General features: G+C 47.3%; 60 protein-coding genes (2 of these 60 cut by a window edge). 8 read left to right on the top strand and 52 right to left on the bottom strand.

Annotation, left to right across the window (positions count from 1 at the left end; genetic code table 11):
* Positions 1-2,170 carry the 3' portion of a DEAD/DEAH box helicase gene (locus tag FKZ59_RS07910; RefSeq protein WP_246045847.1) on the top strand. It extends 830 nt beyond the left edge of the window, so only the last 2,170 of its 3,000 coding nucleotides appear in the window; its start codon lies off the left edge, out of view; its stop codon occupies positions 2,168-2,170.
* Between the two features lie 695 nt (positions 2,171-2,865).
* Here the strand turns inward: FKZ59_RS07910 and FKZ59_RS14725 are convergent.
* The gene (locus tag FKZ59_RS14725; protein WP_170200282.1) at positions 2,866-3,042 is read right to left on the bottom strand and encodes a hypothetical protein; all 177 of its coding nucleotides are present in this window, start codon (positions 3,040-3,042) and stop codon (positions 2,866-2,868) included.
* A 308-nt stretch (positions 3,043-3,350) separates the two neighbouring features.
* Entirely contained in the window at positions 3,351-3,740 is a 390-nt protein-coding gene (locus FKZ59_RS07905; RefSeq protein ID WP_141602212.1) for a single-stranded DNA-binding protein, read from the bottom strand.
* A 412-nt stretch (positions 3,741-4,152) separates the two neighbouring features.
* Here FKZ59_RS07905 and FKZ59_RS07900 point away from each other — a divergent pair, with 412 nt between their 5' ends.
* Positions 4,153-4,569 carry a YwpF family protein gene (locus FKZ59_RS07900; protein WP_141602211.1) on the top strand — a complete coding sequence of 139 codons (417 nt, stop codon included), beginning with the start codon at positions 4,153-4,155 and terminating at the stop codon, positions 4,567-4,569.
* Between the two features lie 2,017 nt (positions 4,570-6,586).
* Here the strand turns inward: FKZ59_RS07900 and FKZ59_RS07890 are convergent.
* The 3 genes from FKZ59_RS07890 to fabZ all read right to left on the bottom strand — a co-directional run bounded on the left by FKZ59_RS07890 (position 6,587) and on the right by fabZ (position 8,076).
* Entirely contained in the window at positions 6,587-6,943 is a 357-nt protein-coding gene (locus FKZ59_RS07890) for a hypothetical protein (RefSeq protein ID WP_141602209.1), read from the bottom strand.
* Between the two features lie 138 nt (positions 6,944-7,081).
* The gene (locus tag FKZ59_RS07885) at positions 7,082-7,468 is read right to left on the bottom strand and encodes a hypothetical protein (protein WP_141602208.1); all 387 of its coding nucleotides are present in this window, start codon (positions 7,466-7,468) and stop codon (positions 7,082-7,084) included.
* Positions 7,469-7,632: 164 nt separating this feature from the next.
* Positions 7,633-8,076 carry a 3-hydroxyacyl-ACP dehydratase FabZ gene (fabZ, locus tag FKZ59_RS07880; protein ID WP_141602207.1) on the bottom strand — a complete coding sequence of 148 codons (444 nt, stop codon included), beginning with the start codon at positions 8,074-8,076 and terminating at the stop codon, positions 7,633-7,635.
* Positions 8,077-8,595: 519 nt separating this feature from the next.
* Between fabZ and FKZ59_RS07875 the strand changes: the two genes are divergently transcribed.
* The gene (locus FKZ59_RS07875) at positions 8,596-8,973 is read left to right on the top strand and encodes a hypothetical protein (RefSeq protein ID WP_141602206.1); all 378 of its coding nucleotides are present in this window, start codon (positions 8,596-8,598) and stop codon (positions 8,971-8,973) included.
* A gap of 143 nt (positions 8,974-9,116) precedes the next feature.
* Here the strand turns inward: FKZ59_RS07875 and FKZ59_RS15105 are convergent, their stop codons facing one another.
* The 9 genes from FKZ59_RS15105 to spoIID form a co-directional block, all read right to left on the bottom strand.
* Positions 9,117-9,239, bottom strand: a complete 123-nt coding sequence (locus FKZ59_RS15105) for a hypothetical protein (protein ID WP_281279201.1) — start codon at positions 9,237-9,239, stop codon at positions 9,117-9,119.
* Between the two features lie 213 nt (positions 9,240-9,452).
* A complete protein-coding gene (locus tag FKZ59_RS07870; RefSeq protein ID WP_246045846.1) occupies positions 9,453-9,803 on the bottom strand; it encodes a DNA-directed RNA polymerase subunit beta in 351 nt (116 codons plus the stop codon).
* A 391-nt stretch (positions 9,804-10,194) separates the two neighbouring features.
* The gene (locus FKZ59_RS07865; protein WP_141602205.1) at positions 10,195-11,037 is read right to left on the bottom strand and encodes a flagellar hook-basal body protein; all 843 of its coding nucleotides are present in this window, start codon (positions 11,035-11,037) and stop codon (positions 10,195-10,197) included.
* Positions 11,038-11,053: 16 nt separating this feature from the next.
* Positions 11,054-11,872 carry a flagellar hook-basal body protein gene (locus tag FKZ59_RS07860; protein ID WP_141602204.1) on the bottom strand — a complete coding sequence of 273 codons (819 nt, stop codon included), beginning with the start codon at positions 11,870-11,872 and terminating at the stop codon, positions 11,054-11,056.
* A gap of 107 nt (positions 11,873-11,979) precedes the next feature.
* Positions 11,980-12,249 carry a hypothetical protein gene (locus tag FKZ59_RS07855; RefSeq protein WP_141602203.1) on the bottom strand — a complete coding sequence of 90 codons (270 nt, stop codon included), beginning with the start codon at positions 12,247-12,249 and terminating at the stop codon, positions 11,980-11,982.
* A gap of 49 nt (positions 12,250-12,298) precedes the next feature.
* Entirely contained in the window at positions 12,299-13,297 is a 999-nt protein-coding gene (mreB, locus tag FKZ59_RS07850) for a rod shape-determining protein (protein ID WP_141602202.1), read from the bottom strand.
* A 283-nt stretch (positions 13,298-13,580) separates the two neighbouring features.
* Positions 13,581-13,841, bottom strand: coding sequence for a sporulation transcriptional regulator SpoIIID (locus FKZ59_RS07845; protein WP_141602201.1), 261 nt, complete (start codon positions 13,839-13,841; stop codon positions 13,581-13,583).
* A gap of 224 nt (positions 13,842-14,065) precedes the next feature.
* Complete coding sequence (locus FKZ59_RS07840; RefSeq protein ID WP_141602200.1) at positions 14,066-14,734, bottom strand: M23 family metallopeptidase; 669 nt, start codon at positions 14,732-14,734, stop codon at positions 14,066-14,068.
* 410 nt (positions 14,735-15,144) lie between these two features.
* Positions 15,145-16,035 (bottom strand): stage II sporulation protein D, encoded by an 891-nt coding sequence (gene spoIID, locus FKZ59_RS07835; RefSeq protein WP_246045848.1) that lies wholly within the window; start codon positions 16,033-16,035, stop codon positions 15,145-15,147.
* Here spoIID and FKZ59_RS14720 point away from each other — a divergent pair.
* Positions 16,010-16,309 (top strand): hypothetical protein, encoded by a 300-nt coding sequence (locus FKZ59_RS14720; RefSeq protein WP_181733230.1) that lies wholly within the window; start codon positions 16,010-16,012, stop codon positions 16,307-16,309. The two genes, spoIID and FKZ59_RS14720, sit on opposite strands and share 26 nt — an antisense overlap.
* 1,186 nt (positions 16,310-17,495) lie before the next feature.
* On the opposite strand, the gene FKZ59_RS07830 is transcribed toward FKZ59_RS14720, so the two are convergent.
* The 18 genes from FKZ59_RS07830 to rpiB form a co-directional block, all read right to left on the bottom strand.
* On the bottom strand, positions 17,496-17,924 hold the full coding sequence (locus tag FKZ59_RS07830; RefSeq protein ID WP_141602198.1) for a hypothetical protein: 429 nt from the start codon (positions 17,922-17,924) through the stop codon (positions 17,496-17,498).
* Between the two features lie 225 nt (positions 17,925-18,149).
* Positions 18,150-19,475, bottom strand: coding sequence for a UDP-N-acetylglucosamine 1-carboxyvinyltransferase (gene murA, locus FKZ59_RS07825; protein ID WP_141602197.1), 1,326 nt, complete (start codon positions 19,473-19,475; stop codon positions 18,150-18,152).
* A 406-nt stretch (positions 19,476-19,881) separates the two neighbouring features.
* Positions 19,882-20,139, bottom strand: a complete 258-nt coding sequence (locus FKZ59_RS07820; RefSeq protein ID WP_408057466.1) for a DUF1146 family protein — start codon at positions 20,137-20,139, stop codon at positions 19,882-19,884.
* Positions 20,140-20,339: 200 nt separating this feature from the next.
* Positions 20,340-20,747: a F0F1 ATP synthase subunit epsilon gene (locus FKZ59_RS07815; RefSeq protein ID WP_141602196.1), complete on the bottom strand. Its 408-nt coding sequence runs from the start codon at positions 20,745-20,747 to the stop codon at positions 20,340-20,342.
* A 25-nt stretch (positions 20,748-20,772) separates the two neighbouring features.
* Positions 20,773-22,188, bottom strand: coding sequence for a F0F1 ATP synthase subunit beta (atpD, locus tag FKZ59_RS07810; RefSeq protein WP_141602195.1), 1,416 nt, complete (start codon positions 22,186-22,188; stop codon positions 20,773-20,775).
* 48 nt (positions 22,189-22,236) lie between these two features.
* Entirely contained in the window at positions 22,237-23,103 is an 867-nt protein-coding gene (gene atpG / locus FKZ59_RS07805; protein WP_141602194.1) for an ATP synthase F1 subunit gamma, read from the bottom strand.
* A 75-nt stretch (positions 23,104-23,178) separates the two neighbouring features.
* Positions 23,179-24,690 (bottom strand): F0F1 ATP synthase subunit alpha, encoded by a 1,512-nt coding sequence (gene atpA, locus FKZ59_RS07800; RefSeq protein ID WP_141602193.1) that lies wholly within the window; start codon positions 24,688-24,690, stop codon positions 23,179-23,181.
* Positions 24,691-24,717: 27 nt separating this feature from the next.
* Positions 24,718-25,254: a F0F1 ATP synthase subunit delta gene (locus FKZ59_RS07795; RefSeq protein ID WP_141602192.1), complete on the bottom strand. Its 537-nt coding sequence runs from the start codon at positions 25,252-25,254 to the stop codon at positions 24,718-24,720.
* A complete protein-coding gene (gene atpF, locus FKZ59_RS07790; protein WP_141602240.1) occupies positions 25,251-25,772 on the bottom strand; it encodes a F0F1 ATP synthase subunit B in 522 nt (173 codons plus the stop codon). Before atpF ends, FKZ59_RS07795 begins: the two co-directional genes overlap by 4 nt.
* A gap of 220 nt (positions 25,773-25,992) precedes the next feature.
* Complete coding sequence (gene atpE / locus FKZ59_RS07785) at positions 25,993-26,205, bottom strand: F0F1 ATP synthase subunit C (RefSeq protein ID WP_016837239.1); 213 nt, start codon at positions 26,203-26,205, stop codon at positions 25,993-25,995.
* A 79-nt stretch (positions 26,206-26,284) separates the two neighbouring features.
* Positions 26,285-27,010 carry a F0F1 ATP synthase subunit A gene (gene atpB, locus FKZ59_RS07780; protein ID WP_141602191.1) on the bottom strand — a complete coding sequence of 242 codons (726 nt, stop codon included), beginning with the start codon at positions 27,008-27,010 and terminating at the stop codon, positions 26,285-26,287.
* A 28-nt stretch (positions 27,011-27,038) separates the two neighbouring features.
* A complete protein-coding gene (locus tag FKZ59_RS07775) occupies positions 27,039-27,410 on the bottom strand; it encodes an ATP synthase subunit I (protein WP_141602190.1) in 372 nt (123 codons plus the stop codon).
* 419 nt (positions 27,411-27,829) lie between these two features.
* The gene (wecB, locus tag FKZ59_RS07770) at positions 27,830-28,954 is read right to left on the bottom strand and encodes a non-hydrolyzing UDP-N-acetylglucosamine 2-epimerase (protein WP_141602189.1); all 1,125 of its coding nucleotides are present in this window, start codon (positions 28,952-28,954) and stop codon (positions 27,830-27,832) included.
* A gap of 392 nt (positions 28,955-29,346) precedes the next feature.
* A complete protein-coding gene (gene upp / locus FKZ59_RS07765; RefSeq protein ID WP_141602188.1) occupies positions 29,347-29,976 on the bottom strand; it encodes a uracil phosphoribosyltransferase in 630 nt (209 codons plus the stop codon).
* 532 nt (positions 29,977-30,508) lie between these two features.
* A complete protein-coding gene (gene glyA, locus FKZ59_RS07760) occupies positions 30,509-31,771 on the bottom strand; it encodes a serine hydroxymethyltransferase (RefSeq protein WP_141602187.1) in 1,263 nt (420 codons plus the stop codon).
* Between the two features lie 134 nt (positions 31,772-31,905).
* Positions 31,906-32,106 carry a hypothetical protein gene (locus FKZ59_RS07755; RefSeq protein WP_141602186.1) on the bottom strand — a complete coding sequence of 67 codons (201 nt, stop codon included), beginning with the start codon at positions 32,104-32,106 and terminating at the stop codon, positions 31,906-31,908.
* 36 nt (positions 32,107-32,142) lie between these two features.
* Positions 32,143-32,712: a TIGR01440 family protein gene (locus FKZ59_RS07750; protein WP_141602185.1), complete on the bottom strand. Its 570-nt coding sequence runs from the start codon at positions 32,710-32,712 to the stop codon at positions 32,143-32,145.
* Positions 32,713-32,720: 8 nt separating this feature from the next.
* On the bottom strand, positions 32,721-33,158 hold the full coding sequence (rpiB, locus tag FKZ59_RS07745) for a ribose 5-phosphate isomerase B (RefSeq protein WP_141602184.1): 438 nt from the start codon (positions 33,156-33,158) through the stop codon (positions 32,721-32,723).
* 384 nt (positions 33,159-33,542) lie between these two features.
* Here rpiB and FKZ59_RS07740 point away from each other — a divergent pair, with 384 nt between their 5' ends.
* Together FKZ59_RS07740 and FKZ59_RS07735 are read left to right on the top strand one after the other, a co-directional pair.
* Complete coding sequence (locus FKZ59_RS07740; protein ID WP_141602183.1) at positions 33,543-34,085, top strand: hypothetical protein; 543 nt, start codon at positions 33,543-33,545, stop codon at positions 34,083-34,085.
* Positions 34,085-35,572, top strand: a complete 1,488-nt coding sequence (locus FKZ59_RS07735; protein ID WP_141602182.1) for an IPT/TIG domain-containing protein — start codon at positions 34,085-34,087, stop codon at positions 35,570-35,572. The genes FKZ59_RS07740 and FKZ59_RS07735 overlap by 1 nt, the downstream gene beginning before the upstream one ends.
* Positions 35,573-35,793: 221 nt before the next feature.
* On the opposite strand, the gene FKZ59_RS07730 is transcribed toward FKZ59_RS07735, so the two are convergent.
* The 16 genes from FKZ59_RS07730 to FKZ59_RS07655 all read right to left on the bottom strand — a co-directional run bounded on the left by FKZ59_RS07730 (position 35,794) and on the right by FKZ59_RS07655 (position 51,001).
* Positions 35,794-36,072 carry a hypothetical protein gene (locus tag FKZ59_RS07730; RefSeq protein ID WP_141602181.1) on the bottom strand — a complete coding sequence of 93 codons (279 nt, stop codon included), beginning with the start codon at positions 36,070-36,072 and terminating at the stop codon, positions 35,794-35,796.
* 446 nt (positions 36,073-36,518) lie between these two features.
* A complete protein-coding gene (locus FKZ59_RS07725) occupies positions 36,519-36,842 on the bottom strand; it encodes a c-type cytochrome (RefSeq protein ID WP_141602180.1) in 324 nt (107 codons plus the stop codon).
* Positions 36,843-37,165: 323 nt separating this feature from the next.
* Entirely contained in the window at positions 37,166-38,464 is a 1,299-nt protein-coding gene (locus FKZ59_RS07720) for a methyl-accepting chemotaxis protein (protein WP_141602179.1), read from the bottom strand.
* On the bottom strand, positions 38,445-38,915 hold the full coding sequence (locus FKZ59_RS07715; RefSeq protein WP_141602178.1) for a low molecular weight protein arginine phosphatase: 471 nt from the start codon (positions 38,913-38,915) through the stop codon (positions 38,445-38,447). The genes FKZ59_RS07720 and FKZ59_RS07715 overlap by 20 nt, the downstream gene beginning before the upstream one ends.
* A gap of 24 nt (positions 38,916-38,939) precedes the next feature.
* Entirely contained in the window at positions 38,940-39,437 is a 498-nt protein-coding gene (locus FKZ59_RS07710) for a manganese efflux pump MntP (protein WP_141602177.1), read from the bottom strand.
* A gap of 109 nt (positions 39,438-39,546) precedes the next feature.
* On the bottom strand, positions 39,547-40,575 hold the full coding sequence (locus FKZ59_RS07705) for an L-threonylcarbamoyladenylate synthase (protein ID WP_141602176.1): 1,029 nt from the start codon (positions 40,573-40,575) through the stop codon (positions 39,547-39,549).
* 261 nt (positions 40,576-40,836) lie between these two features.
* Complete coding sequence (locus tag FKZ59_RS07700; protein ID WP_141602175.1) at positions 40,837-41,436, bottom strand: stage II sporulation protein R; 600 nt, start codon at positions 41,434-41,436, stop codon at positions 40,837-40,839.
* A 45-nt stretch (positions 41,437-41,481) separates the two neighbouring features.
* A complete protein-coding gene (prmC, locus tag FKZ59_RS07695; RefSeq protein WP_141602174.1) occupies positions 41,482-42,345 on the bottom strand; it encodes a peptide chain release factor N(5)-glutamine methyltransferase in 864 nt (287 codons plus the stop codon).
* Positions 42,332-43,408: a peptide chain release factor 1 gene (gene prfA / locus FKZ59_RS07690; RefSeq protein ID WP_141602173.1), complete on the bottom strand. Its 1,077-nt coding sequence runs from the start codon at positions 43,406-43,408 to the stop codon at positions 42,332-42,334. The genes prmC and prfA overlap by 14 nt, the downstream gene beginning before the upstream one ends.
* Positions 43,409-43,996: 588 nt before the next feature.
* Positions 43,997-44,569, bottom strand: coding sequence for a thymidine kinase (locus tag FKZ59_RS07685; RefSeq protein ID WP_141602172.1), 573 nt, complete (start codon positions 44,567-44,569; stop codon positions 43,997-43,999).
* Between the two features lie 138 nt (positions 44,570-44,707).
* Positions 44,708-44,908, bottom strand: a complete 201-nt coding sequence (rpmE, locus tag FKZ59_RS07680; protein ID WP_141602171.1) for a 50S ribosomal protein L31 — start codon at positions 44,906-44,908, stop codon at positions 44,708-44,710.
* A 321-nt stretch (positions 44,909-45,229) separates the two neighbouring features.
* On the bottom strand, positions 45,230-46,510 hold the full coding sequence (rho, locus tag FKZ59_RS07675) for a transcription termination factor Rho (RefSeq protein WP_141602170.1): 1,281 nt from the start codon (positions 46,508-46,510) through the stop codon (positions 45,230-45,232).
* 158 nt (positions 46,511-46,668) lie between these two features.
* Positions 46,669-47,631 carry a class II fructose-bisphosphatase gene (gene glpX / locus FKZ59_RS07670; protein ID WP_141602169.1) on the bottom strand — a complete coding sequence of 321 codons (963 nt, stop codon included), beginning with the start codon at positions 47,629-47,631 and terminating at the stop codon, positions 46,669-46,671.
* Between the two features lie 74 nt (positions 47,632-47,705).
* Positions 47,706-48,986 carry a UDP-N-acetylglucosamine 1-carboxyvinyltransferase gene (locus FKZ59_RS07665; protein WP_141602168.1) on the bottom strand — a complete coding sequence of 427 codons (1,281 nt, stop codon included), beginning with the start codon at positions 48,984-48,986 and terminating at the stop codon, positions 47,706-47,708.
* A gap of 187 nt (positions 48,987-49,173) precedes the next feature.
* Positions 49,174-49,824 (bottom strand): fructose-6-phosphate aldolase, encoded by a 651-nt coding sequence (gene fsa / locus FKZ59_RS07660; RefSeq protein WP_141602167.1) that lies wholly within the window; start codon positions 49,822-49,824, stop codon positions 49,174-49,176.
* Between the two features lie 313 nt (positions 49,825-50,137).
* Entirely contained in the window at positions 50,138-51,001 is an 864-nt protein-coding gene (locus FKZ59_RS07655; protein ID WP_141602166.1) for a class II fructose-bisphosphate aldolase, read from the bottom strand.
* A gap of 272 nt (positions 51,002-51,273) precedes the next feature.
* On the opposite strand from FKZ59_RS07655, the gene FKZ59_RS07650 reads away from it, so the two are divergent.
* Positions 51,274-51,816, top strand: coding sequence for a DUF4352 domain-containing protein (locus FKZ59_RS07650; protein WP_141602165.1), 543 nt, complete (start codon positions 51,274-51,276; stop codon positions 51,814-51,816).
* Between the two features lie 88 nt (positions 51,817-51,904).
* On the opposite strand, the gene FKZ59_RS07645 is transcribed toward FKZ59_RS07650, so the two are convergent.
* Entirely contained in the window at positions 51,905-52,273 is a 369-nt protein-coding gene (locus FKZ59_RS07645) for a response regulator (RefSeq protein ID WP_141602164.1), read from the bottom strand.
* 173 nt (positions 52,274-52,446) lie between these two features.
* On the opposite strand from FKZ59_RS07645, the gene FKZ59_RS07640 reads away from it, so the two are divergent.
* The gene (locus FKZ59_RS07640; RefSeq protein WP_141602163.1) at positions 52,447-52,974 is read left to right on the top strand and encodes a DUF2529 family protein; all 528 of its coding nucleotides are present in this window, start codon (positions 52,447-52,449) and stop codon (positions 52,972-52,974) included.
* 290 nt (positions 52,975-53,264) lie between these two features.
* Here FKZ59_RS07640 and FKZ59_RS07635 read toward each other — a convergent pair whose 3' ends face one another.
* From FKZ59_RS07635 to icmF, 3 genes are all read right to left on the bottom strand, one after another.
* Entirely contained in the window at positions 53,265-54,872 is a 1,608-nt protein-coding gene (locus FKZ59_RS07635) for a CTP synthase (RefSeq protein WP_141602162.1), read from the bottom strand.
* A 403-nt stretch (positions 54,873-55,275) separates the two neighbouring features.
* On the bottom strand, positions 55,276-55,836 hold the full coding sequence (rpoE, locus tag FKZ59_RS07630) for a DNA-directed RNA polymerase subunit delta (RefSeq protein ID WP_246045845.1): 561 nt from the start codon (positions 55,834-55,836) through the stop codon (positions 55,276-55,278).
* Between the two features lie 514 nt (positions 55,837-56,350).
* On the bottom strand, positions 56,351-57,671 hold the 3' portion of the coding sequence (gene icmF / locus FKZ59_RS07620; RefSeq protein ID WP_141602239.1) for a fused isobutyryl-CoA mutase/GTPase IcmF. The gene runs 1,931 nt beyond the window's last position; only the last 1,321 of its 3,252 coding nucleotides appear in the window; its start codon lies off the right edge, out of view — the gene reads right to left on this strand; the stop codon is at positions 56,351-56,353.

The raw sequence follows: 57,671 nt of genomic DNA, 5'->3' as shown, positions 1-57,671 counted from the left end.
AGCTTCCGGCGAATGGGTGCTCGAGACGGTGATTTTATCCTCCCATTCCGCCAAACATTGGACGCCGGCCGTCCGGAAGCGGCACCATCCGATCCGAGATGCGCTTCCCGACAAATGGAAGGAATATGCCGATGAAATTGCCCGGCAGCAAAAGCAGATGCTGCAGCTTTTGGGATTGGACGTTTTCTCCGATGAAGCCTTTTTGCATGTGTCCTTGACCGATGCCGAGGTGCGCACCCTTCTCCGCGACCGTTTCGCCAAAGCGGCCGCGCTCAGGTTTGAAGTGATTCTGCCGGGCTGGCTGAAAGATTTGAAGAAAGCGAAGATGCGCGTCCGCGTCAGTGCCCGGAGCGCTTCGTACAAATCCGTCGCCGGGCTGGATGATATTTTGTCCTTCCGGTGGGAGCTGTCCATCGGCGGCGAGCGGATCAGCCCCGAAGCCTTCCGGAAAATCGTCGAGGAGAAGCGGGAATTTATCCGCATCGGGAATGAATGGTTCCGCCTCGACAACGATTGGATGGCGAAAGTGCGCGAACTGATGGACAAAGCGGAAAGGGAAAACTGGACCGTGAAGGAATTGGTGTTCCGGGAAGTGCCGGAAGAGCTGATGGAACAGGAATTGGATGAAGAAGACGACCGGGACGACCCGCTTTTTGCCTTCGAAATGCAGCGTTCATTAAAAACTTATGTGCATCAGCTGCTCGAAAAGCGGGGGCTTCCTCCGGTGAAAGTGCCGGAGTCCTTGAACGCGACGCTGCGGCCTTATCAGAAGCAGGGATTTGATTGGCTCGTGTTTATGCGGTCTCAGCGGTTCGGCGCCATTTTGGCCGATGATATGGGGCTCGGAAAAACGGTGCAGCTGATCGGCTACGTGCTGCATGTGTATGAGGCGCGGCGGGAGAAAAAGCCGACGCTCGTGGTGTGCCCGACTTCCGTTCTGGGGAATTGGCAGAAGGAATTGGAGCGTTTCGCCCCGGGACTGAAAGTGTATACCCACTACGGTTCCGGCCGCTTGAAGGGGGATGCCTTCCATCAGTTTTTGGAAGAGGAAGCGCCCCATGTGGTGTTGTCGACGTACGGCACAATCGCGCAGGATGTGGCGTTTCTGGAGGATGTGGCATGGGCGGTTGTGACGCTGGATGAAGCGCAGAATATCAAAAACATGCAGACGCAGCAGTCGAAGGCGATCCGCCGCCTGCATGGGGACCACCATATCGCGTTGACGGGGACGCCGATCGAAAACCGCTTGGCGGAGCTGTGGGCGATTTTCGATTTTATCCACCGGGGCTATTTGGGCAGTTTCAAGAAGTTCCAGGAAGAGTTTATTGTGCCGATTGAGCGGGATGGTTCGGAACGGCACAAGGAGCGATTGCGGGCGAAAATCCGTCCGTTTTTGCTGCGGCGGACAAAGACGGATCCGGATTTGCAGCTGAATTTGCCGGATAAGCAGGAGACGAAGGAGTTCTGCCCGTTGACGGAGGAGCAGGCCGCGCTGTACGAAGGGTATATCCAGGAAAGTTTGAAGGATTTGGAGAAGCTGCCTCCGTTTGAGCGCAAGGGGCGGATTTTGCAGATGCTGTCGAAGTTGAAGCAGCTGTGCAATCATCCGGCGCTGTATTTGAAGGAGCCTTTCGGGGACGCGCCGGGGATGCTCGAACGTTCGGTGAAGTTGAAGCGGATTGTGGAGCTGACGAAGGAAATCGTGGACGGCGGCGAGCAGTGCCTGATTTTTACCCAGTATATCGGGATGGGCCAGTTGCTGCAGCATTGCTTTTTCGAACTGTACGGCTGGGACGTGCCGTTTTTGACGGGCAGCATGCGGAAGGAGCAGCGGGATGCGCTGGTGGAAGCGTTCCAGGCCGGGGAGTTTCCGGTGTTTTTGCTGTCGCTGAAGGCGGGCGGCACCGGACTGAATTTGACGGCCGCAAGCCACGTGCTGCATGCGGACCGCTGGTGGAACCCGGCGGTGGAAAACCAGGCGACGGACCGGGCGTACCGGATCGGCCAGAAGCGGTTTGTGCAGGTGCATAAGTTTATTACCATCGGGACGATTGAAGAGAAAGTGGACGACATGCTGGAAATGAAGTCCGCGCTGTCGGAGGAATTGATCCAGGCGAGCAACTGGCTCACGGAGCTGGATACGGAGCAGCTGTTGGAGCTGTTGAAGTAGAGGAAGGCGCCGGGATGTGCGGGTATTTTCCGGCAGCCCCGGTTGGTTTCTGGCATGTTCCAGGGGGGTACTTCCTGGCAGCCCCGGTTGGTTTCTGGCATGTTCCAGGGGCGGATACTTCCGGCAGCCTCGGTTGGTTTCTGGCATGTTCCAGGGACGGGTACTTCCGGCAGCCCTGGTTGGATTCTGGCATGTTCCAGGGGCGGGTACTTCCCGGCAGCCCCGGTTGGTTTCTGGCATGTTCCAGGGGCGGGTACTTCCCGGCAGCCCCGGTTGGTTTCTGGCATGTTCCAGGGGCGGGTACTTTCATGGTGCCCGATATCCCTTGGGAGCCTCATATATCCCATGGAGCATGGCGCTCTGGATGTCCAACTCCCCCAGATGACCGGGTCTTCCATAGAATCTTGCATTCCATCCCTTCCGAATCTCCCGCACCGTCCAGGCACCCTCCCCTCTCCAAAATGCAAGGGCAGGATTGAAAGGATCGCTTTCAATCCTGCCCTTTTCGCCAACATAAGGAGGAAGTAATGTGACAAACTTCTTGACGATTTTAAGTCCCGGTTTCCTCGTTATTCGTGTGCAGCCTCATTTGTCGTCTTGCATTTTGCATGCAGCCTCTTCTTTCCTTATTCAATTTCAGCCTTCCATATTCAATTCATGAGCGGAACGATTGCGTTTTTCTCACTGCCGGGCGGTCACAAACCGGCAGTGCCCTTCCCACCTCCTTTTTTCCCTTTTTTGGTCATTCCCCATTCCTTCGCTTCTTCATCAACCAGACCATTCCAAAGCTTATGATTTCCCTTCAATTTCCGCATTGTCCACTTTGCTTCCAACGGATGTCCAACCTTCGATTCCTTCAAAAGCTTGGACATTTCCCTTCAATCAACCTTCTTTTGCTAACACAACCACCTGTTTATCCCGGAATCCTTTGCCAACCTCGTTTTAAGAAAAATCGCCTCATTTCATATTCCTCATACAACCAGACCATTCCAAGCCAAATCCTGAATCAGCAATCCTCAAGACCCATTTGATTCTTGCCATGAACTGTTCTATCCCTCGGAATCCTCTTCAAGCAAAGACCTGATCAACTGTCAACCAAAACTTGAATCCTCCATAACTTCAACTCCGCAATTTGAAACCCTGGCACAACATTTTGCAGCGCCGATTGCCCAATAACGATTCACGTCACCGGCAATCCTTCTTCCGATTCAGGCAGAACAAACTCCTTCTCCGTTCCCGCCTGCTGATTTGGCGGTTTCAGCGAATAAAATCGGACATCATCGGCGATTACTTCCGTCGTAAACACCCTGATATTTTCCTTGTTTACATAGGAGCGTGATTGCAATCGGCCGTTGATTCCGATCAGCGAACCTTTGCCGCAATACTGGACGATGAGCTCCGCCAGTTTCCCCCACGCGGTGCAGGAAACGAAATCGGCGTCCACATCGCCCTGGCTGTTGCGGTAATTGCGATTAACCGCCACGATGAAATTCGCGGCCACCCGTTTTTCTCCAATCTCCCGAAGAACCGGATCCTTCGTTAATCGCCCGACTAGTCCGACATGGTTCATCCATTCACCTCCTTCATCTCCATCATATCGGCACTCTCCTAATTTGACAAAATTGGAAAATTAAAGAATCCCTTTATTTTTCCATAGAAAATTTATTTTTTCACAACGAACGCATATTCGCATAAATCGCCGAATCCCTGATCATCCTTTTATTAATCCTTCTTTTTCGACAATGTCCAAAAATAAAATTTGGCAAATTTTTTATTTATTTCAAATTTGTCTGCTATGTTATACTGATGTAGTAGAAGAGAAACATCGTTTATTTTTTAGAAAAATATGGTGGAAATGCAGAAAACGGCGCTTTGTGCAAATACGCATCGGATTTGGATCAAACACTGTCCATCCGGATATGGAGTTTTCATTCCCGGCGGGCGATATGCCTAATCTTTGTATGCCGAATGGAGGGAAATGAATGAAAACGTTCAAAATGATTTCCTTTCAATTTGAACATGACGGCACGGAAATCCCGTTGATCGACGGCATTACCATCAATCAGGAGAATCAGGAGAAAACTTGGATTTTGGAATTGTTTACGGATAAGCAATATTCAATCCCTTTCCAGCCATATTGGGATTCGCAGGAGCCCTTTGATGTGCAAGTCATCATTTCCTCCCCGGACAACGAGCCGGCCCCTTTTTCGGTGAAAGTGCTGGGGATGGAAGAAATAAATGGACGGGTTTCGATATTGTTGAAGGGCCATTTGCGGACGGTGCGGCTGAAATACGCGGAGCAATTGCTGCAATCCCTCCTCGAGAAAAACTTGACGAAGGAAGAATTGCTGGCAGAGTTCAGAAAGGGCATGCGGGAGCGTCCGGTATTGAGGGGATGAGTGACCGCTTCATACATCTGAGCTTCTGGAGTTCTATGGATGGTTTTAAGGGATGACGTTGGTTACTCCTTGCATCAAAGCCCGTGCGGCATGGGATATTGATTGTTTCATACATTAAAGCTTGTGCTTTTGCAGCACGAGCAGCCATGTTTCGTTTTGAGAGGATGCTGTTGAAACAGGCTGTTTGGCGGGATATCTCGCGGATTCGGCACAAACCCGATTGTGGTTTGTGCTTTTTATTTGATTGGATTTTTTTGGGGAATAAAATTGCGGGACTTTGTACGTATGCAAGTCTACTTTGTTCGGGTCACGTTAAAGTTTGGGCGGATCGCGTTTTCTTTTGGGCTTTTGTAAATGCAGCTAGGGTGGATCATGTTTCCACTCGGGCGCTTATAGCCTTCACTTGGTCGCTTGGATATTCCTTTCGGGCATTTGCAAATTCAGCTTGGGTGGATGAGGTCATCCCTTGGGCACCTGGCTTCCCTTCTTGGGCACTTATGGGCTTTGCTTGAGCGGATGGCTTTTCCTCTCGGGCAGTTACGAATTCGTCTTGGGCAGATCATGACTCAACTCGGGCACTTGGTTCCCCTTCTTGGGCACTTATGGGCTTTGCTTGGGCGGATGGCTTTTCCTCTCGGGCAGTTACGAATTCGTCTTGGGCAGATCATGACTCAACTCGGGCACTTGGCTTCCCTTCTTGGGCACTTATGGGCTTTGCTTGGGCGGATGGCTTTTCCTCTCGGGCAGTTACGAATTCGTCTTGGGCAGATAATGACTCAACTCGGGCACTTGGTTCCCTTCTTGGGCACTTATGGGCTTTGCTTGGGCGGATGGCTTTTCCTCTCGGGCAGTTACGAATTCGTCTTGGGCAGATCATGACTCAACTCGGGCACTTGGTTCCCTTCTTGGGCACTTATGGGCTTTGCTTGGGCAGATAGCGCCCACTCCGCGCATTAACAATTTCAACTTGGGCGGATAGAAAAGTGTCTTGGGCACATACGCATCAAACTTGGGCAGATGAAAAATCAACTTGGGCGGATACAATTCTTACTTGGGCATATAAACATCAATCTTGGGCACATAAAAAGTCAACTTGGGCAGATAGAATGTTATCTCGGGCACATAAGGGTTCCTCTTGGGCAGATAAGAAAATCAATTTGGGCAGATAGAATGTTATCTCGGGCACATAAGGATCCATCTTGGGCATTTAGAATATCATCTTGGGCACATAGAAAATCACCTTGGGCAGATACAATGTTATCTCGGGCACATAATGTTTCATCTCGGGCATTTAGAATATCATCTTGAGCACATAGCTCTCATTCCCCGACTTTTTCAATTTCTTTTTGGCGGATAAAAATCATCGTTTAATCACAACTAAAAAAAGGAGAATTTGAGCCGACTCAAATTCTCCTTTTCCTGAGCAAGGGGGATTTTTAGGGGGTGTGCAATATCTGATGTTTTCCATGCTTTTGGACAAAGCTGCCACTAATCTTTCAGACATTAGGGATGAATATTTTCATCCCCTCAAACTTTCGACAACCGCTTCTTTCACACCGGGGATGCGTGCCTTCCTCCCCGGTTATCCGGAAATGGCCTGATGCGCTTACAACGAGCGCCATTCCTTTCTCGCCAGGGTTGGCCTCACGTCTTCCGCTCCATGGAGATATGCATACCACACTCCCTAAACACCAGGGAGCTTCATAGTCCAATCCAAGGAATATGCCTGTCGCTCTCCCCGGTAACCAAGGGGCTTTTCAATTGGATCCACGGAAACACCTATTCCCTGAGCAACAGGGAGTTTCATGGTCCAATCCAAGGAATATGTTTGTCGCTCCCCGCAGCTACCAGGGAACTTCCCGATTCGATCCAAGAAAACATGCACTCCCTTAAAACAGGGAGCTTCACGGTCCGATCCCCGCGCAAACCGCCTCAGTCCATCTTTCAATACACGCCCAGCGGACTCCATCCAAAGGGACGCCGACGCTCCCCTCAGATGCCTCACGCCGGCGCCGTATTATTCATCTTTTCTATCTGCATCCCGAATATCTTTGCGATCTTCAATTACATCTTCCTGGTTACCGCGTTCATCACCAGTAACCCCTTTATCATCAGGCATTACGTCGTTGTTGCGCAATCCCTGATTTGTTCTATCGTCATTTTCGTTAATGTCATTGTCCACGGCGTCGTTGTCGAGCGCGTCATTCACGCCTTCACGGACATCCCGTGCGCCTTCACGCACCCCTTCGCCTACGTCTTCAATGCCTTCTCTGACGTCATTGCCGACATCGTTGATTGCGTCCTCGGTGTCGTTATCATTACAGCCCACTAACAAAGCGGACCCTAACAATAACGCATAGATGAACGGTTTCACAAAAAATCCCTCCTTTCTTCGCTGTTCGTCACTTCAAGTGACTGTTTTTAATGTGTGCGAAAAAAGAGGGAACTATCCATTGTCGGAATTAGCACTTTTTCTAAATGCAGGAAACCTTTGCATCTGTCTGCATTCTTTCTACTGCTTCAATCGCGCTCTCAGCAAGCGTTCGACATAATCGGCTTCCGCCTTGCAGCCGTACGCATAATTCGTGCCGAGGGCTTTCTGCATTTCTTCGATGGTTTCTACTTGTTGTTTCGACGGTTTTTCGTTCAGCGTTTGGGCGATGGCTTCATCAATTTCTTCGGCGATTTCTTCCTGGAATTGCGGGCTTAATAATACTTCCTGCGGCACATTTTCAAACCATGCCGAATTTTCCATAAAATACTGCTGCCAATAATTTATGAAATCTTCCGCCGCATACTTGTCCTCGTTCCAGCCGATGCTCGCCATATACTGTTCGAATGCCGCCGAAATGGACCGGATGATGCTGATTTTTACCCCGGATGATACCTGTTCTGTCATATTAAAAAACCTCCCACGGATAAAAAAGCCAAAGATGCGCATACTTTTCACTGCAAAGGCATTCGGCCCATCCATGTTTCCCGGGGATTTTCCCAACCATTATCATCAAGGATGCGCCATTCCGGCCATTCTATGCATGAATCAGCCATCCATTCCAAGCAAGATTATTTCAAATTTGGCGCTTCCGGTCCGATGGCGAATAAAATATCCGCTTCCGCCACCAGTTCGCCGTCCACTGTGGCAACGCCGTGGCCTTTCCCCATCGTGCCGCGCAATTTTACGAATTCCACTTCCAATTTCAATTGGTCGCCCGGCACCACCTGGCGTTTAAAGCGCGCATTGTCAATGCCTGTCAAAAAGGCGAGTCTTCCTTTGAACTGCTCGGAGTTCAACAAAGCCACGCCGCCCACTTGCGCCAATGCTTCGACAATCAATACGCCCGGCATCACCGGATAGCCCGGGAAATGGCCGTTGAAAAACGGTTCGTTGATGGAAACGTTTTTAATGCCCACTGCCCGTTTTCCTTCTTCGATTTCCACAATGCGGTCAACCAATAAAAACGGATAACGATGCGGTAAAATTCCTTGAATTTGTTCTGCACTTAACATGACATTTCCTCCCATTTTTGTAAATTAAAATAAACAAAAAATGGCACTTGAAGCGCGCATCTGCATACCATTGAAGCAAGAACTCGACAATATCCATCTTACCACGAATCGCCGATCGATACACTACCATGTTTTCTTCCCGCAAGGCAGGGCTTATGGAGCATTCCCCGCAATTGTACATACCTTGATTAAAAGAAAAAGCATGGATTTTTCAAAAAAACGCTATCCGCCCAAGTGTGGTTCGTATGTGCCCAAAAAGGGATGGTTAGTGCCCAAGTTGGCGTATATCTGCCCAAGGTGATATTCTATCTGCCCGAGATGGATCCATTTGTACCCAAGATAACATTCTATCTGCCCAAGATGAATCCTTATGTGCCCGAAATAACATTCTATCTGCCCGAGATGAATCCTTATGTGCCCGAAATAACATTGTATCTGCCCAAGATGACTTTCTATCTGCCCAAGTTGACTTTCTATGTGCCCAAGTTGATATTCTAAATGCCCAAGAGGAACCCTTATGTGCCCAAGATAACATTCTATCTGCCCAAATTGATTTTCTTATCTGCCCAAGAGGAACCCTTGTGTGCCCGAGATAACATTCTATCTGCCCAAGAAGATTTTCTATCTGCCCGAGATGAATCCTTATGTACCCAAGATAACATTCTATCTGCCCAAATTGATTTTCTATCTGCCCGAGATGAATCCTTATGTGCCCAAGATAACATTCTATCTGCCCAAGTTGACTTTCTATGTGCCCAAGTTGATATTCTAAATGCCCAAGTAAGAATTGTATCTGCCCAAGGTGAAATCATAAATGCCCGAGAGGAAAAGCTATCTGCCCAAGCGAAGATCATATGTGCCCGAGAAGTGAAGCCAAATGCCCAAGTTGACACATGATCTGCCCAAGATGAGATTGCAAAAGCCCGAGAGGAAAAGCCATCTGCCCAAGGGAAGTCCGTATGTGCCCAAGAAGGGGAACCAAGTGCCCAAGGTGACACATGATTCCCCAAGATGAGTTTACATAATCCCGAGAATAAGAGCTATCTGCCCAAGTTCATTTCATATCCACCCAAGTTCATTTCATATCTGCCCAAGTTCATTTCATATCCGCCCAAGTTCATTTCATATCCGCCCAAGTTCATTTCATATCCGCCCAAGTTCATTTCATATCCACCCAAGTTCATTTCATATCTGCCCAAGTTCATATTCTGTAGGTTTATTTGCCCAAGAAACGATTCTATGTGCCCGGGTTGATGTTTTGAAATATCTTATAGAGTCCGCGTCGCCGAGAAAGAAGGCCGGATCTTGAGAGAATCCGTGCCGCTTGCAAATTAAAAACCCCACGCGCAAATGGCCGTGGGGTATAATTCTCTGCTTCACTTTGTCGTCCCATTCATGAGATCAAAAATGTGCTTATATGTGCTCCATTTTAACGCGTCGAAGGCTTTGCCGTCGCCGATGACGCCATAACCGATCATGAGCCCGAATATGGAAGCGAAGATCATCAAGGCAAGCACAATCACAATGCGTTTCCAAATCGGAATCGTTCTTGTGCTGTATCGGCTGTAGGTTTTTAACGTTTGAATCAAGTTCGCCTTTGTTTCGGACGGTTCCTGTCCGTTCGGCTCCTTCTGGCCGTTGTCGTTCTTCTTCATCCATTTCATGATCGGCTTGTCCTTCTCTTGTTTTTCCAACTGCGTCATGCCGCTTTTCAATTCGTTTGCCATCGCCAATCTCCCTACTTACCAAGGTATTTTTTATGTATGAGAGTCCATGTGCTGAAACATTCATTGCCGGATCTGCCGCATCGCCCGTTTGCCGGTCCATGCTGCTCCGGCAATCCCTTTCCGGACGATCCTTCGACATATGTTGAAATGTTTCCTCTTCATCGGCTTTTCAAAGGATGCTAAGGGACTGCTAATGGATTTTATGTATCGGTGAACCTGTTTTATGTATCGACTTTACTCTCTATTTTTAATAAAACGTAGTTTCCTTGGCAAGGGTTGCCGCAATTTTTACGGAATATATGTATAAATCACCGGAATTTTTCATTAACGGATGCCGTTGATGAGCGATATGGCTACAGCTGCAGAAGCATCCAGACTACTTAATTTTTCATTATCGGATGCCGTTGATGAGCCCCAGCATTTGGTCGGAAATGGTGATGGCGCGTGCATTAAATTGATAAGAACGCTGCGCTTGGATCAAGTTCGCCATTTCGTTCGATAAATCCACGTTGGACAGTTCGAGTTTCCCGCTCTCAAGGCCGATATTTTGCCGCGCATACCCGATCAGGTTCGTCAAAATATCGTCCGCATTAAATCCGAGCTGCGCCAGATTTTCCGGAAGATCAATGTATGAACCGGACAATTGCTTCATGACCTGTGGTTTATGGATTTCCGTAATCCCCAGCAAAAAGGATTGCCGCGTGCCGTTGGCGAATGTCACCGTCAATACGCCGTTTTCCCCGAGCGAAAAGCTTTCCACGTCATCGTTGAAGACAATCGGGTTTCCTTCGCTGTCCGCGACAGGATATCCGTCCGCATTGACGAGCATTACCCGTTCATCGTCCACCGGAGAAACGTAGAAATTTCCTTGGCGGGAATAAACGATGTTGAATCCGTTGTTTCCATCGGGCATCAAAATGTTGAAATATTGGCGTTCATTGGTGAAGGCAAAATCCAAATCGCGGTTTGTCGTCTGCAATGCGCCTTGGGCATGGTTTGTCTGGATCTGCGAAATTTTCGCGCCGACCCCGTAGCGGATTCCTTGCGGCGTCAATCTCGTCGCCTGTTCATCCCTGCGCGTGTTGAAATATTCCTGATACAGCATTTCGGAAAAACGCGCTTCTTTGGCTTTGTAGCCCGCCGTGTTGATGTTGGCAATGTTGTTGCTGATGGTGTCGATCTGTTGCTGGATTTGGCTCAATGTATTCGTCGCCGTCAACATGGTCCGCAGCATCTTTCCGCCTCCTCTCCTATACTTTGCCGATTTCGTTTACCGCTTTGTCCATGCTCCGGTCATAGGCCTGGACCACTTTTTGGTTTGCTTCAAAAGCGCGGTAGGCCGTCAACAGTTCCGCCATCGATTGGGCGGCATCCACATTGGAACCTTCCAGATGGCGCTGTTTCAAGCCGAATGTGACATTGGCCCTTCCATAAGCGGACGGCAGCGCTTGGCCGTTCTCCGTGCGGAAGAGTCCGTTGTCTTCCTTCACCAGACGGTTCGCGTTTTGGGCAAAAGCCACGCCGATTCTGGCGATTCGCCGGTTGCCGACATAGACGGAGCCGTCTTCAGTCACCTGGAAGTCTTCGCTTGGAAGCTGGATGCGCGCTCCCGTATCCGACAATACGTAGTATCCGTCGCCCGTGACTAGGTAGCCTTGTCCGTCCAATGTGAAGTTCCCGTTTCTTGTGTAGGCCTCGCCGCCATTTGGATGGGACAGACGGAAAAAGATGCTGCTGCCTGCCGGTAGTTCGCCGTCAATCAGCGCAAAATCCGTATTAAACTCCGTTTCGTAGACAGCCCCCTGATTGAAGTTTGGCATCGTTTCCTGGAGGTAGATGCCGGTGGAGAGGTTGCCGACCGGCCGGATCTGGCCGAGTTTTAATCCTTTTTTCACAGGTACATTCGTATCACCGATGGCAGACATGAGCATTTCAGGGAAGGAACGGATGGATGTCTGCTCCGCTTTGTATCCCGGCGTGTTGGCATTGGCCATGTTGTTGGTGAGAATCTCCGTTTTCCGCTGCTGCGCCAGCATGCCGGATGCTGCCGTATAAATTCCTTTGAACACGTTCTTCCCTCCTTTCAGCCGGTTTTGCAGAACCTTCTCCCTTTTATATCGGAGGAAAGCCGCCGTTTGATTATAGGCCGATTTTCACTTTTCCGGATGAATAATGTTTAACGGCAATGCAAATCACCGCCGGCAAAGACGGGCGGCAACCGGGCGCCCGAATCCGCTGCCGGCGGTTGCATTGCCGATGAATCAGCCATTGGAAAATCCCTCTGCCAGTCATCATCGCCGATTGCCGGCCGTACTTCAGGAAGACGGCCGGACCGGCTCCGGTTTTCTAGTGATAGATTGCAAGGTTCCAGGGCAGATTCGCCTATCTTTTTCCTCCCGGGCTGACCGCAAATCCATCCTTGATGGGACTGATTTCCGCCCGGCATTCAAAGTCTTTGCCCAATGAAACCGCTTAATCAAAATTTTTCATAAAACTTAGAATTTTGATCCCGGTGAATGGTCAATGTTGTCAAGCATGATGCCTGTTCCGATGGCCACGCAGTCCATTGGATTGTCCGCAACAAGCACCGGCACTTTCAATTCCTGCATGAGCAGTTGGTCCATGCCATGAAGCAACGCGCCGCCGCCTGTCAAAATGACTCCACGGTCGATGATGTCCGCAGATAATTCCGGCGGAGTTTTTTCCAATACGTTTTTCGCGGATTGGACAATCAATTGGACAGATTCATGCAAGGCTTTTTCAATTTCGTCCGAACGGATGGTAATGGTGCGAGGGAGGCCCGTTACCATGTCCCGTCCTCGGATTTCCATCGATTCGTCACGGCCGCCAGGGAAAACGGTTCCAATGTTGATTTTGATCGCTTCAGCCGTGCGTTCACCGATTAATAGTTTATATTCCTTTTTAATGTATTGAAGAATATCATTGTCGAACGTATCTCCCGCTACTTTGATAGATTCGCTCGTCACAATATCTCCCATGGACAGCACAGCGATATCTGTCGTACCGCCTCCGATGTCGACTACCATGTTTCCGCTTGGCTGGAAGATGTCCATGCCTGCCCCGATGGCAGCCACTTTCGGTTCTTCCTCCAAGTAAACTTTCTTGCCGCCTGATTTTTCGGCCGCTTCCCGTATCGCTTTCTTTTCGACGCTTGTGATGTTTGTCGGGCAGCAAATCAAAATGCGAGGTTTTGAGAAGAAACCTTTCACGTCAAGTTTGTTTAAAAAGTGTCTTAGCATCGCTTCCGTCAAATCAAAATCCGCAATGACCCCATCTTTAAGTGGACGAATGGCAACGATGTTTCCCGGCGTACGCCCTACCATTTTTCTGGCTTCTTCGCCGACTGCAAGTACTTTGTTTGATTTCTTGTCGATGGCTACCACGGAAGGTTCATTGAGTACAATGCCCTTCCCTTTCACATAAATTAGTACATTAGCAGTTCCTAAGTCGATCCCTATATCCTTTGAAAACATGATAATCTTATTACTCCTTCCGATTTTTTGCGACTCTTTTACTCGTTCTTGGATGTATATTTTTTATCTGTAATATTCTATCATAAGAAAGTCATAAAAAACATCTACTATTCACAGCTTATTTGACGTTTTTCTTGCATTTTCAACATTTTGTTAAAAATTTGCGTTTACCGGATGCTGGAAATTGCTGCAATCCCTTTCTTCCATGCGCGGATTCGCTCGTTCCATCAAAACGAAAAAGCATTCAGCCTGACTTTGCGCCAAAGCCAAACTAAATGCCTTTTCATTGGTTTTTTTTGCGGGACTGCCACTTTCTGCGCGTCGCCTCTCCCCCTCGCAAATGACGAACGGACTTGTGGTACGCCAGTATTTCCCTCACTTCTTTTGCCAGTTCTTCGTTTACCAGTTGCAGCCGTTCCGTTAAGTCTTTGTGCACCGTGCTCTTGGAATATCCGGTCATTTTTGCAAGGACCCGAACCGTCTCGCCCGTCTCCACAAGCAGCTTTCCCAGCCGTACACAACGGTGCCGAATGTGCTCGTGCACGTTCTCTTCCTTTCTATCGGATCTAAGAAGTGCAGTTTTGTCTATAATCAACCATCTGTTCCGCCGTTTTTCTGATACATGTATTTCAATGACGTTTGCAATCAGCGATTTAACGTTTATTCACAATATGTAAGTCAAAACTTTTTCAGAACTTTTTTTCCCAGGAAAGTAAAAGCGCAGCCTTGGGAAACGGCTTTTTCCGTTTCAGGCTGCGCTTTTTTGCGTTAGAAGCTTAAATAATTTCTCGGGTTGACATGTTCCCCGTTTTCCAACACTTCGAAATGGAGATGGATGCCGGCAGTCGGATTCCATTCGTTTTCTGTCGCAGTTCCAATCGGTTGTCCTTGCTCGACTTTTTCGCCTTTTTTCACAAGGATGTCTTTGACGGAGCTATAGTGCGTCTCCATTCCGTTCGGGTGCGCGATGATGATTTTGTTTCCAGTGAAGGCGTCAAGCTTCACTTCTTTCACTTCACCGCTCATTGCAGCGAGTACTTCAAACGGTTCGTTGTTGATTGAAATCGAAATGCCGGAAGATGTTGTAAAGGTTTGATCGAATACGAGCAACGCATTTTCCCTCGTCTTCGCATCCGCGTTCATATCGTAGAAATCCTGCAATACTTTCGCGTTTTGCAGCAGGCTTTCATCAAACGGATATTTGAGCGTTTCCTCCCGGGCATTCGTTTCAATCACCGGCGAATCGTCTTCCTCCGCAGTCGGTTCTGCCACCGTCGGATTTTCTTCCTCGTTTGTCACCACGGAATAAATACCTATTAAGCCAATAAGTACTGCTGCAATGCCCCCGTATATTGCCGGCCAAAACCATGGTTTTTGTTGCCATTTTGTTTTAAGTTGAGAAGGTTTATTTTGTTGTTTGTTTTGATCTTCTCTCATTTGTTCATCACCTCTAAGTGAAGGATGAACAAATTTTGGGATTTCTAAACAATTTTTTTGGAAATTTTCACTATTTTTTGCATAATATTTTTCGGTTCTTAATATTTGTGTAGTAGCGTGGAACGGGGGTTCCGGGGGCGGGTGTGCCGCGGATTCCGTTATTTGTTTTGGAGCGTATGGAGGTTTTTTTGTTTTCGGTTCATGCGGCGGAACTGCATGGATGTGTTTTTTGCTGTCCGAAGCATGGAGCGGAGCGGCATGGAAAAACATCTTTGAAGTCTGATGGGTGCAACGGAGCAGGATGGACGCATTTCTTGGATATACAACGCATGCAAAGAGGAAGCGCTTCTTTACTTTCGAAACAAGCGGCGGCGCCTGTTTTCCGCTCTTGTCCTGCGAATCTCCGGCGATTATTTGGTTTCTTTTTGGCACAGCATTTTTTCGATGGTGACGTTTTGGTAGTAATGTTTCAGGATTTCGTGGGCGGTTCTGCCCTGTTTCGCCATCGCATCCGCTCCGTATTGGCTCATGCCGACACCGTGGCCGTAGCCTTCCGTGGTGATTTCAATTTGATCGCCCTTCACCTGAACCGTGAAATCCGTCGAGCGCAAATCGAGCAATTCGCGAAATTCCCGTCCTGTCCATTGTTTGTCTCCGATGATGACTTTGTCTACCCTCCCAGTATTATTTTGTTTTGTCTGGATTTTTTTAATGTCGTCCGGGTTCATGTTGACTTTCAGCAACTTATTCCATTCTGCCAAAGTCAGCGTTTTTTTCATTACATAATTCTCCGCATGAAAGTCCGCGCTGACCACCGATTGGAGATAAGGGATTTCCGTTCCGCTGTAATTTTTCGAACTTTCCGTCCTGCCGTTGCTCATGGAGTGGAACATGGCCGTAATCAGTTCTCCGTTGTATTTCAACACTTCCCCTTTCGTACTTTCTACAGCTTCCCGGATTTTTTGTTCATTCGCTTCGAAGGTGGATTGCCAATTGGCTTTTCTTGTGTCTTCATCATAGAAAACTTGCTGCACGACAGTCGGTTCGATCGGCGTTTGGCCATTGTTTGTCGCTTTGAGCACGTACGTTCTTGCCGCGATGGCCTGCGCCTTGAGGGCTTCCGGATGGAAATCGGCCGGCATTTCCGCCGCCACCACCCCTAGGACATATTCTTCCAGCGGGATAGGATCCTCCTGGCCATTGACCCGGATGAAGATGTTGCAATCCTCCGTAATGATTGGCCCCGAAGCCTCTTTCAGCGTCTTGGCGGAATCTTTGAACAAAAACGGCAAGAAAAACATCCCCGAGATTAATAAGGTGATTGAGACGATAGCTATTAAATTGATGTCCTTTTTTATTCGTTTCATACCTATTACTTATGATTGGAGAGAGGGAAATATATCTTTTTTCTATAAGTTTTTTGGGCAGGGGCTCTGGCGCCCGCATGCGGGGAAACATTTGGAGCTTTTGCAGGGCTTTTTGCGCAGATCGATTTCTTGGCTTGGGAAAATTGGGGTTTTACTTGGGCGGATAATTGGTTGGCTTGGGGGCTTGGGTTTCCTTTCGGGCGGATAATTGTTGTGCTTGGGTACTTGGGGTTTCCTCCCGGCGGATAATTGTTGTGCTTGGGGGCTTGGGGTTTCCTCCCGGGCGGATAATTGTTGTGCTTGGGGGCTTGGGCTTTCCTCTTGGGCGGATAATTGTTGAGCTTGGGGGCTTGGGGTTTCCTTTCGGGCGGATAATTGTTGAGCTCGGGGGCTTGGGCTTTCCTTTCGGGCGAATAATTGTTGAGCTGGGGGCTTGGGGTTTCCTCTCGGGCGGATAATTGTTGAGCTTGGGGGCTTGGGGTTTCCTTTCGGGCGGATAATTGTTGAGCTCGGGTGCTTGGGCTTTCCTCTTGGGCGGATAATTGTTGAGCTGGGGGCTTGGGGTTTCCTCTCGGGCGGATAATTCCTTGGCTTGGCGGATAAATTCTCACCTTGGGTATTTAATATTTCTTCTTGGGCAGATAAAGATCTTACTCAGGCACTTAACATTCCTTCTTGGGCAGATACAGCTCCTGCTCGAGCACTTAACTTTTCTCCTCGGTCAGATAAAGTTCATACTCGGGCACTTAACTTTTCTCCTTGGGCAAATAACTCCTTAACTTGGGCACACATAGATTCTCAGCTTGGCAATTCCTTCTTCTACAGATGCCAACCTCTTGCCATCCAATGTTATATAATCAAACTCACTTTCTGTGAGTCGTTTGAAATCATTACTAATGCATTATGGTAAAATATTGAAATATAGCTACTATACGGAAATTATTAAGGCAAATTTATAAGAGGGGTTAGGTGTTTGAATGAAAAACAAAAAAGTTATTAATGTTTCCAAATCTATTTTATTGGTCAGTTCATTTTTTATGTTTATGTTTATTTATAAATATTTAGTATTTATCCCTGAATTTAAATATATTTTTGAGAAAGACGCTTTGTGGCTTATATTTCCTGTTATCACATTGGGGTTGGAGATACAATCATATATTAATAGAGAACCATGATGAACAAATTTTAAAATCAAAAGATTGAATGGGCTAAAAAACAATAAAACCTGCACAGGAGAATGGCATACGCCATTCATTTTTTCTCCTTGCAAGCTACAAATGGACCCTATTTCATCGTTCTCCTATATCTCGTGCAGGATAAAGAGGGAGCTGCCGTACTCCCGAAAACTTAGCGCTTATTATGAAATGCTAGTTACTTAAGTAATTTCGGTTAGTTTAGATTAATCCGCTTAGGATGTATTCAGATATTTTATCAGGAAGGCCCAAAATCATATCTAATAAGCCGTGTATTGTACCTCTTTTGGCATTCAGGTTCTCTGAACGGGCATTTGACATTCCGGCTTGGGCATTTATTTCCTCCGCCCGGGCATATAGTATTTCCTCTTGGGCACATAACCCCTCCGCCCGGGCATATAGCATTTCCTCTTGGGCACTTAGAACCCCGGCTTGGGCACTTAATTGCTTTTCTTGGGCACATAAGTCCTCTACTCGGGCACTTGCCTTCCCTGCTCGGGCATATAATATTTCCTCTCGGGCACATAACTCCTCTACTCGGGCATTTACCATTCCTGCTCGGGCGCATAAACCCTCTACTCGGGAACCTACCATCCCTGCTTGGGCACATAAACCCTCCACTTTTGCCACTTATCACCCCGGCTTGGGCACATAAACCACCATATTTCTCATCCTCTTCCTGAGGCCTTCCTCACAAACTCCCCTGCATCTCCGCAAAATATTTTCCGGAAAATGAAAAACGACAAAACCTCGCGAACAAGATTTTGCCGTTTTCACCCATATTTTAGGAATAAATCGCTTCTATTCGACATATCGTACATTAGAAAAATAGAATGCCCCCGTAAGATTCAAATCTTAAACATTCAGCGTTGTTCCTGTGGCAACATTTGAATCCTTCGAATCTACTTCCACGATATCGCCGGATACGCGTTCAATATCCGCCCCCAGCGCACGCAGTTTCTTCTCGAAATCCACATAACCGCGGTCCAAATGATACAGTTTCGTTACACGCGTGACGCCATCCGTTGCCAATCCCGCCAGAATCAATGCCGCTGCCGCGCGCAAATCCGTCGCTGCGACTTCCGCGCCTTGCAACTTCACCGGACCTTCAATAAACGTGGATCGGCCTTCGATTTTCAAGGACGCACCCATGCGGCGAAACTCTTCCACATGCATGAACCGGTTTTCGAATACCGTTTCGGTAATGATGCTCGTTCCATGTGCCGTCAACATCAACGCCATCATTTGCGCCTGCATGTCGGTCGGGAATCCCGGATATGGCATCGTTTTCACATCCACCGCTTTCAACGGATCGTTCGCCCGCACCCGGATGCCTGAACCGTTTTCAGTGATTTCTACACCCATTTCGCGCATCTTGGCAATCAACGCCGTCAAATGTTCCGGAATCACGTTTTCGATGTACACATCGCCGCGGGTAATCGCCGCCGCCACCATGAAAGTCCCCGCTTCGATCCGGTCAGGAATCACATGATGTGTCGTACCATGAAGTTCTTTTACGCCTTCGATGCGGATGGTGTCCGTTCCGGCCCCTGTGACACGGCCTCCCATTTTGTTGATGAAATTTGCCAAGTCCACGATTTCCGGCTCTTTTGCCGCGTTTTCAATCACTGTCGTCCCTTCCGCCAGTGCAGCGGCAGTCATAATATTCTCTGTTGCGCCAACGCTCGGAAAATCCAAATAGATATTTGCCCCTCTTAAACGTCCGTTCGCTTTCGCTTCGACATAGCCATGGCCTGTCGAAATTTTCGCGCCCATTGCTTCAAACCCTTTTAAATGCAGCTCGATCGGCCGAGATCCTATGGCGCACCCGCCCGGCATCGCCACACGCGCATAGCCGTTCCTTGCCAAAAGGGAACCCATCACTAAAATTGAGGCGCGCATTTTACTGACATAATCAAAAGGTGCCTCGCTTCGTAAAGTTTTTTCTGCATTTATATGAATCTCGTTATCTTCAACGTTGTATTTTACTTCCGCATTCAAACTTTTCAATACTTCATTTATCGTATGAACATCCGCTAAGTTTGGGACGTCTTTGATTACGCTCGTATTCTTAGAAGCTAGCAATGAAGCAGTCAAAATCGGCAATACAGCATTTTTTGCCCCTTCTATTTTGACTTTTCCTTGTAATCTTCTGCCTCCTGTAACAATCATTTTCTCCACAAATCGTCCCTCCGAATCCATTTATCACAAAATGTCTATCGAAACTAGACAACTAAAAAACAAACCATATCAATAGTAATGCTTCTTTCTTTATTTTACAAGTGACTAATAAACCTATTTTTAAATATTTTTCAACATATATCTACAATTATATATTACGCACAACGGCGATTTATGGTGAATTTTTCCGAAATATTAAAAATTCCTAACTTTTTCATATTTTTATGTCTATTTTGTTGCAAACCTATCTACATGATTGCCCAGGAAATAACAAGGTATATGTGTTGTAACGACAAAAGCATCCAAATTCGGCATTTGCCCTTACAAACCATATATAGTCGAAGGGGAAAATGCGTATTGACTGCTGAAATGCCCCTCTGAGAACAGGGGCCAAAACATTGTCCAATCACCTTGTAAAGATATACGGCAATTGCTGCGACAACCCCGTAAAATCCAAGAAGAATTTTGAAACGGTATAACCTAAAGCGATGCTCAAAAGAATATACATCAACTGGATTTGGAAGGTCTTCCCTTTTTTGAACACCACATCCAATCGAAGTGATTGCAACGCATACCAAGCAATGACAATGAAAATCAAATGGGAAATGATTCCGATTGCCGCCTGTATGCCCATTGATTGATACACATCGGCCGATGTCAGCATCCGCGCTCCTCCTTTCTTTTTCGTTCAAACGGATCCCTGCTTCTCAAAAACTGTCATTTCTTTTGCTATATAAATAGGTATAATAACGCCACATCTATTAACTTATTCAGCATTCCGCGGAAAAATGACTTTTCAAAACAAGTAAAAATATTCCATGTCAAGCAAGAGAAAAAGCGGACAGTCAGACTGCCCGCTTCTTATTAAACGTTTTCCTCGTAGACTTTGATACGGTTGATTGCACGTTTCAAAGCAATTTCAGCGCGTTTGAAGTCAACATCATCGGATTTGCTGCGAAGACGTTCTTCCGCTCTCCGTTTCGCTTCTTTCGCACGAGCAATATCGATGTTTTCTGCAACTTCAGCAGCTGGAGATAAGATTGAGATTTTATCTGGACGAACTTCAATAAAGCCACCGCCAACGGCTACTACTTTTTTGGAACCGTCCGGGAATTTCAAAGTTGCCGCACTGATTTCAAGCGGCGCCACTAACGGAATGTGGCCTGGGAGAATACCGATTTCCCCAGAAATCGTTTTTGCAATTACCATTGCGACTTCAGCATCGTAGACTGGGCCGTCCGGAGTGACAATATTGACTTGAACTGTGCTCATTTAATTTCCTCCTCCGTCCGAAACATTATACCTCTACGCCCATTGCTTTCGCTTTTTCGATTACGTCTTCAATGCTTCCTACTAGACGGAATGCATCTTCTGGCAAGTGGTCATATTTGCCTTCCAAGATTTCTTTGAAGCTGCGCACTGTGTCTTTCACTGGAACGTATGATCCAGGTTGGCCAGTGAACTGTTCTGCAACGTGGAAGTTTTGTGATAAGAAGAATTGGATACGACGAGCACGTTCAACGATCTTCTTATCTTCTTCAGACAATTCATCCATACCAAGGATGGCGATGATGTCCTGCAATTCACGGTAACGTTGCAATGTTTGCTGTACGCCGCGAGCTACTTGATAGTGTTCTTCGCCTACGATTTCAGGCGCCAATGCACGGGATGTAGATGCAAGCGGGTCCACCGCAGGGTAAATACCCATCTCAGAAAGTTTACGTTCAAGGTTTGTTGTAGAATCCAAGTGAGCGAATGTTGTCGCCGGAGCCGGGTCAGTGTAGTCGTCGGCTGGTACGTAAATCGCTTGGATGGATGTGATGGAACCTTTATTTGTAGATGTGATCCGTTCTTGCAAGTTACCCATTTCTGTCGCAAGTGTTGGTTGGTAACCAACGGCAGATGGCATACGGCCAAGTAGGGCTGATACTTCGGAACCTGCTTGCGTGAAGCGGAAGATGTTGTCGATGAACAATAGCACGTCTTGTCCTTGCTCATCACGGAAGTATTCCGCCATTGTCAAACCAGTCAAGGCAACGCGCATACGCGCACCAGGCGGTTCGTTCATTTGTCCGAATACCATGGCAGTTTTCGAAATAACGCCGGAATCGCTCATTTCATGGTACAAGTCGTTACCTTCACGAGTACGTTCACCTACACCAGCGAATACAGAGATACCACCGTGTTCTTGTGCGATGTTGTGGATCAATTCTTGAATCAATACCGTTTTACCTACTCCGGCACCACCGAACAGACCTACTTTACCACCTTTGATGTAAGGTGCCAATAAGTCAACAACTTTGATACCTGTTTCAAGGATTTCAACTTTTGTAGAAAGTTCTTCGAATTTAGGCGCTTCGCGGTGAATTGGATCGCGGCGGGCTTCAGCCGGAATATCTTCTTTTTCATCGATTGGTTCACCAAGCACGTTGAATACGCGGCCCAGTGTTACTTCACCTACTGGAACAGAGATTGGAGCACCTGTATTTGTTACTTCAGCGCCACGTTGAAGGCCGTCTGTTGAAGCCATGGCGATTGTACGGACAGTGTCGTCTCCTAGGTGCAATGCTACTTCCAATGTCAAAGTAACCGTTTCTTCACCAGGACGATTGATGTCAACTTTTAACGCGTCATAAATATTTGGTAATTGTCCGTTTGGGAAACGTACGTCAACAACCGGACCCATTACTTGAATGACATGTCCTTTGTTCATTCCTGTGTACCCTCCTATCGTACATTTATACAAAAGCAAGGAGCCAGCCTATTTGATGGCTTCCGCTCCGCTGACAATTTCTGTGATTTCCTGAGTGATTGATGCTTGACGAGCACGGTTGTATTCGAGTGTAAGTGTGCGAATAAGTTCGTTCGCGTTATCTGTCGCCGTTTTCATGGCAGTCATACGCGCTGCATGTTCACTTGCTTTGGCATCGAGCAATGCACCGTAAATCAAGCTTTCCGCATATTGAGGAAGCAATACTTCCAAAATCGCTTCTGCGCTTGGCTCAAATTCATACGTTGCATGAAGGCCTTCTGTTGCCGGAGCCAAATCCGTGATCGGCAATACTTTTTTCTCCGTCACGACTTGTGAAATCACGCTGACATAGTGGTTGTAGTACATATAGAGTTCGTCATATGTACCATCAGCGAACATACCAACAGCTTTGCGTGCGATTTGTTTGATTTGGGCAAAAGAAGGCTGGTCAGGCAAGCCGACAACGCTGTCCACTACATTCATGCCATGCCGTTTGAAATATTCTGTAGGTACACGACCGATTGATAAAATCACATACTCGTCATTGGATTTATGCCGTTCTTGAATGGCACGTGACATTTCACGAATCACATTGGCGTTATAAGGACCGGCCAACCCGCGGTCAGAACCGATAACGATGTAACCTGTCTTTTTCACAGGGCGGGCCACCAGCATTGGATGAGTGACATCCGGTGCGGCTGCTGCGATGGATGCCACTACGTCCTGCACTTTCTCCATGTAAGGAACATAAGCTTTCGCGTTTTCTTCCGCTCTCGTTTTCTTCGAAGCGGACACCATTTGCATCGCTTTAGTGATGTGCCCTGTTTTTTGAGTCGCTGTGATCCGCTTTTTAATATCGCGCAAGTTTTTTGCCACTGGTATTTCACCACCTTTTCATTTTAGTCATCATTCGTACTGGCGATCAGAAGTTCTTTCAGCGGGGCTGAAAGATTATTCTTCTGATTTCGCAAATTGTTTTTTGAACTCAGTAAGAGCCGCATGGAAATCTTCGTCGGATGGAAGATCCTTAGTCGTACGAATATGCTCTAAAATGTGAGTGTGGTTTACATCTAACCAGCTGTACAATTCGTTTTCGAATCGGCGGATGTCTTTTACTGGAATATCATCCAAGTAACCGCGAGTCAATGCGTAAAGGATTGCGACCTGGTATTCCACTTTGATCGGTTTGTTCAAGTCCTGTTTCAATACTTCAACCGCGCGTTTACCGCGTTCAAGTTTTGCAAGAGTCGCTTTATCCAAATCGGAACCGAATTGGGCGAACGCTTCAAGTTCACGGTATGCTGCCAAGTCAAGACGAAGCGTACCGGCAACTTTTTTCATCGCTTTGATTTGCGCGGCACCACCTACGCGGGATACGGATAGACCGGCGTTGATCGCTGGACGTACACCGGAGTGGAACAAGTCGGATTGCAAGAAAATTTGTCCGTCTGTGATAGAGATTACGTTTGTTGGGATGTACGCGGAAATGTCCCCTGCTTGCGTTTCTACGAATGGAAGCGCCGTGATGGAACCTGCACCCATGTCGTCGCTCAATTTTGCAGCGCGTTCAAGCAAACGGCTGTGCAAGTAGAATACGTCACCCGGATAAGCTTCGCGGCCTGGAGGACGACGTAATAGCAATGAAAGCTCACGGTATGCCGCCGCTTGTTTAGAAAGATCATCGTATACGATCAATACGTGTTTGCCTTGCAACATGAAGTATTCAGCCATTGATACACCGGCATATGGCGCCAAGTATAATAATGGAGCCGGTTGGGAAGCTGACGCCGTGATGACGATGGAGTAATCCAAAGCGCCGTGTTTGCGCAGTGTTTCAACAACCGTACGAACCGTAGATTCTTTCTGACCGATTGCAACGTAGATACAGATCATGTTTTGGTCAGCTTGGTTCAAGATTGTGTCGATCGCGATGGATGTTTTACCAGTTTGGCGGTCACCGATGATTAACTCACGTTGACCACGGCCGATCGGCACCAATGCGTCGATCGCTTTGATACCTGTTTGCAATGGTTCATGAACGGATTTACGTTTCATTACGCCGAAAGCAGGGCTTTCGATTGGACGAGTTTTAGTTGTATTGATAGGGCCTTTTCCATCCACCGGAATACCGAGTGGGTTTACAACGCGGCCGATTAGTTCTTCACCAACAGGAACTTCCATGATGCGACCTGTGCGACGAACTGTATCGCCTTCTTTGATGCCAAGGTAGTTACCTAGAATAACGATCCCGACGTTGCCTTCTTCTAGGTTTTGAGCCATACCCATAACACCATTTTCGAACTCAACAAGTTCTCCTGCCATACAGTTGTCGAGGCCATGAGCGCGTGCGATACCGTCACCGACAGTGATTACAGTACCAACTTCGTTTACTTCTAATTCAGATTGGTAGTTTTCAATCTGCTTTCTAAGCAGAGCGCTGATTTCTTCAGCCTTGATGCTCATGAATGTCACCTCTCACTTTTCTATTTATTAACCAACTAACGTTCGTCTGAGATTTTCCAATTTGCTTGCTACAGTGTTATCGAAAATGATGTTGCCAATTTGAACACGAACGCCACCGATGACTTTTGGATCGATTACATTTGTGATGTTCAATGTTTCTTTGCCAACAAGTTTCGCAAAGGAAGCAGAGATGCCTTTCTTCTCTTCTTCTGTCAATTCGCGAGTGGAGTATACTGTAGCTTCCGCAGTGCCTTGGGCTTCTGCTGTCAACGTTTTGAATGCCTCTGCAATTGCCGCTAAGTCACGAATGCGTTTTTTATCCACCAAAAGTTTGAGCGTATTGAGCAAAATCGGATTTGCTTCTTTGAAAAGATCGGATAGAATTTCTTTTTTGCGTTCTGAAGAAAACTTCGGGTTTGTCAATAGTGCAAGGAAGTCGCGGTTCTCATTGATCACTTTCGCGATTTCCTGTAGATCTTGGTTCACTTCTTCGACAACGTTTTGATCTTTAGCAACGGAGAAGAGTGCCGCGGCATAGCGCTTCGCTACAGAATACTTGCTCATTCCGCTTCTCCTGCCTTAGCAATCGTTTCTTTAATTAATGCACTATTGTCTTCTTCAGAAATTTCTTTTTCAAGCACTTTGGATGCCGCAAGAACAGAAAGTGATACCACTTCTTCGCGCAATGCGGCGATCGCTTTTTCTTTTTCCGTTTCGATTTCGCGCACCGCTGATTCTTTCAGGCGGCTTGCTTCCTGGCGGGCGGCTTCCACGATTTCTTCGCGTTGCGCCTCAGCTTGCTTTTTCGCGCTTTCGATGATTTTGGAAGCTTCAGTGCGCGCTTCTTTTAATAGGGCTTTTTGTTCTTCCAACGCTTTTGCCGCTTCTTTGCGAGCGTTTTCAGCCGCTTCGATTTCGCTTGCAACCAACTCTTCACGTTGTTGCATGATGCCCATCAATGGACCCCAGGCGAATTTTTTTAGCAATAACATCAAAATTGTGAAGATTACTAATGTCGCAATGATATCTCCTAAGTTGATCAATTCTGAACTTGAACCCAATACCAAATATTCAAAATTCACGATTGTTTCACTCCCTTCAAGAGCTTCAGAATCCAATATACCTGCCCTGCTTCAGTCCATTTTCCAGTTGAAGAGAGCCGTTCATTTATCTTAAACATTCATGTCTTCGAAAGTGTTTTCTATCAGTCATTGTTCTAAAAAAATCTATCGGTTAAACATTAAAAATAAAAGGAATGGCGAAGTTTCTGCAGAAAAGTCATCCTTCGCCACATGGAACCAATTATCGGTTCATTACGATGAACGCAACAACTACTGCGATGATTGGTAAGGCTTCTACTAACGCTACCCCGATGAACATTGTAGTTTGAAGTACACCGCGCGCTTCAGGCTGACGAGCGATACCTTCAACTGTACGAGATACGATTAAACCGTTACCAATACCTGCACCTAATGCTGCTAAACCAATTGCAATTGCTGCTGCTAAAAGACCCATTTTATATTTCCTCCTTGAATTTTTTGTTTTTTTGATTTTGGTAATAAATCATAATGTAAGAACACTATGAATTTATAAATTAATGGTCTTTGCTCACTTTGTGAGATAAATAAACCATTGTCAACATTGTGAATACAAAGGCTTGGATAAATCCTACGAAGATTGAGAATCCCAGCCATGCCATTGTTGGGATGATGGCACCGAGGAATCCCAAGAATCCGCCGCCGGCCATTCCGGCAAGCAATCCCAACAGGATTTCACCTGCGTAGATGTTACCATAGAGACGCAAACCGAGAGTTAATGTGTTTGCGAACTCTTCGATGATTTTCAAAGGCAATAGGAAAGATTTTGGTTGGACAAATGTTTTGAAATAATGTCCCACACCGTGTAATTTAATACCATAGAATGTTGCCAGTACAGTTACCATTGATGCCAGCGTCAAAGTCACCACTGGATCTGCCGTCGGCGATTTCCACCATAAATCACCGTGAATCACAATGCCTGAGAATGGGAGACCAAGCATGTTCGCAACGGCGATGAACATAATGAGCGTGATGCCCAATACATGGAAACGCCCACCTGTTTTCCAGTCCATGTTGCTTTTGATGATGCCTTTGACAAAGTCCATGACCCATTCCATGAAGTTTTGCATGCCTGTTGGTTTCAACTGCAAGTTTCTTGTTGAGATGAACGCGATGATAAATACAATAGTCGCTGAAACAAGTAGAGTTAAGACAGTGGCTAAGTTAAATGTGATTGGAAGACTGCCTACATGAAGAGTGACTTCCGGTGCTCCATGATCCATTTCCTGCACTCACCTCACTTTCAATGTCCTATTTTTCGGTTTTAAATAAACTATATAAAGCCTCGATGAAGAGGAAGACATAAGGTATCATTAACCCAATAACTGAGCTAACAACATTGAAGTATTCCGGGAACGCGATCGGTATTGCGACTGCCGCGATTGCAGAAGCAAAGCGCAGCCCTGAACCAAGAGATATCCGCTTTCCTTCCTGATAGGAACGGTCGAACTTGTCCATCCTGCGGACAAGAATCCAGAAGTTGTAAGTGCCAAAAACCGCACCGATCCCTATTCCTGCAAAAATCGTCGGATATGAGGTGAAAAACCATCCCGACACGCATAGGGCAAGCAAAAAAAATAGACCTTTTTTCTGCTTTTCGAAAATACGGTGCAAATCCAGCATTGATTTAATCTCCTGAATCTTTTTGTTCATTCAGCGGAATATTGATAATTTTTTTACAAATTTCGCTCGAAAAGGGCAAAATTTTTTACCGCTAAGTATTTTTACCCTTTCCCATCTCTTGTATTCAGTCTCTTCCAGCATATGAAAAATCTCTTCCCACGTTCCCACTGCCTGTGTAGTAGAAACTTGATACCACAAGGGTTTGCGTATCATTTTGTAAAAGAATCCCTTATACATTCATACACTTTGTAAGCATACAATAGGGATTTTTTCATGTCAATCTGTTTTAGTGAAAAACTTCACACCGATACTATTTTGTCAAAATATTGACAAATTCCCCGAAAGAAAGAAGTTTTAGATATAGTTTATCTTTGGTATAATTATTTATTTTAGATTTTTATTCTATTTTAATAGTAGAATTATTGCTTCTTTTCATGGAAGTATGTCAATAAAGCATCCACGATTCTTCTGGAAGCGAAGCCGTCGCCGTATGGATTGGATGCTTTGGCCATTTTGTTGTACTCTTCTTCATCTTCCAGCAATTCTTTGGCCAGGCGGTAAATGTTTTCTTCATTTGTTCCCGCAAGTTTCAACGTGCCTGCCGCAATGCCTTCAGGGCGCTCCGTCGTATCCCTTAGGACCAGCACCGGTTTCCCGAGGGACGGCGCCTCTTCCTGCACGCCTCCCGAATCGGTGAGAATCATATAGGATCGGGCGGCAAAGTTATGGAAATCGAACACTTCCAACGGTTCGATCAGATGGATTCTCGGATCATCGCCCAAAATTTCGTTGGCCACTTCCCTTACCGCCGGATTCAAGTGGACCGGATACACCACCTGCACGTCTTCATGTTCCTGAAGAAGCCGTTTGATGGCGCGGAACATATGGCGCATCGGATCCCCCAAATTTTCCCGGCGATGGGCGGTCAAGAGGATCATGCGGTCGCTTCCGATTTTTTCGAGGATCGGATGCGTGTAGTGTTCTTTGACTGTCGTTTTTAACGCGTCAATGGCCGTGTTGCCTGTGACGAAAATCGTGCCGGGATCTTTGTTTTCCTTCAGCAGGTTTTGTCTTGATTGTTCCGTCGGCGCAAAATGCAGATCCGCCATCACGCCCGTCAATTGCCGGTTCATTTCTTCCGGATATGGCGAATATTTGTTGTGCGTTCTGAGCCCCGCTTCTACATGTCCGATGGCAATCTGGTTGTAGAAGGCGGCCAGGCTTCCGACGAAGGTCGTGGTCGTATCGCCATGGACCAGCACGATGTCCGGTTTGGCTTCTTTCATGACTTTATCCAGGCCTTGGAGCGCATTGACCGTGACATCGACAAGGGTTTGCCGGTCTTTCATGATGTTCAGGTCATAGTCGGGCGTAATGTCGAAGGTTTCCAGCACCTGGTCGAGCATTTGCCGGTGCTGAGCCGTCACCGTCACGATGGATTCGATTTGGTCCTGATGTTTTTCCAGCTCCAGCACAACCGGCGCCATTTTGATGGCTTCAGGTCTTGTTCCGAAGATGGTCATGACTTTGATTTTGTTTTGCATTGGATGGTACTCCCTTCTTGGTAGGTGAGAAGATTATTGGGTGGGTGGATCGGCAGCTATTTGCCAGTCGCCGAAAGGTTTTCCATATTGCAATTTGCGAGAACAGTGGAAAACGCCCTTCGATTGAAGGACGCCTTGCTTCTTTGGTTTATTTCGTGCTATCCAAGCGTTTTCGTTGTCTTGGGTCTGATTCGCGCATGTGTTGAAATGCATCGCCAAACAGCAAAATGTCCGGCTGCTTCCGCATGCTATTCATTCGTTGCGAATGGAAATGGCTTCGCATTCCATGTTTTGGATTGGCCCAGCCCTGACTCTTTTTTGACGAACCGCTTGTCCCCGGAGCGGCCCGCGACATGCTGGACCGCTTCAATTTGCCTTGACGGATCAAAAGATCATTTTGTTCCGAAGAGGCGGTCTCCTGCATCGCCCAATCCTGGAACGATGTAGCCGTGTTCATTTAATTTTTCGTCGAGCGCCGCAATGAAAACGTCCACATCCGGATGGGCTTTTTGCAATGCTTCCACGCCTTCCGGAGCGGCAATCAGGCACATGAATTTGATGTTTTTCGCACCGCGTTTTTTCAATGCATTGATCGCTTCGATTGCGGAACCGCCTGTCGCAAGCATCGGATCCACTACGATGAATTCGCGCTCTTCCACATCTTGCGGAAGTTTCACGTAGTATTCCACCGGTTTTAATGTTTCCGGATCGCGGTATAAGCCGATATGGCCCACTTTTGCAGTAGGAATCAATTTCAATACGCCGTCCACCATGCCGATTCCCGCGCGCAAAATCGGCACGAGGGCGATGTTTTTGCCCGCGAGCACTTTCGTTTTCGCTTTTGTGATCGGTGTTTCGATTTCGATTTCTTTCAATGGCAAATCGCGGGTAATTTCGAACGCCATCAAAGTGGCTACTTCGTCAACCAATTCACGAAATTCTTTTGTGCTTGTGTTTTTATCGCGAATATACGTTAACTTGTGTTGGATTAATGGATGGTCAAAAACATATACTCTGCTCATGCATTTCGCTCCTAACTTCTTTATTGTAAAGTCGATACGGACCCGAAGTGGCCACAATGGTCCCACTTTATCCAAACTAGTATAACAAAAAACCCTTCATTCGAAAACCAATATTCGAAGCCTTAACACACTTTTCATTTTTCTAGTGTGTATATATTTAATAGAAGAAATTCGGTATTTTTTGCAAAACTTTTCATGAATTATGTACGGGTTTGATGGAATTGTAGGGAGTTATTGGAAATTTATTTTTCCGGATATTGGATGCGATGCGGAAGCCGCCGTTCCTGTTTTCAATATCCGCCAGTTTGGGCTGGATATCCGCCGAATTCACATTTATCCGCCAACCTGATTTTTTCCTCTTTCCTGCAGCCCGATATCCGCCAAAATCACCATCTTATCCGCCAATCGGGAATTCTTCCGGCCCCAGGAACATGAACTCCGCAACTTCCTCCCCTCCCAATCCTGCCCAAAATAAAAAAGAGAACTTGAGCCGATGCCCAGCCCAAATTCTCTTTCAAAACGAGCGAAACGATTATTTTCCTACCACTAAATCCTCATAGATTGGGTATTTGTCTGTCAATGCTTTTACGCGGGCGCGCGCTTCTTCTTTCACCGCTTCGTCTTCCGGATTTTTCAAGACTTTCGCGATGATCAGGCCGACTTCTTTCGCATCTTCTTCTTTGAAGCCGCGTGTAGTGATGGCAGGCGTTCCGATGCGGATGCCGGATGTGACAAATGGCTTCTCTTCATCAAATGGGATGGAGTTTTTGTTCACCGTGATTTTCACTTCATCCAATAATTTTTCTGCCACTTTGCCCGTGAGGCCGACGGATTTCACATTCACAAGCAATAAGTGGTTGTCCGTTCCGCCGGATACGATTTCCAAGCCTTCCGCAAGCAATGTTTCCGCAAGCACTTGCGCATTTTTCTTGATTTGTTTTGCGTATTCCTTGAATTCCGGCTGCAATGCTTCGCCGAACGCTACCGCTTTTGCGGCGATGACGTGCATCAACGGACCGCCCTGGATGCCAGGGAATACCGCTTTATCGATTTTTTTGGCCAATTCTTCATCGTTCGTCAACACTAATCCGCCGCGAGGGCCGCGCAATGTTTTGTGCGTTGTCGTTGTCACAAAATGCGCATATGGCACCGGAGATGGATGTTCGCCGGCAGCTACAAGACCAGCGATGTGGGCCATGTCCACCATGAAGTAGGCGCCCACTTCATCGGCGATTTCACGGAATTTTTTGAAATCAATGACACGGGGATATGCGGATGCCCCTGCCACGATCAATTTTGGCTTATGTTCCAACGCTTTTTGGCGCACATCTTCATAGTCGATGACATTTGTATCTTTTGTTACGCCATATTCAACGAAATTGTATTGGATTCCGGAGAAGTTGACATGGGAACCGTGCGTCAAGTGGCCGCCGTGCGCCAAGTTCATGCCCAATACCGTGTCGCCGGGCTGCAATACGGAGAAATAAACCGCCATGTTCGCCTGTGCGCCGGAGTGTGGCTGCACGTTCGCAAATTTGGCGCCGAACAGTTCTTTCGCGCGTTCGCGTGCGATATCTTCCACTACATCGACGAATTCACAGCCACCGTAGTAGCGTTTTCCAGGATACCCTTCCGCATATTTGTTTGTAAGCACGGAGCCTTGCGCTTCCATCACCGCTTCGGACACGATGTTTTCCGATGCGATCAATTCGATGTTTTCTTGTTGACGTTTCTTTTCATTCAGAATTGCTTCAAGAACCGCTTTGTCTTGAGCTGCCAGTTTTTCGTAAGCCATTAATGATCCTCCTATTAATTTTTATTTTCATTGAAAGATTTATTGGATAAATCCAGCAAGTTCTGCCATCATGAAATGAAAGTTTTTCCTATATAAATTCCTAATTACTATAAAACATTTTCCCGTGATTTTCACTAGGGTTTTCCATATTCAATCAATTTGCAAAAAATGAACCGCGGAAAGCCGCAGCAAAGCCATGAATCGGCGGAAAGGCCCGGCAAGCCCGGCGGCACTGCATATCGGTCAAAGCAGTTGGACCTTGCAGGGACTTTCCGGCAGGACAGCGATGCATCTTGACGGCAGGCGATTCCCGCAAGCCGCCGCGATACAACCAAACATCCATGGCCACCCTTGAAAAGCCGCGACATCCCTTAATGGCATGTCGTGGATTCTTCCGGCAGTTCGTACACTGCGCGGCTGCCGCCGATCAATTTCGGACGGGTTTTGGCAACGGTCACCACCGCTTCGCCGATTTGGCGGACGGATGTGCGGACAGGAACGGCCACCTCTTTCAAATGCATGCCGATCAGTGTTTGCCCGATATCAATTCCCGCATGGGCGCGGACATGTTCCACCACAACGGGATTGTCCATTTTCCGGTAAGCGTAGGCGGACATGGAGCCTCCCGCTTTTGGGACAGGCACCACCGATACCGGCTCGAGCCCGTATTTTTCGGCCGCTTCCGATTCCAAAGTCAAGGCGCGGTTGATGTGCTCGCATCCCTGGAACACAAGATAGATTCCATGCTGCTTGGCGAAAGCGTCGAATTCTTCATAGAGCACTTCCGCAATTTCCGTCGAACCCGCCGTTCCGATTTTCGATCCTTTTATTTCCGAAGTGGAACATCCCACGACAAATAATTGCCCCGGCTTCAGTTCCGCCTGCTCCTCAAATTCCCTTAACAGCTGCGATAGTTGGTTCCGTATCATTTCCAGAGTCATCGCGCGGCTCACCCTTCAATTTCCGCGATTTTGTTGATGCGGCGTTCATGACGTCCGCCTTCAAAATCCGTATTCAGCCATGTTTTCACAATTTCTCTTGCAAGCCCTGGACCGATGACCCTTTCCCCCATTGCCAGCACATTGGAGTCGTTATGGCATCTTGTCATTTTGGCGCTATATACATCGTGGACCAATGCGCAGCGGACACCTTTCACTTTATTGGCCGCAATGCTCATTCCGATGCCTGTTCCGCAAATCAGAATGCCGCGGTCAAACTTTCCGCTGGCCACCCCTTCCGCCACTGGAAGGGCATAGTCAGGGTAATCCACGGAATCATCTGATGTTGGTCCAAAGTCCTCATATTCAATATTCAATTCATCTAACAGATCCATGATTTCCTTCCGCAACCGGTTGCCACCATGGTCCGATGAAATGGCTACTTTCACTTGGTACCCTCCTCAAGCTCTTTCTAACAACAGTGTACCACTAATTATAAAAGATTAATACGGATTTTCCTATCTTTTTGATTCTACTTTTTATTGAAATACGAATATTTTTGCTCAGTTCAATAAAAAATGTTCATTTTTCTTGTTATCCTCTAATATTTTTTCTGTTTTCCTTCCGGATTATTCGGGATTTTTCAATAAGGCCGATTCCGCGGACAAGGCCCATTCTTTTTTATCGAGAATCTATTATTTACCGGATAATAATGAAAAAAATACTACTCTAACAGAAAATGTTTATAAACTATAATAATAGTAAATATATTACTTCCAATTTTTTTAAAATTGGTAGGATAAAAGATTTGATAACAAAGGGGGATATTGTTCATGTTGAAACGAAAGGGGCAACTATTTGCAAGCGCGCTGTTGGCCGCGGCAATTCTTGCAGGCTGCAGCGGCGACAATGCGGCGGACAAATCGGAGGAAACCAAAACGGAGGAACCGGTAATTGTCGTATTGGGGGATACGGTGAATTCCCACCTCCAGAAAGATGCGGTCTGTGTCGTTGACAGCCGGTTCGAACGCGGCCACACGATCGTGTTCCGTGCGAACGTCATAGACCAAAAGACTGAAAAAACTGTGGAAGATGCGAAAGTGAAATTGGTATTGGGCACTGGGGAAGAAATGGACATGAAACTTGGACCTCATGGAGAAGAAGGCACATTGCTTTATACTGTAAGCTGGACAGTGCCGGACGACTTCCCTACCGGAACATTGGATTACCAAATCGTTGCGGAAGTGGACGGCAAAGAGTATGCTTATGAGCCGTTTAATGTGGGGGTATCCAAATTGACCATCCTTGAAGCAGGAGCAGAAGCGAAACTGGCCGCCCAGGCTCAAGCCGCTCCTCAAAGTGAGGAAGCTCAATGATGAAAAAACGGCGACTTCGGGCATTCTTCATTTCTCTCTCCATCATCTTTGTTTTGGCCGGCTGCACCCAGTCCGGCGAAGAATCAAAAAATAAAGACGAACAGGCTTCTGCCAGCGCCGAGGAAAAAAACGTGAATTTGATCGGCAAAGTGACGCTCAGCAAAAGCAGCGGCCGCATCGGCGACGAAGTGGCCATCACGGCGGAATCGTTGAAACCGGAAAAGCCGTTGAAAGTGGTTTGGGTCGATATGGAAGGCTCTTATCAAATTGAGGACAACTATTCCTTCATCGGAGCCGCCTATGAACCGGCGGAAAAAGTGGTGGCCGAAGGAAAAGCCGATGCGGACGGAAAATGGGCAGGCACTTTCTCCATTCCGGACGGATTCGGCGATGACCATGATATTCTCGTTTATCAGGATGATGAAGTGGTCGCGAAAGCCAACTTCTTTGTGGAAACGGTGTTCACCATCAGCCCGACATCCGGACCTCCTGGAACGGAAGTCACAATCAAGGGTGAAGGGTTAAGCTGGAAAATGTACGGCAGCTTGTGGCATGTGAACTGGGATAATAAATATACCGGCATGATTACCGCCGTGACGACAAACGGAAAAGCGGTAGCCGTATTCCGCGCGGCCGGGAAAAAAGGCCTCCACAGCATCACGGTGGAAAGCGGCGCAAGCGGATTCCCGTATTTGAGCCGGGACAGTTCGGCCATCAACTATATTCATACACACTATTTCACCTTTGAAATTACGTCCGATGAGCCGGTGACAACGGCATCGTATGTGGAAAAGGCGCCGGAAGCCGCGGATGGCGGCATCCAAATGCCGGAACCGAAGAATAAGGATGGCGTGAAAGTCGCATTGGACCGTCCGGAAGGCACAGTGGGCGAAAAGGTTGTGTTGACGGCTTCCGGATTGCCGAAAAATGAGAAAGTCTCATTCGATTGGCATACGATGGTCGGTACGCGGGTGACGAAGGAAGGATACGGCCCGGAAATCTTTGATTTGGGAGAAGCTGAAACAGATGACAAAGGGAATTTGACATATGAATTTGCGATTCCGGATGATTTGGGCGGCCTTCCTCATTTAATCGACGTCAAAGTGGGCGATGAGGTGTACGGACAGGCCTACTTGAGAATCCTGCCTTCCATCGTTTCGGTTTCGCCATCTTCCGGACCGGTCGGCACGGAATTTGAAGTGACGATCAAAGGTTCCGGCTGGACGGAATTTGACAACGCCTTGGCCGTTTTATACAACAACAGCTACATCGGTTACGTTTGCGGATTCAATTCGCAGGGTACGGTGAAGTTGAAATTAGTGGCAACCGGCGAACCGGGCTATCAATTCATCGATATTTATCCTTCGATTTATAAAGGCCAGCAAGTCCAGCCGACTTATTATTTGAGACCGATGCTGACGTACCGGAACGACCACCCTGGCACCGGCATCCCGGCCATCCGCGCGATGTTTGAAATTACCGAGTGAGGACTTTGAACCAATTTGTGGCCGGGCCATCCATATGTTCTTTGGAACAAAGAAAGTATGGCCGTGGCTGACGGGCCGGGCTGATTCCGGCCCCGCGCCATGTTTGAAATTGCGGAGTGAGGATGGACAGCAAGTAAATGATATTTGGGGTTCAGCATATATAACGGAGTTGCCGGAACAGGCAATTCGTTTTATTAGAGCGGATGATGGAAATCCGCTCTTTATTTTTTTAATAGAAGATGATGGACTTGGGCAGTCAGTGGCCTTGCTTGGGCGAATGATTCTCCGGCTCGGGCATTTGCTCCCTGCCCTTGGACAAATAATTTCCCGGCTCGGGCACTTGCTGCTTCATCATGGGCAGATACATTTTCCTCTTGGGCTCTTGCATCTTCCTCTTGGGCAGATAATTCCCAACCTTGGGCTCTTACTGATTTCTCTTGGGCGGATAATTCCCAATCTTGGGCTCTTACAATTTCTTCTTGGGCAGATAGATTTTCCACTCGGGCAGATACGCTTCCCTCTTGGGCTCTTGCATCTTCCTCTTGGGCGGATCACTCCCAATCTTGGGCTCTTACTCATTCCTCTTGGGCAGATACGCTCCCCTCTTGGGCTCTTGCATCTTCCTCTTGGGCGGATCACTCCCAATCTTGGGCTCTTACTCATTCCTCTTGGGCAGATACGCTCCCCTCTTGGGCTCTTGCACATCCCCTTTGAGCAGATGACCCTTCAACTCGGGCTCTTGCAACTCCCCCTTGGGCAGATCACTCCCAACCTTGGGCTCTTACCATTTCATCTTGGGCGGATATTTCCCTTGCTCAGGCAAATAAGTCCCCTCTTGGATATTTGAACCCCTTTGCCGCTCCCCCTTCCCCCAGTCTCCAACCCAATAAAAAAACTGCCCCGGAAAGAACACTTTCCAGAGGCAGTCCGGTTATGTATAAACACTTCATTCTTTCAACGTCAACAAATATTCAGCGACCGCTTCTTCCTTGCCGTTAGCCGTTCCGGGCGGCATGGTTTTCCCGCCTTTTCTCAACACTTCCATAATTTGCTCCTTCGACAAAGTAAGATTATGTAAATTTGGCCCAAGATCGCCTGTCAAATCCACCCCATGGCAACTGGCGCAGCTGGATTTTACGATTTTTTCCCCTTCTGCCGCCAACTCTTCATTCACTTCCGCTTTCTTTCCTTCCTCATCATTGCCGCATGCACCAAGTCCAATAAGCCCCAAGCCGACGAAAGTTGCCAACACCACTTTGGATGGTTTCATTTTTATATCCCCCTGCCATTTCATCCCTATACAATCCTGTTTCCAAATCATTCATTATAGATTGTACCAGCTTCAACAAAGAAAAGGCAACCTCCTGCGCCCTTCCAGACCAAGCCCAGTCCAACCATGGACATATCCTTCCCAATCGGCTTTTCCAAGATCGAATCAATCAACTATGTAATCATTTAACCATGAACCTGTCCTTCCCAATCCCATTCGCATCCATTCATGAAAGGCACAACCTTCCGCGCCATCCAATTGCCTCAATCATCAATAAACGGCACAACCCGCAATATCCAATCCTTCTTTACGCGCGCTTGCGGTCACTTCGAGCGGTCAAACTGCTGAATCAATTGATAAAGCTGTTCGGATTGCCGTCTCAATTCCTGTGAGAGTTGTTCCACTTGTTCCAAGTTTGCCGCCTGCTCGTCGGTGGAGCCTTTCACTTCCAACGCTCCGGCAGATGTTTCTTCCGCGATGGCTGCCACTTCCTGGGATTGGCGGGCGGTCGTTTCAATGTTTTCCATTTGCTTTTCGATTAATTTGGAAATATGTATCACTGTATCTGCCATGCTATGTACGCTTGTTGTCATTTGCTCGACGACGGCCGTTGCTTCCGTAATCTTTGCGGATTCCTTTTTGGCAAAGGCCACCTGTTCGTTCATCTGTTTGACGACGATGTCCACATTATCCTGCATCGTTTTGATCAATTCGGTGATGCCTTTTACGGCTTTGGCGCTTTCATCCGCCAAATTGCGCACTTCTTCCGCCACCACCGCGAAACCTTTTCCTTGTTCCCCGGCTCTTGCGGCTTCAATGGAAGCATTCAGCGCAAGCAGATTGGTCTGTGCGGCAATATCGCCGACCAGCCGGATGATTTCCCCGATTTGTTCCGCATTTTTCTCCAGCTGATGGATGCTTTCCAAAGCTTTTTCATTGCCGGACGTGATTTTTTGGATGCTGCCGATCAGGTTATGAAAGGCGCTGGAGGTGATTTTCAGGTTTTCGAGCATGTCCAAAGAAGCGGCTTTGGAATTCAATGCTTTTTGATTCACTTCCGAAGCCAGCTGCCGCACATCTTCAATGGCTTCCGCGGTTTCTTGCACGGCGGTTGCGGATGATTCCGCCCCGGCCGAAATTTGCCCGACGGTTTCGGCAATGCCTTCCGCTTTTCTCGTTGCGCTCGCGGTCTGTTCGGAAAGGGCGATGATCGTTTCATTCGTTTTTTGGAAGTTGACGTCAATGCTGTCGACCATCCGCCGCAGATTTTCAAGCATGAGCTGGAAGGCTTCGGCCACGGATCGGATTTCGTCTTGTGTCCTTGGCATTTCCACATCTTGTCCAATCTTGCCTTCCGCAACTCTCACGGCCGTTCTTTCCAGATTTTCAAGCGGTTTTGTTATGACCACGCTGAAGATGGCCGCCAGGATGCATGACCACGTTATGCCCAATGCATATGTAATGATTTCGAAGACAAGGCTGTTTGAGAAGATGCGGAATTGCGAGAAAAAGTACGGATGAAAAAAATGGATGAACAGAAAGCTCGTGGAATATGTAATGACCGCCAATATTCCAACGAATAAAACGAGCTTCCGCCGGATGCTAAACGCTTTGTTCCTCATCCTTTTCCCGGCCCCCTTCAGTGATTTTCTTCACCAGTTCGTCTATTAATCTATTCAATTCGTTATAGGTATTTTTGTATGTGTCCAAATCACCGCCATAGGGGTCGGATACATCAGGCGAACTGTACGGCATTACATATTCTTTGAGCGTATAAGTCTTCCCTTTTGCATTTTGGTAAAATTGAAGGATCATATCGCGGTGGGCAGCGGTCATGGTTAAAATCAAATCCGCCCATTCGATATCTTTTTCATTCACTTGCCTTGTTGTGTGTTCAAAATCGATATTTTCCTGCTCCAGGACGGTTTTGGAATGTTCTGATATCTTGCCGCCCTCCAGAGCGAAGATGCCTGCTGACTTGACTTCGATGCCTTCGATATTCTTATGCTTTAAAATCGCTTCAGCCATCGGACTTCTGCATGTGTTTCCTGTGCATACAAAATAAATATTCATGGTACCCTCTCACTCTTCTCCTTGTTACTGTTCCCATAATGTATATATACTTATTGTAATTAAAGATAGCCCGGCTATCCATTTAAAAGGCGCATTTTTTATCGGAATCCCCGTTTTCACCGCATGCAGGGCGAGATAGGACATGATGAAGGTCCATATCCCTGAACTTAATATAAAATAATATTTTTGTAAATTAAGCATACCAAAAGAAATACTTACTGAAAAGGTATCTAAACTTGCAGTGACCGCCAAAAGGCCGATTGGCACAGAATATTTCGGGTTTTTCGAAGACAAAAGAATTTGCAGTCCAATAAAAAATAAAAGGCCGCTTGAAACGATGCCGGACCATTGCAATAAAATGTGGAGCATCCAATTTCCCAGGCTGAATCCGATGACCGGGAAGACCATGTGAAGGATGGCTGTCCACATTGAAAGCAAGAAACGGCTTTTCACTTCCGTAACCAACAAATACAACGCTGCCACATCCAGTGATACAATAAGCCCCGAAACAATTTCTTGCACGAATGTCCTCTTTTCTATATAAAGTGCCTGGCATTTCATCATATGATGTTTTCGGGCGAAATATTATTGCGTACACCGCCTTTGCCATAAGCCGCGCCCAAAAAATGCCCTAGATAAATTTCCCTCCGGCGGCTTTATGGAGGCGGTTCATGATGGCAGCGCCGACGCCTTCAGTGGATGTCGTGGTGGCCAAAATGATGGTCGCGTCGGTTTTGTCGCATGCGCGGAGAGCGTCGTACAGGTTGGCCGCCATCTGCTTTCTATCTTCTTCCTCGCCAAAAGGAAAGAAATAATCCGCCGGAATGGACGCATAATTGGACGGCGCCAGAAGGGCCACCCGATGCCCTTTGTTTTGCAGTTCGCGCACGGTCTTTTCAATTTTCTCCCGGTTCCTTTCGATCAAATAGACCGGCGCTTCCGGTGCGTAATGGGTATATTTCATGCCGGGCGCTTTCGGTGTCGACTCCAATTGCTGTTCTTTCAGGGACGGCGCCGCCACTTCCCCGATTTCCGCCTCCAGCATTTCCTTCGTCACCCCGCCCGGACGCAGGATCACCGGCGGATCGACCGTCACATCCAATACCGTCGACTCAATGCCGATTCCTGTGGTGCCTCCATCCAAAATCAAAGGAATGCGGCCTTTCAAATCTTCATACACATGCTCCGCCTTCGTGGGGCTCGGCTTTCCGCTCCGGTTGGCACTCGGCGCCGCCAACGGTTTTTTCAGCGTTCTTAAAAGCTCCAATGCCACTTCATGATCCGGCATGCGGATGCCCACTGTCGGAAGCCCCGCCGTCACGCTTTTTGCCAGCACATCCGGTTTTGCTTTCATAATCAATGTCAAAGGCCCCGGCCAAAAGCGTTCCATCAATTTTTTCGCCTTTTCCGGAACCTCCTCCACATAATCCGAAACTTCTTCAATCGTTCCAATATGTACAATAAGGGGGTTATCGGAAGGACGTCCTTTCGCTTCATAAATTTTCTTCACAGCCTCATCATCCGTCGCCACTGCCCCGAGGCCGTAAACCGTTTCGGTCGGAAAGGCGACCACTTCCCCTTGATTCAATAAATCCACAGCTTGTGAATAAATTTTTTCTTTATCCACTTTTTTACCCACAGTTATTAAGACCGTTTCCATGTATGTCATCTCCTGAAAATACTGAATTTCAACAATTTTATCCACAATATGTGGATAATTTCGTGCGAAGTGTGCATAACTTCCCCACAATCCGTGGAAAACTTTGTCGAATTTTTTGATTGGGCACCCAATGGTTCAAACCGGTTGTGAAAAATTCAAATATGTTTTTTTCGGCTGTGAAGTTCCTTCATTATAATATCGTCCACAATCCATGATTCCAAAAGCCGCTGTTCTTTCATCGCCAAACTAATTCCTTCCTCATTAGGCAAACAGCTTCTTCAGCCATTCCCATACAAGGAACCGCACTTCTTCTTTCTCTTCCTCTTCCTTCAATTCCTCTTTGTCCTTTTCGCTTGGACGTTTGCACAAATTCGAGAAGATGCTGCACCAGAAGTTGTCGCCGCGGCCTGCGCCGATTGTCAGCACCAACGTATTGTAATAGCCTTGCGGATAAAATGTATTGCCGTCCCACTTCGGTGGCGTCAAATGCTCGCCGAGATTGATTTTCACATCATGCTCGCCATAATGCCGCGCAACATATGTGTCCAATTTCGCAAGCGCCTCATCATTGTCGATTCCGTTCGCTTCATTGTACAAAATTTCTGTAAACATCGGCTGGAGGCTTGCCACCATTTCCTCTTTCAGCTGCTGGTCCGCGTTCGTGTTGCTGTTGGCAATGACGCGCACTTTCAATGAATCATCTATCATCTTTTCACGAAGTTCATAGAATTGATCTACCAAATCCGGCACCATTAATAGAAAACAATAGACCGCCAAGCTGGACGCGAGCAATTTGAGAATGCTGACGATAGGATGAACCCGTTCTTTTTCATTTCTAATAATCTCGTAATCGTTTAGCATGTTTCATTCCCTCCCTGCCATCATCATGGACAGGAAGGGAGATTTTTATACATCGATTATACAAAAAACAAATCTATTTTTTTGATTGATATCTTTCACAATTTCGATTTGCGCATCCGGAAAACGGGACCGGAACAGATCGGCCACCGCTTCCCCCTGCCGGTATCCGATTTCCACGCCGATCAAAGCCGGCCGGTTCAATAAATCCGGCAACGACTCGGCCATTCTTCTGTAGAATTGCAATCCGTCTTCCTCCGCAAAGAGCGCCAGATGCGGTTCATAGTCCAATACGACATCGGACATTTCCCCCGCTTCCTCATAGGCGATGTATGGCGGGTTGGATAAAATGACATCCCACTTTTCCCCCGCAATCGGATCCGTCAAATCTCCCAGGCGGAAATCGGTGTCCGCCTTCAAGCTGCGGGCGTTGCGTTTGGCGGTCTCCAGCGCCGCTTCCGAAATATCCGTCGCCGTAACTTTCGCATTCGGCCATTCCAGTTTCATCGTAATCGCAATAATTCCGCTTCCTGTCCCGATATCGGCAATTTTGACTTCCTTGTTTTCACCGAAAATCCGCTTCATCCGCGCAATCGCCCCGACAATCAATTCCTCCGTCTCAGGGCGCGGAATCAACACCGATTCATCAACATGGAAGGTCCTCCCATAAAATTCTTCTTTTCCCGTAATGTACTGGACGGGCTTCCCTTTTGCGTGCTCTTCCGCCATTTGCCGGAACGCCTTCCACTTCTGCTCCGGCATTTTTTCATGAATGCGCATCATCAATCCCGTGTAGTCCGTATCATAGAGGTGCTGCATCAAAATTCTTGCCGCATTGGCGTCACGACCATGTCCGGTTAAAAAAGAAGAAGCCCAGTTCAGGGCCTCCAACACCGTTTTATTCTTGTTCATTTAAATGCGCCAATTTGGAAGCCTGATCTTCCATGATAAGGGCGTCGATGATTTCATCAAGCTTCCCTTCCATGACTTGATCGAGCTTTTGGATCGTCAAGCCGATCCGGTGGTCAGTGACGCGGTTTTGCGGGTAGTTGTATGTGCGGATGCGCTCGGAACGGTCCCCTGTACCAACGGCGGATTTTCTTGCTGCATCCAATTCTTTTTGTTTTTCCCGGTTGTAGTAGTCGGCCACGCGGGCACGAAGGACTCTCATGGCTTTTTCGCGGTTTTTGATTTGGGAGCGTTCATCTTGCATGGAAACGACAATCCCTGTTGGAATGTGGGTCATGCGGACAGCGGACATTGTCGTGTTGACGTGCTGCCCGCCTGCTCCCGATGCGGCGAATGTGTCCACGCGGATATCTTTTTCATTGATTTCGATTTCCACATCTTCCACTTCCGGCAATACGGCCACTGTGGCAGTGGATGTGTGGATGCGGCCCTGCGATTCCGTTTGCGGCACTCGCTGCACGCGGTGGGCGCCGTTTTCGAATTTTAATTTGGAGTATGCGCCATGGCCATTGATCATGAAGATGATTTCTTTGTATCCGCCGCTTGAGCTTGGGGAAGCTTCCAATACTTCGACCTTCCAGCCTTTGGATTCCGCATAGCGGGTATACATGCGGAAAAGGTCCCCGGCGAAAATGTTGGCTTCGTCTCCTCCGGCAGCCCCGCGGATTTCCATGATGACGTTTTTGTCATCGTTCGGATCTTTCGGAAGGAGAAGGATTTTTAAGCGTTGTTCCAATTCTTCGATTTTATCTTTTAAGGCGCTGAATTCTTCTTTCGCCAGTTCGTACATTTCAGGATCGAGCTTTTCTTCGAGCATTTCCCGCGTTTGTTCCAATTCTTCTTTTGTTTTTTTGTACTCGCGGTAGACTTCCACCGTTTCCTGGAGGTCCGCTTGTTCTTTGGAGTATTGGCGAAGTTTTTTCGGATCGTTGACGATTTCCGGATCGCTCAGCAATTCGTTCAAACGCTCGTAGCGATCTTCCACTGCCTGCAGTTTATCAAACATGTCGTTCACCTCGTTTGTTGTTCGGTTTATAGGAAAAGGCCAGCGCCATGAATTTCTTCGACTTTATTAGTATAAAGAAAATGCACATGATGTGCTACTGGTTCGGGAATTTTGATGCTGAATTGTGCGGTAATCTGCTTGCTGGCGCGAAGAAAGCGTCTGCCTAGGCATAAAAATCCATCCCGCATCGGGCACTTATGCACTGCTATTGGTACATAGAGTCTCCCCTCGGGCATTTATGAACCTATCTTGGGCACATAGAGCCTCCTCTCGGGCACTTATGCACTCTTCTTGGGCGCATAGAGCCTCCTCTCGGGCACTTATGCACTCTTCTTGGGCGCATAGAGCCTTCTCTCGGGCACTTATGCACTCTTCTTGGGCGCATAGAGCCTCCTCTCGGGCACTTATGCACTCTTCTTGGGCACTTATAACCCCAACTTGCGCACTTAGCGCCTCCTCTCGGGCACTGAACCCTTCCTCTCGCGCTCATAAAGCCCCTGCCGGCCACTTCAATACCCTACTCGTGCACTTAAACCCGCTGCTTGCGCACTCAGCCCCGCACACAAAAATTTCCCCGCGCAATCCCCTTTACAACGGCGGATTGGCATGGCATTTCCGGCATACCGGGTAGTATGTATCGTTTCCTCCAATTTGAATCTGATCTCCGGTGTAAACCGGTTTGCCGTTTTCATCAATCCTCAGGTTCATCGTCGCCTTTTTATGGCAGAACCAGCAAATCGTTTTCATTTCCTCGATTTTATCCGCATAAAGGAGCATGTATTTACTGCCTTCGAACAGTTCATTGCGGAAGTCGTTCTTGAGCCCGAAGCCCATCACCGGAATGTCCAGCTCGTCCACGATTCTCGTCAATTGCAGGACATGGTGCTTCTTCAAAAATTGGACTTCATCCACGAGCACGCAAAACAATCTTTCCGGATAACTTTTCACCACTTCAAACATATCCGTGTCGTCATAAACGGGAATCGCTTTCCGGCGCATGCCGATGCGGCTTGAAATATAGCCGACTTCATCCCGGTCGTCGATGGCAGAAGTAAACATCAGCACCGGTTTATTCTGCTCTTCATAATTATGTGCAACTTTCAGAATTTCAAAGGATTTTCCGCTGTTCATTGCCCCATATTTGAAAAATAATTGCGCCATCGTTCTCCCTCTTTTTGCCCTTTTTTATAATGAAAAATGAGATTTTGCTCAAAAGGATTTTTGCCCCGTTAACATCAAAAGGAAAATTCTACTCAAAAAAATGCCTGCCAACAATCATGGCAGGCATTTTTACTGTTCTTATTTGAGACCGTATTTTTTGTTGAAACGATCCACACGGCCGGCTGCAGCCGCGAATTTTTGACGTCCAGTGTAGAATGGATGGCATTCGTTGCAAACCTCAACGCGAATGTCTTTTTTCACTGAACCTACTTGGAAAGTGTTGCCACATGAGCAAGTAACTGTTGCGATATGGTATTCTGGATGAATTCCTTGTTTCATATTCGTTTACCTCCTGCCCTGAACCATTATTCTGGAACAGAGTTAATTTTTAATCTCGTACTGTGCCTTACATAACCCGAATACGCCAGTTACATATGCACACGTAACATACTCGGATATCATAACATACTCTTGCTGAAGTTTCAAGCAATCCTATAAAGGATTTTGCATTGACAATCAATGAAAACGGTTGCTGCGCGCCAAACCATGCACAACTGGCCAATCTATTTTGAAAGTCCGCTGAGCTGAAGTTCGGAGCTGTTCTTCGATGTCTGTCCAATCTATGAATCTATTGAAAGCCCGTCACGGATTGCCCGCAAATTACAGCAATCCTTTTCCTTTGGTCGCCTTTTTCATTTCTTCGTTCAGCAATTCAAAAAATTCTTCGTTGGACTCTGTGGAGGCCAGTTTTTTCAAGAAACGTTCCGTAAAGTCCGGGGCGTCGGTGAAAGTTTTCCGGATTGCCCAAAGTTTGTCCAGCTGCTCCGGCGGAATCAACAATTCTTCTTTGCGCGTTCCGGACCGGCGGATATCCAATGCAGGGAAAATCCGGCGTTCCGCAAGATTCCGGTCCAAATGCAACTCCATATTTCCTGTCCCTTTGAATTCCTCATAAATCACATCGTCCATGCGGGAACCCGTGTCGATCAGGGCCGTTGCCAAAATCGTCAAGCTGCCGCCTTCCTCAATATTGCGGGCGGAGCCGAAAAAACGTTTTGGCCGGTGGAAAGCCGCCGGGTCGATACCGCCGGACAATGTTCTTCCGCTTGGCGGAATGACCAGGTTATAGGCGCGGGCAAGCCGCGTGATGGAATCCATCAAAATAATGACATCCCGCTTATGTTCAACGAGGCGGCGGGCACGTTCCAATACCAATTCCGCCACTTTCACGTGGTTTTCCGGCAATTCGTCGAAGGTCGAACTCACCACATCCGCTTTGACGGAACGCTCGATATCCGTCACTTCTTCCGGACGTTCATCGATCAACAGCACAATCAGTTCCGCCTGTGGATAGTTCGTCGTAATGGCGTTGGCAATTTCCTTCAACAGCGTCGTTTTCCCCGCTTTTGGCGGCGCCACAATTAACCCCCGTTGGCCAAAACCGATAGGCGCAATCAAATCGATGACTCTTGTTGATAACTTATCGGGTGTTGTTTCGAGCTTGATTTGCCGGTTTGGATAGAGTGGAGTCAATGCTGGGAAGTGAACGCGTTCTTTTGCAACTTCCGGGTCTTCTCCGTTGACCGCGTCAACTTGGAGCAGTCCGTAATAACGTTCGTTCTCTTTAGGCGGGCGGACTTTACCGGAAACTTTGTCGCCGTTTCTAAGGTCAAATCGGCGAATTTGGGAAGCAGAGATATAGATGTCTTCTTTGGAAGGGGAATAGTTGATTGGCCGGAGGAATCCGAATCCTTCCGAGTTGACGATTTCCAGGATCCCTTCCATGAAGAAGTAGCCTTCCTGTTCCGATCGGGATTTTAAGATGGCAAAGATCAATTCTTTTTTCGTCAGTTTGCTATAATAGGAAATCTTATATTCCCTTGCAAGACTATATAATTCCTTCAATGTCATGTTTTCCAATTGAGCAATCGTTAGCGTCATAGCATTACTCCAGTCTTTATAAAATTTTTATATCAGGATGAACTTCTGTTTTGTCAGGGTTTTGGAAAATGAAAACGGTGAGAATTTTGGAAGGGTGGGAGATGCCCGATATATATTTTAAGATATATGACCGGACATCTCAAATTGTGAAGATTGGATTATTTCAGATATCTTGGTTTTTTGAGCATGTTGTGGCGGCCTTCGATGAAGCGGACTGTACCTGTTTTTGCGCGCATCACCACGGAATTGGTCAAGCAGTAATCGCCTTTGAATTGAACGCCTTTCATCAATTCGCTGTCCGTTACGGCTGTCGCGGCAAAGATGGCATCGTCCCCTTTTACGAGATCGTCCAAGTATAAGACTTTGGAAAGGTCGATGCCCATTTCTTCGCAGCGTTTGATCTCTTCGTCGTTGTATGGCACCAGTCTGCCTTGGAAATCTCCTCCGAGGCATTTCAATGCGACAGCGGCAAGAACGCCTTCCGGAGCTCCTCCGATTCCGAACATAATGTCGATGCCCGTTTCGTCAAAAGCGGTGCTGATGGCAGCACTTACGTCTCCGTCCTGGATGAATTTGATGCGGGCACCGGCAGCGCGGATTTCATCCACGATTTTTTGGTGGCGGGGTCTGTCTAGGATGATGGCTACCACGTCCGAAACAGCTTTATTTTTTGCTTCCGCGACGGCTTTCAGGTTTTCCGTCACCGATTTGTTGATGTCGATTTTTCCTTTGCTTTCAGGACCCACCGCGATTTTTTCCATATACATATCCGGCGCATGCAATAAATTCCCCCGGTCCGCGATGGCCACGACCGTCAACGCGCCATGGCCTCCCTTTGCCACGATGTTCGTTCCTTCCAAAGGGTCCACGGCGATGTCCACTTCCGGACCGCCGTTGCGAAGGCCGAGCTCTTCTCCAATGTAGAGCATTGGGGCTTCGTCCATTTCCCCTTCGCCGATGACTACCCGGCCGTGCATAGGGATTGTATCAAACAATGCGCGCATCGCTTTCGTTGCCGCATCATCCGCCTCGTATTTCAAGCCGAGCCCCATCCATTTTGCGGATTCAATTGCTGCCGCTTCAGTAACACGAACTAATTCTAAAGTCAGACTACGTTCCATTCTATTATGTTCCTCCTACCATTACAAATACCGATACTTCCGATTACTAAACTATTTTACCATAGATTCGAATTTTACTCAGCCCTTTCCAAGGCGCTGGCCGTTATCGATTCTTTCCAAATATCCGCCCCGAGGCTCCGCAGTTTTTCGACAAAGTGGCTGTAGCCTCTTTCGATATGGTAGATATCATGGATTTCCGTTTCCCCTTCGGCAAGGAGTCCTGCAAGCACCAAAGCGGCGCCAGCCCGGAGATCGGTCGCGCGTACCTTTGAGCCGTGCAATTTGGTTGGTCCCAGGATGATGGCCGTATTGCCTTCCACCCGCGCATTGGCGTTCATGCGTCTTAACTCATCAATATGCTTGAACCGGGATGTGTAGATCGTTTCCGTAATTTTCGAAGCACCGATTGCTTGCGTCATCAATACGGAGAGGGGTTGTTGAACATCTGTGGGGAACCCTGGATAAACAAGCGTTTTGACATCGACCGCCTGCAAAATATCCGTTTTCGGAATGAAGATGCTCTCTTCTCCTTCTTCGACTTTCACGCCCATTTCGCGCAATTTTGCCGTGACCGCTTCCAAATGGAGAGGAATGATGTTGTCGATTGTGACGCCATCTCCCAATGCTGCTGCCATGATCATGAATGTCGCTGCTTCGATCCGGTCCGGGATGATGACATGATTGGTGCCATGAAGTTCATCGACACCTTCGATCCGGATGACACTTGTTCCGGCCCCTTTAATGTTCGCCCCCATGTTTGTGAGCAGCGTTGCCACGTCGATGATTTCCGGTTCTTTTGCGGCATTTTCGATAATCGTTCTCCCTTTTGCCCGCACGGCGGCAAGCATGATGTTGATCGTCGCCCCGACGCTGGCGACATCCAGGTAGATTTTCGCTCCTCTCAATTCTTCCGCTCTCAAGTAAATAGCGCCGTGTTCATTGGTCACTGTCGCTCCCAGCGCTTCAAACCCTTTGATATGCTGGTCAATTGGCCGGGGACCCAAAAAGCATCCTCCCGGCAATCCGATGACCGCTTTCTTGAACCGCCCCAGCATGGCACCCATGAGGTAATAGGAGGCACGAAGTTTTTTCACATTCCCGTTTGGCAACGGAATCGGCATCATATTTCTCGGATCAATCGTCATTTGTCCATTTTCGAAAACCACTTCCCCGCCTATTTCCTCCAGCAGGGCTTTTAACGTAAAAGCATCGGAGATTTCGGGAATCCCGCCGATGGTCACCGGCGAATTGGCCAGAATGGAAGCGGGAATTAATGCTACAGCGCTATTTTTCGCTCCGCTGATTTTGACTGTTCCTTTTAATCGATTTCCGCCAATAATTTTATAAACATCCATACGCGTTCTCCCTCGTAATTGGAAAGTTTCCTTTATTATTGTCTGTTTTCCACTTAAATACGCATCTGAAAAAACATTCATTAACAATAGTTTATTTCGGTCCTTCAAAAATTGATAGCATTTTGTCTTATCTTTAGTTTTTTCTGTCCGCCAAGGAAACTAAACAAGGTCTTGCCAATTTTCTTAATTATTTATTTTGGCGTTTTTCCCAATCGGCCAAAAACTGCTGGATGCCTTTGTCCGTCAATGGATGGTTGAACATTTGCTTCAATACTTTAAATGGAACTGTGGCAATATCGGCTCCGGCCAAAGCGACGTCTACCACGTGCTGCGGATGGCGAATGGATGCTGCGATGATTTCCGTTTCGATCTGGTGGATATCAAAGATTTGCGCGATTTGCGAAATGAGTTCGACGCCGTTTTGACCGATATCATCTAAACGGCCAACGAAGGGAGAAACGTACGTCGCGCCTGCGCGGGCTGCCAAAAGGGCCTGGTTGGCGCTGAAAACCAATGTGACATTCGTTTTGATGCCCTTTTCGGACAAAAATTTGCATGCTTTCAATCCTTCCGGCGTCATCGGAAGTTTCACCGTAATGTTCGGCGCAATTTGCGAAAGTTCCAGCCCTTCCCGGATCATGCCTTCCGCATCGAGGGAAATGACTTCCCCGCTGACAGATCCGTCCACGAGTTCCGCGATTTCACGGAGCCGGTCATGGAAGGAAATGCCTTCTTCCTTTGCCACCAACGAAGGGTTGGTCGTTACTCCCGACAGGATTCCCCAAGAGTGCGCCTCTTTAATTTCCTCGAAATTCGCCGTATCGATAAACAGTTTCATTAAATGCCCTCCCCTTTATTGCATTAAAAATGAAGAGAAGGTCGTTCCATATCGACACTTCTCTTTTGCCCATTTCGAAGTGAAGTTTTCTGTCATTACAGTCTATACTAGACATTTATTTGAGGAAAATAAACAATGAATTCGGACTATTTTTTTGCTAAATCTCGAACGCTTTTTACTTTTTTCGCCTTCAGCCGGAACGGAAAAGTGGATTCCCTTCATTAACAGAACTGCGGGATCCGCCGGCCGGATGGATCAACACCGTTTCCGTGCAAGCCGGCGAATCCGCCCGCTCCGGTTCCGGATGCGCCGATTATTCGAACGCTTTATTGGAGCTTCCGAATTCGCGGATTTTTCCGATCACTGTTTGTTTGATGGCTTCGCGGCCAGGACCCAAGTATTTGCGTGGGTCATACAATTTCGGATCGTTTTCAAGGATTTCACGGACCACTTTTGTCATGGCGATTTGGTTTTCAGTGTTTACATTGATTTTTGCCGTACCTAAAGAAATCGCGCGTTGGATGTCTTTTGTCGGGATGCCTGTTCCGCCGTGAAGAACAAGTGGAAGCCCTGTCAAGTTGGAGATTTCCTCCATCTCTTTGAAACCAAGTTTTGGTTCGCCTTTGTAAGGACCGTGTACGGAACCTAATGCAGGCGCCAGGCAGTCGATGCCAGTGAGTTCGGCCAATTGTTTGCATTCTTGAGGGTCGGCGTAAATGATGCCTTGTCCTACGACATCGTCTTCTTGTCCGCCCACGATGCCGAGTTCAGCTTCCACGGAAACGCCTTTTGAATGGGCATATTCCACTACTTTTTTCGTGATTTCAACGTTTTCTTCGAATGGTTTGTGGGATGCGTCGATCATTACGGAAGTGAAACCTGCGTCAACGGCTTCTTTGCATTTTTCGAAGCTGGAACCGTGGTCCAGGTGGATTGCGACAGGAACGGTGATGTTGTAGCTTTCCATTAAACCTTTTACCATATGAACTACCGCAACAAATCCACCCATATATTTTCCTGCGCCTTCAGAAACTCCGAGAATCACCGGAGATTTTTCTTCTTCGGCCGCTTGCAAAATCGCCTGTGTAAACTCAAGGTTGTTGATATTGAATTGACCAACCGCATACTTTCCTTCTTTGGCTTTAATCAGCATTTCCTTCATTGATACTAGTGGCATTATTCAAATCCTCCTCAGGATGGTTAATTAACTTTTTCCGTAATAATAGTACCAAATTCAACTATTACCCACAAGTAGGCAGCGGACGGGCGATGACGGAGGATCGGGAACCGTCCTTGCCTTCCGATCCAATTATTTCTTCCTTTTCCCAAATTATGCTCTCCTCAGCAAGAATAATCTTTGACGGAAAGAAGGATACTTTTAAAGAAAATAAATGATTGAACCGGACGCGGTCCTGCCCGGCATTCAAATGATAGAAAGGGAGATGTTCCATGAAATTCAACAAGCCAAGCCTGCTCTTTGCCTCTTTATTGTTCAGCGGCGCCATGCTGGCCGCCTGCGTAGCTGACGATACGCCGAAATCCGTTTCCAAAGATGATGAAGCCCAAGAAACGGGTGAAAAACAAGGGCAACAGGAAGAAACAAAAACGAATTTCAAAGTCGGCGAAAAAGTTCAGATCGGTGAAGCCGCTTTGACCGTAACCAAGGTGGATAAAACTTCAGGGAACGCAGCCGACCAGTCCGCTTCCGGCAAAGAATATATCATCGTGCATGTGGAAATCGAAAATGTCGGAAGCGAAAAGATTTCCTACAACCCTTCCGACTTTTCCATACAGGACAGCCAAGGACAGGAGATTGAGACAACCTCTGCGTCCATTGACCCGGATACGGCCTTGGAAAGCGGCGAGCTGGGTCCGGGCGAAAAAAGGGCGGGAACGGTCGCCTTTGAACAGCCTGCCGGGGATGGTGAACTGACATTGATTTACAATCCTGAATTCTGGAGCGAAGATGAAGTCAAAATTCATCTTGAATAGCCCTGAAAATCGAACTTCAATAGGCTATGCATCCCGGAATAAACGGGCCGCTCCAAAGAAAATGCCGCCCCAACATGTTGGAACGGCCCTAGTCGGATAAAACATTGTTTCGGTTCAACCATTCTAAAACGGTGTTTTTCAACTCCAACACATTGAAAGGTTTTGTAAAATAATGATCCGCACCGAAACCATTCTCCTGTCCGATCTCTTCATATGCGGTCATCATAAACACCGGCATGTCCGGATAAAGCGTTTTCATCCGCTTCAGCAATTCCCGGCCATCCATCCCCGGCAGCTTCATGTCCAAAAGCACGCAGTCCATCTTTGCCTTCTCCAGCAATTGCAGCGCTTCCTGTCCGTTCGATGCCAGGTATGTCTTTACTCCCTCCTTTTTAAAAATTTCATCGAGCAACAAACGAATTCCTCTTTGATCATCGACGATTAGTATTTTTTTCACAATCTTTTCCCCTCAAATAACTACAATTTCCCTTGCTTGGTTACTATTTCCCCCATCTCCCTCATCATAAACCTCATTTTTGGTTCGCGCCAAAAAAATGGGCATTTTTTCCTCCTGACGGTCCCTTTTGCATTTCAGCAAACCGGCCATTATAATTGGGATGAGGTGGAAATATGTCAAAAATACTTGCTACTCAATTAACCGGATTATTCCAAAAAATTGCGCAAATCGAAGAAGATTCCATCGAAGAAACGGCACGGCTTCTTGCCCAGGCCGGCATCGGGGAAGGAAAAGTGTATTTTGCGTGCTTTGATGAACTGCAGGCAATCGAATTCTACGCATTGACGGGCCAGGAACCGTTCAGGAAGCTCGCCGAATGGACGCCGGATGTGGAAATCCATGAAACGGACCGGGTGCTGATTTTCGCAAAGAGCTGCCATCATCCGGAAGCCCTGCGGCTGGCCAAAACCTTATACGGGCGGTTCATTCCTTTTGCGGCAGTTGCCGCTGAAGCGCCGGGCGATGAAAATGAATTGAGCGATCTTGCGTATACGTATGTCTCCATGCATGTACGCGGCGGATTGATCCCCCATCCGGTGAAATTGGGCGAACGGGCGGTTGTCCCACATCTGCACGCCGGGCTTTTTATATATGAAGCCATCAAGCTTGTCTACGATGAAATCATGGAAGATGAAATTTAACCTTTATTCTTCGAGTATATTATTTTATATCCGGGCAATAGTTTAAAATAATATCGAAAGCGTTAGACATCCGCTTTTATCTTTTTGCCCATCCTCCATCATCACCATAAGAGCGAATAGGGAGAACCCTCCCCATTCGCTCTTTATCTTTTTTGCGGCAAAATGGCCGATCGAACGCTTTCTTTTTTCAAAATAAAAAAGCGGCACAGACGCCTTTTGGCTGTGCCGCTTTTTCTTTTCTTCCAGGCAAATTCCGATTTCCTTGATTGAAGGATTTCCGCAAAATTCCGTTATTGATGTTTGCGGTTTTTGAACGCCGCTCCGACAAACTCGCGGAAAAGCGGTTGCGGACGCTGAGGGCGCGATACGAACTCAGGATGGAACTGGCATCCCAAGAAGAATTTTTTCTCCGGCAATTCGATGATTTCCACCAGGCGGTTGTCGGGGCTTGTACCGGAGAAGACGAGCCCTTCCGCTTCCATCGCTTCGCGGAATTCGTTGTTGAATTCATAGCGGTGGCGATGGCGTTCATAGATCAGCTCGCTCTGATAAGCCTGTTGGGCGCGGGATCCTTTCAGCAATTTGCATGGATATAGACCTAAGCGCAATGTGCCGCCCAAATCCATATCTTCTTTTTGGTCCGGCAGCAAATCGATGATTGGATATGACGTGTCTTTGTCGATTTCCGTTGTATGCGCCCCTTTTAATCCGAGCACGTTGCGGGCATACTCGATCGCCATCAGCTGCATGCCCAGGCAGATGCCGAGGAACGGGATGTCGTTCTCGCGGGCATATTTGATGGCCGTAATTTTCCCTTCCGTGCCGCGGTTTCCGAATCCGCCCGGCACAAGGATTCCGTCCGCGTCCTTCAAGATTTCATGCACATTTTCTTCCGTAATCTCTTCCGCGTTCACCCAGTCGATGCAAATATCCGAATCGTACACGTATCCCGCGTGTTTCAGCGCTTCCACCACGGAAATGTAGGCATCCTGCAATTCCACATATTTGCCGACAAGGGCGATGCGCGTTTTATATTTCAAGTTTTTCACTTTATGCACAAGTTCTTTCCAGTCGGACATGTCCGCTTCCGGCGCTTCGATGCCGAAGTACTCGAGCACGATATCGTCCAAATCCTGCGCATGCAAATTCAACGGCACTTCATATAAATGCTCCACATCGCGGGACTCGATGATGTTGCGTTTTGCGACATCGCAGAACAGCGCCAATTTTTCTTTCATTTCATCGGAAACCGGAAGCTCCGTGCGCACCACGATGATGTTCGGCTGAATCCCCAATGAGCGCAATTCCTTTACGGAGTGCTGCGTCGGTTTTGTTTTCAATTCACCGGCCGCGCGGATATAAGGGATCAACGTACAATGGATATACATGACATTTTCCGCACCCAAATCGGATTTCATTTGGCGGATGGCTTCCAGGAACGGAAGGCCTTCGATATCCCCTACCGTTCCGCCTACTTCCGTAATGACGATGTCCGCATTCGTTTCTTTGCCGGCCCGTTGGATGCGTTCCTTGATTTCATTTGTCACGTGCGGAATGACTTGCACCGTTTTTCCCTGATAGTCGCCACGGCGCTCTTTCGCAAGCACTGTTTGATAAATTTTTCCGGAAGTCACTGTCGAATGTTTGCCAAGGTTGATATCGATGAAACGTTCATAGTGGCCCAAGTCCAAATCCGCTTCCGCGCCGTCATCCGTCACGAATACTTCCCCGTGCTGATAAGGGCTCATCGTACCGGGATCTATGTTCAAATATGGATCAAATTTTTGAATCGTCACTTGCAATCCGCGATTTTTCAACAACCGGCCCAGCGATGCAGCAACGATCCCTTTTCCCAAGGACGACACTACTCCACCGGTAACAAAAATGTACTTTGTCATTTGTAAAATTCCTCCTCAAAAAATTTGCACTTTTATCGAATCAAGAAGCTTCTTTGATTCATTGCCGCATGTTTTTCTCTTCCAATCTTGTCCTTCCACTGTTCCCTTTTCATTATTTCCAGGCCTCTATGCAACATTCCCATCCGGAAAAAGGATAAACCCGATTTTTAAGAATGTCTCGGCTCGCATTACGCTTCTCGGCTGAAACATTGCGCAATGAACTTAAGCTTCCTCAGGGTTTAAAAAATAAAAAAACGCTCCTCCTGCAATTTCGCAGGGGGAGCGTGATTGACTCACGTTCATTTCTCCTTCTGAAGGAGCCCAAATAAAAGATTAAACGGAACGGGTCGAGAAGTCAAGGGATTTATATCATTAGATAAAAAATTTACACATTCACAGAAGATTATTGCTCTTCCTCTTCATCCGCTTCTACATCGATCTCGTCTTCATCCATGAGGAATTCTTCATCCTCTTCCAGGATATCATCGTCCACTCCCGGAATATCCGGAAGCTCCTCGTCCAAAGCGCCCAAATCCTCTTCAAATTCATCGACAATATCTTCATCGTAGTCGAGCTCTTCATCCTCTTCGTCAAGGAACTCTTCAAGCTCTTCCTCAAATACAAGATCTTCTTCATCGATGATTTCCTCTTCATCATCAAAGTAGGCAAGTCTCGCTCTGCGTCTGCGGGTTTTGATGGTAGGCGCCGTTTCCTCTTCAACCGTTTCGATTTTATACCATTCGCGAAGCCCCCACATATTGTCGTGGTTCAACAAGAAGCGGCCGTCTACGTTTAAATCCGTAAAGAACTGGACCAGAATATTTTTTACTTCTTCTTCGGAAAGTCCTTTCAATTTCCGGATTTCTTCCAATAATTCAAGGAATGGAATGGCAGTTTTCTTTTCATTCAAAATTGCATATGCAAGATCCACCATTGATTCTTCCGCAATTTGCTCTTGTGTCATTTCACGAATCTCCAACTCGTGCACGCCCTTTCTTTACATACATTGAACATGTTATCCATTATATACAAATCATTGTATACTATGCTAGATTCATTTGTTGTTTTTTATCTTGTAAAATTCTCTGATTGCCATGAAAAATAAATATCCTGACAATAAGAGAAGCGGGACTGCCCCCATTTGTTTGTTATATAGAAAGAAGGTTGCAATGAGACACGATCCAATCACTGCATAATCTGCGTACCGTTTCAATTGCAACCCTCCACTTCTCGCAAAAAACATTATAGCCAATTTTCCTCCAAAATTGATAAAAAATGAAGCACTTTTTTATAAAAAAGAAAAAAATTTCTATAATTCCTCAATGTATGTATAAGCATGAAGGAGAGGCAACGTCCGGAGCCCAAGAACTCCGGGCATTCCCCTCTCCCTTCATCGGCCAAGAAAAAGGAATATATTACGGGATGTATATTAAATATTGTACCGATTTTTTTCGGTTTTGCAAAAAATCCCACTTCGATTACATATTTCTGCGGTATTGGCCGCCCACTTCGTACAACGCTTTCGTGATTTGGCCAAGGCTTGCCACTTTGACCGTCTCCATCAATTCTTCAAAGATGTTGCCGCCGGACAGGGCCACTTCCTGGAGCCGTTTGAGCGCCTGCTGGGATTTGTCTTTATGGCGTTCCTGGAATGCTCGCAAATTGCGGATTTGCTGTTCTTTCTCCTCCCTGGATGCGCGGGCAACCGGCAGCTTGTCGATCTCTTCGATGGACGCGTTCGGGTTGAGATACGTATTGACGCCGATGATCGGCAGTTCGCCGGAATGTTTCAATTGTTCATAGTACATGGACTCTTCCTGGATTTTGCCGCGCTGATACTGCGTTTCCATCGCGCCGAGCACGCCGCCCCGGTCATTGATTCGCTCAAATTCCTCCAGCACTTTTTGTTCCACAAGATCCGTCAATTCTTCAATGATGAAGGAACCCTGCAACGGGTTTTCGTTTTTGGATAAGCCATGTTCTTTCGTTATGATCAGCTGGATGGCCATCGCCCTTCTCACCGATTCCTCCGTCGGCGTCGTGATGGCTTCATCGTAGGCGTTCGTGTGCAATGAGTTGCAGTTGTCCTGCAGCGCCATCAATGCTTGCAGCGTTGTGCGGATGTCGTTGAAATCGATTTCCTGCGCGTGCAGGCTGCGTCCGGATGTTTGGACGTGGTATTTGAGCTTTTGGCTGCGTTCGTTCGCGCCGTACTTGTCGCGCATCACAATCGCCCAGATGCGGCGCGCCACCCGGCCGATCACCGTATATTCCGGATCGAGGCCGTTGGAGAAGAAGAACGATAAGTTAGGAGCGAAATCGTCGATGTGCATGCCCCGGCTCAAATAGTATTCCACATATGTGAAGCCGTTCGCCAGCGTGAACGCCAATTGGGTGATCGGGTTCGCTCCCGCTTCCGCGATATGGTAGCCGGAGATGGATACGGAATAGTAGTTGCGCATTTTATGTTTGATGAAGTATTCCTGGATATCCCCCATCATGCGCAGCGCAAATTCCGTCGAGAAGATGCACGTGTTTTGGCCCTGGTCTTCTTTCAGGATATCCGCCTGTACCGTTCCGCGCACCACCTGCAATGTTTTTTCTTTCACTTCCGTGAACTCATCCACCGTCAAGATGCGTCCCAATTCTTTCTCTTTCTTCTTCACTTGCTGGTCGATGGCCGTATTCAAAAACATCGCCAGGATGATCGGAGCCGGACCGTTGATCGTCATGGATACGGAAGTGGATGGATCGCATAAATCGAAGCCGTCAAACAGCTTTTTCATATCGTCCAGCGTG

It is taken from the genome of Ureibacillus terrenus (assembly GCF_006569205.1).
GTDB classification, from domain to species: Bacteria; Bacillota; Bacilli; order Bacillales_A; family Planococcaceae; genus Ureibacillus; species Ureibacillus terrenus.
The sequence above is the reverse complement of the archived record's forward strand: the minus strand, read 5'-3'. Positions and strand labels throughout refer to the sequence as shown.

Bases quoted from the DNA above. Each gene is read 5' to 3' on its own strand.
- FKZ59_RS14725 (WP_170200282.1), bottom strand. From the start codon at position 3,042: ATGTCCAAGCTTTTGAAGGAATCGAAGGTTGGACATCCGTTGGAAGCA.
- FKZ59_RS07905 (WP_141602212.1), bottom strand. From the start codon at position 3,740: ATGAACCATGTCGGACTAGTCGGGCGATTAACGAAGGATCCGGTTCTT.
- FKZ59_RS07900 (WP_141602211.1), top strand. From the start codon at position 4,153: ATGAAAACGTTCAAAATGATTTCCTTTCAATTTGAACATGACGGCACG.
- FKZ59_RS07885 (WP_141602208.1), bottom strand. From the start codon at position 7,468: ATGACAGAACAGGTATCATCCGGGGTAAAAATCAGCATCATCCGGTCC.
- fabZ (WP_141602207.1), bottom strand. From the start codon at position 8,076: ATGTTAAGTGCAGAACAAATTCAAGGAATTTTACCGCATCGTTATCCG.
- FKZ59_RS15105 (WP_281279201.1), bottom strand. From the start codon at position 9,239: ATGAACTTGGGCGGATATGAAATGAACTTGGGCGGATATGAAATGAAC.
- FKZ59_RS07870 (WP_246045846.1), bottom strand. From the start codon at position 9,803: ATGGCAAACGAATTGAAAAGCGGCATGACGCAGTTGGAAAAACAAGAG.
- FKZ59_RS07865 (WP_141602205.1), bottom strand. From the start codon at position 11,037: ATGCTGCGGACCATGTTGACGGCGACGAATACATTGAGCCAAATCCAG.
- FKZ59_RS07855 (WP_141602203.1), bottom strand. From the start codon at position 12,249: ATGCCGGGCGGAAATCAGTCCCATCAAGGATGGATTTGCGGTCAGCCC.
- mreB (WP_141602202.1), bottom strand. From the start codon at position 13,297: ATGTTTTCAAAGGATATAGGGATCGACTTAGGAACTGCTAATGTACTA.
- FKZ59_RS07840 (WP_141602200.1), bottom strand. From the start codon at position 14,734: ATGAGAGAAGATCAAAACAAACAACAAAATAAACCTTCTCAACTTAAA.
- spoIID (WP_246045848.1), bottom strand. From the start codon at position 16,035: ATGTTTTTCTTGCCGTTTTTGTTCAAAGATTCCGCCAAGACGCTGAAA.
- FKZ59_RS07820 (WP_408057466.1), bottom strand. From the start codon at position 20,139: ATGCTGACATCGGCCGATGTGTATCAATCAATGGGCATACAGGCGGCA.
- FKZ59_RS07815 (WP_141602196.1), bottom strand. From the start codon at position 20,747: ATGAGCACAGTTCAAGTCAATATTGTCACTCCGGACGGCCCAGTCTAC.
- atpD (WP_141602195.1), bottom strand. From the start codon at position 22,188: ATGAACAAAGGACATGTCATTCAAGTAATGGGTCCGGTTGTTGACGTA.
- atpA (WP_141602193.1), bottom strand. From the start codon at position 24,690: ATGAGCATCAAGGCTGAAGAAATCAGCGCTCTGCTTAGAAAGCAGATT.
- FKZ59_RS07795 (WP_141602192.1), bottom strand. From the start codon at position 25,254: ATGAGCAAGTATTCTGTAGCGAAGCGCTATGCCGCGGCACTCTTCTCC.
- atpE (WP_016837239.1), bottom strand. From the start codon at position 26,205: ATGGGTCTTTTAGCAGCAGCAATTGCAATTGGTTTAGCAGCATTAGGT.
- atpB (WP_141602191.1), bottom strand. From the start codon at position 27,010: ATGGATCATGGAGCACCGGAAGTCACTCTTCATGTAGGCAGTCTTCCA.
- FKZ59_RS07775 (WP_141602190.1), bottom strand. From the start codon at position 27,410: ATGCTGGATTTGCACCGTATTTTCGAAAAGCAGAAAAAAGGTCTATTT.
- wecB (WP_141602189.1), bottom strand. From the start codon at position 28,954: ATGCAAAACAAAATCAAAGTCATGACCATCTTCGGAACAAGACCTGAA.
- upp (WP_141602188.1), bottom strand. From the start codon at position 29,976: ATGAGCAGAGTATATGTTTTTGACCATCCATTAATCCAACACAAGTTA.
- glyA (WP_141602187.1), bottom strand. From the start codon at position 31,771: ATGGCTTACGAAAAACTGGCAGCTCAAGACAAAGCGGTTCTTGAAGCA.
- FKZ59_RS07750 (WP_141602185.1), bottom strand. From the start codon at position 32,712: ATGACTCTGGAAATGATACGGAACCAACTATCGCAGCTGTTAAGGGAA.
- FKZ59_RS07740 (WP_141602183.1), top strand. From the start codon at position 33,543: ATGTTGAAACGAAAGGGGCAACTATTTGCAAGCGCGCTGTTGGCCGCG.
- FKZ59_RS07735 (WP_141602182.1), top strand. From the start codon at position 34,085: ATGAAAAAACGGCGACTTCGGGCATTCTTCATTTCTCTCTCCATCATC.
- FKZ59_RS07725 (WP_141602180.1), bottom strand. From the start codon at position 36,842: ATGAAACCATCCAAAGTGGTGTTGGCAACTTTCGTCGGCTTGGGGCTT.
- FKZ59_RS07720 (WP_141602179.1), bottom strand. From the start codon at position 38,464: ATGAGGAACAAAGCGTTTAGCATCCGGCGGAAGCTCGTTTTATTCGTT.
- FKZ59_RS07715 (WP_141602178.1), bottom strand. From the start codon at position 38,915: ATGAATATTTATTTTGTATGCACAGGAAACACATGCAGAAGTCCGATG.
- FKZ59_RS07705 (WP_141602176.1), bottom strand. From the start codon at position 40,575: ATGGAAACGGTCTTAATAACTGTGGGTAAAAAAGTGGATAAAGAAAAA.
- FKZ59_RS07700 (WP_141602175.1), bottom strand. From the start codon at position 41,436: ATGCTAAACGATTACGAGATTATTAGAAATGAAAAAGAACGGGTTCAT.
- prmC (WP_141602174.1), bottom strand. From the start codon at position 42,345: ATGAACAAGAATAAAACGGTGTTGGAGGCCCTGAACTGGGCTTCTTCT.
- prfA (WP_141602173.1), bottom strand. From the start codon at position 43,408: ATGTTTGATAAACTGCAGGCAGTGGAAGATCGCTACGAGCGTTTGAAC.
- FKZ59_RS07685 (WP_141602172.1), bottom strand. From the start codon at position 44,569: ATGGCGCAATTATTTTTCAAATATGGGGCAATGAACAGCGGAAAATCC.
- rpmE (WP_141602171.1), bottom strand. From the start codon at position 44,908: ATGAAACAAGGAATTCATCCAGAATACCATATCGCAACAGTTACTTGC.
- rho (WP_141602170.1), bottom strand. From the start codon at position 46,510: ATGACGCTAACGATTGCTCAATTGGAAAACATGACATTGAAGGAATTA.
- glpX (WP_141602169.1), bottom strand. From the start codon at position 47,631: ATGGAACGTAGTCTGACTTTAGAATTAGTTCGTGTTACTGAAGCGGCA.
- FKZ59_RS07665 (WP_141602168.1), bottom strand. From the start codon at position 48,986: ATGGATGTTTATAAAATTATTGGCGGAAATCGATTAAAAGGAACAGTC.
- fsa (WP_141602167.1), bottom strand. From the start codon at position 49,824: ATGAAACTGTTTATCGATACGGCGAATTTCGAGGAAATTAAAGAGGCG.
- FKZ59_RS07655 (WP_141602166.1), bottom strand. From the start codon at position 51,001: ATGCCACTAGTATCAATGAAGGAAATGCTGATTAAAGCCAAAGAAGGA.
- FKZ59_RS07650 (WP_141602165.1), top strand. From the start codon at position 51,274: ATGAAATTCAACAAGCCAAGCCTGCTCTTTGCCTCTTTATTGTTCAGC.
- FKZ59_RS07640 (WP_141602163.1), top strand. From the start codon at position 52,447: ATGTCAAAAATACTTGCTACTCAATTAACCGGATTATTCCAAAAAATT.
- FKZ59_RS07635 (WP_141602162.1), bottom strand. From the start codon at position 54,872: ATGACAAAGTACATTTTTGTTACCGGTGGAGTAGTGTCGTCCTTGGGA.
- rpoE (WP_246045845.1), bottom strand. From the start codon at position 55,836: ATGACACAAGAGCAAATTGCGGAAGAATCAATGGTGGATCTTGCATAT.